At 73.3% G+C, this 57,671-nt stretch carries 41 protein-coding genes and 2 tRNA genes (2 of these 43 cut by a window edge); 19 read left to right on the forward strand and 24 right to left on the reverse strand.

From position 1 onward, the window contains the following. From FHX40_RS07650 to FHX40_RS07675, 6 genes are all read right to left on the reverse strand, one after another. Window positions 1-875: the 5' portion of an ABC transporter ATP-binding protein gene (locus FHX40_RS07650; RefSeq protein WP_170198752.1), read on the reverse strand. It extends 190 nt beyond the left edge of the window; 875 of the gene's 1,065 nt are visible here — the first part of the coding sequence; it begins with the start codon at window positions 873-875; its stop codon lies off the left edge, out of view. A 106-nt stretch (window positions 876-981) separates the two neighbouring features. Then, on the reverse strand, window positions 982-1,926 hold the full coding sequence (locus tag FHX40_RS07655) for an ABC transporter ATP-binding protein (RefSeq protein ID WP_229788700.1): 945 nt from the start codon (window positions 1,924-1,926) through the stop codon (window positions 982-984). Between the two features lie 981 nt (window positions 1,927-2,907). Next, window positions 2,908-3,954, reverse strand: coding sequence for a saccharopine dehydrogenase NADP-binding domain-containing protein (locus FHX40_RS07660; RefSeq protein WP_211350195.1), 1,047 nt, complete (start codon window positions 3,952-3,954; stop codon window positions 2,908-2,910). Window positions 3,955-4,176: 222 nt separating this feature from the next. Next, window positions 4,177-4,722, reverse strand: a complete 546-nt coding sequence (locus tag FHX40_RS07665; protein WP_142258966.1) for a hypothetical protein — start codon at window positions 4,720-4,722, stop codon at window positions 4,177-4,179. A 226-nt stretch (window positions 4,723-4,948) separates the two neighbouring features. Beyond that, window positions 4,949-5,023 (reverse strand) — tRNA-Val (locus FHX40_RS07670). 13 nt (window positions 5,024-5,036) lie between these two features. Next, a tRNA-Gly gene (locus tag FHX40_RS07675) sits at window positions 5,037-5,109 on the reverse strand. 337 nt (window positions 5,110-5,446) lie between these two features. Between FHX40_RS07675 and FHX40_RS07680 the strand changes: the two genes are divergently transcribed. Together FHX40_RS07680 and glmS are read left to right on the forward strand one after the other, a co-directional pair. Further along, window positions 5,447-5,749 (forward strand): hypothetical protein, encoded by a 303-nt coding sequence (locus FHX40_RS07680; protein WP_142258967.1) that lies wholly within the window; start codon window positions 5,447-5,449, stop codon window positions 5,747-5,749. Window positions 5,750-5,761: 12 nt separating this feature from the next. Next, complete coding sequence (gene glmS / locus FHX40_RS07685) at window positions 5,762-7,582, forward strand: glutamine--fructose-6-phosphate transaminase (isomerizing) (RefSeq protein ID WP_142258968.1); 1,821 nt, start codon at window positions 5,762-5,764, stop codon at window positions 7,580-7,582. Window positions 7,583-7,660: 78 nt separating this feature from the next. Here the strand turns inward: glmS and FHX40_RS07690 are convergent, their stop codons facing one another. Together FHX40_RS07690 and FHX40_RS07695 are read right to left on the reverse strand one after the other, a co-directional pair. Then, a complete protein-coding gene (locus FHX40_RS07690) occupies window positions 7,661-8,356 on the reverse strand; it encodes a VIT1/CCC1 transporter family protein (RefSeq protein WP_142258969.1) in 696 nt (231 codons plus the stop codon). Window positions 8,357-8,543: 187 nt separating this feature from the next. Continuing rightward, complete coding sequence (locus FHX40_RS07695) at window positions 8,544-9,983, reverse strand: M14 family zinc carboxypeptidase (RefSeq protein WP_211350197.1); 1,440 nt, start codon at window positions 9,981-9,983, stop codon at window positions 8,544-8,546. A gap of 209 nt (window positions 9,984-10,192) precedes the next feature. On the opposite strand from FHX40_RS07695, the gene FHX40_RS07700 reads away from it, so the two are divergent. Beyond that, window positions 10,193-10,783: an Rv1733c family protein gene (locus FHX40_RS07700; protein ID WP_142258971.1), complete on the forward strand. Its 591-nt coding sequence runs from the start codon at window positions 10,193-10,195 to the stop codon at window positions 10,781-10,783. Window positions 10,784-11,244: 461 nt separating this feature from the next. Beyond that, entirely contained in the window at window positions 11,245-12,096 is an 852-nt protein-coding gene (locus FHX40_RS07705; protein ID WP_142258972.1) for a helix-turn-helix domain-containing protein, read from the forward strand. A gap of 185 nt (window positions 12,097-12,281) precedes the next feature. Here FHX40_RS07705 and FHX40_RS07710 read toward each other — a convergent pair whose 3' ends face one another. From FHX40_RS07710 to glgC, 4 genes are all read right to left on the reverse strand, one after another. Continuing rightward, window positions 12,282-13,739, reverse strand: coding sequence for a glycosyltransferase family 2 protein (locus tag FHX40_RS07710; protein WP_142258973.1), 1,458 nt, complete (start codon window positions 13,737-13,739; stop codon window positions 12,282-12,284). Window positions 13,740-13,926: 187 nt separating this feature from the next. After that, complete coding sequence (locus FHX40_RS07715) at window positions 13,927-15,948, reverse strand: glycosyltransferase family 2 protein (RefSeq protein WP_142258974.1); 2,022 nt, start codon at window positions 15,946-15,948, stop codon at window positions 13,927-13,929. Then, the gene (locus FHX40_RS07720) at window positions 15,945-16,463 is read right to left on the reverse strand and encodes a hypothetical protein (protein ID WP_142258975.1); all 519 of its coding nucleotides are present in this window, start codon (window positions 16,461-16,463) and stop codon (window positions 15,945-15,947) included. The genes FHX40_RS07715 and FHX40_RS07720 overlap by 4 nt, the downstream gene beginning before the upstream one ends. A gap of 504 nt (window positions 16,464-16,967) precedes the next feature. After that, the gene (gene glgC / locus FHX40_RS07725; protein WP_142258976.1) at window positions 16,968-18,203 is read right to left on the reverse strand and encodes a glucose-1-phosphate adenylyltransferase; all 1,236 of its coding nucleotides are present in this window, start codon (window positions 18,201-18,203) and stop codon (window positions 16,968-16,970) included. A gap of 79 nt (window positions 18,204-18,282) precedes the next feature. Here glgC and glgA point away from each other — a divergent pair, with 79 nt between their 5' ends. Beyond that, entirely contained in the window at window positions 18,283-19,461 is a 1,179-nt protein-coding gene (gene glgA / locus FHX40_RS07730; RefSeq protein WP_142258977.1) for a glycogen synthase, read from the forward strand. A 79-nt stretch (window positions 19,462-19,540) separates the two neighbouring features. Next, window positions 19,541-20,227: a peptidoglycan editing factor PgeF gene (pgeF, locus tag FHX40_RS07735; protein WP_142261618.1), complete on the forward strand. Its 687-nt coding sequence runs from the start codon at window positions 19,541-19,543 to the stop codon at window positions 20,225-20,227. A gap of 12 nt (window positions 20,228-20,239) precedes the next feature. On the opposite strand, the gene FHX40_RS07740 is transcribed toward pgeF, so the two are convergent. Beyond that, window positions 20,240-21,385 carry an N-acetyltransferase gene (locus FHX40_RS07740; RefSeq protein WP_142258978.1) on the reverse strand — a complete coding sequence of 382 codons (1,146 nt, stop codon included), beginning with the start codon at window positions 21,383-21,385 and terminating at the stop codon, window positions 20,240-20,242. Between the two features lie 334 nt (window positions 21,386-21,719). Between FHX40_RS07740 and FHX40_RS07745 the strand changes: the two genes are divergently transcribed. After that, window positions 21,720-22,685: a hypothetical protein gene (locus FHX40_RS07745; RefSeq protein WP_142258979.1), complete on the forward strand. Its 966-nt coding sequence runs from the start codon at window positions 21,720-21,722 to the stop codon at window positions 22,683-22,685. A gap of 96 nt (window positions 22,686-22,781) precedes the next feature. On the opposite strand, the gene FHX40_RS07750 is transcribed toward FHX40_RS07745, so the two are convergent. Further along, window positions 22,782-23,216 carry a DUF2267 domain-containing protein gene (locus FHX40_RS07750; protein ID WP_142258980.1) on the reverse strand — a complete coding sequence of 145 codons (435 nt, stop codon included), beginning with the start codon at window positions 23,214-23,216 and terminating at the stop codon, window positions 22,782-22,784. A 225-nt stretch (window positions 23,217-23,441) separates the two neighbouring features. Between FHX40_RS07750 and FHX40_RS07755 the strand changes: the two genes are divergently transcribed. The 3 genes from FHX40_RS07755 to FHX40_RS07765 all read left to right on the forward strand — a co-directional run bounded on the left by FHX40_RS07755 (window position 23,442) and on the right by FHX40_RS07765 (window position 28,182). Beyond that, window positions 23,442-24,896, forward strand: a complete 1,455-nt coding sequence (locus FHX40_RS07755) for a glutamate-cysteine ligase family protein (protein ID WP_142258981.1) — start codon at window positions 23,442-23,444, stop codon at window positions 24,894-24,896. A 298-nt stretch (window positions 24,897-25,194) separates the two neighbouring features. Then, window positions 25,195-27,420, forward strand: coding sequence for a pyridoxal phosphate-dependent aminotransferase (locus FHX40_RS25440; protein ID WP_211350198.1), 2,226 nt, complete (start codon window positions 25,195-25,197; stop codon window positions 27,418-27,420). A 576-nt stretch (window positions 27,421-27,996) separates the two neighbouring features. Then, window positions 27,997-28,182 (forward strand): hypothetical protein, encoded by a 186-nt coding sequence (locus tag FHX40_RS07765; protein ID WP_142258982.1) that lies wholly within the window; start codon window positions 27,997-27,999, stop codon window positions 28,180-28,182. 250 nt (window positions 28,183-28,432) lie between these two features. Here the strand turns inward: FHX40_RS07765 and FHX40_RS07770 are convergent, their stop codons facing one another. Further along, window positions 28,433-29,224 carry an acyl-CoA thioesterase domain-containing protein gene (locus FHX40_RS07770; RefSeq protein ID WP_142258983.1) on the reverse strand — a complete coding sequence of 264 codons (792 nt, stop codon included), beginning with the start codon at window positions 29,222-29,224 and terminating at the stop codon, window positions 28,433-28,435. Window positions 29,225-29,417: 193 nt separating this feature from the next. Here FHX40_RS07770 and FHX40_RS26035 point away from each other — a divergent pair, with 193 nt between their 5' ends. The 5 genes from FHX40_RS26035 to FHX40_RS07795 all read left to right on the forward strand — a co-directional run bounded on the left by FHX40_RS26035 (window position 29,418) and on the right by FHX40_RS07795 (window position 39,458). Continuing rightward, on the forward strand, window positions 29,418-31,490 hold the full coding sequence (locus FHX40_RS26035; protein WP_142258984.1) for an AfsR/SARP family transcriptional regulator: 2,073 nt from the start codon (window positions 29,418-29,420) through the stop codon (window positions 31,488-31,490). Window positions 31,491-31,710: 220 nt separating this feature from the next. Then, a complete protein-coding gene (locus FHX40_RS07780; RefSeq protein ID WP_142258985.1) occupies window positions 31,711-34,452 on the forward strand; it encodes a sigma factor-like helix-turn-helix DNA-binding protein in 2,742 nt (913 codons plus the stop codon). A gap of 954 nt (window positions 34,453-35,406) precedes the next feature. After that, window positions 35,407-36,630, forward strand: coding sequence for a 3-oxoacyl-[acyl-carrier-protein] synthase III C-terminal domain-containing protein (locus tag FHX40_RS07785; protein ID WP_142258986.1), 1,224 nt, complete (start codon window positions 35,407-35,409; stop codon window positions 36,628-36,630). A gap of 241 nt (window positions 36,631-36,871) precedes the next feature. Further along, window positions 36,872-37,909, forward strand: a complete 1,038-nt coding sequence (locus tag FHX40_RS25445; RefSeq protein WP_211350199.1) for a DMT family transporter — start codon at window positions 36,872-36,874, stop codon at window positions 37,907-37,909. A gap of 202 nt (window positions 37,910-38,111) precedes the next feature. Continuing rightward, entirely contained in the window at window positions 38,112-39,458 is a 1,347-nt protein-coding gene (locus FHX40_RS07795) for a helix-turn-helix domain-containing protein (protein ID WP_142258987.1), read from the forward strand. Between the two features lie 317 nt (window positions 39,459-39,775). Here FHX40_RS07795 and FHX40_RS07800 read toward each other — a convergent pair whose 3' ends face one another. The 5 genes from FHX40_RS07800 to FHX40_RS07820 form a co-directional block, all read right to left on the reverse strand. Further along, entirely contained in the window at window positions 39,776-42,313 is a 2,538-nt protein-coding gene (locus FHX40_RS07800) for a tetratricopeptide repeat protein (RefSeq protein ID WP_170198753.1), read from the reverse strand. 117 nt (window positions 42,314-42,430) lie between these two features. Beyond that, window positions 42,431-42,775 carry a trypco2 family protein gene (locus FHX40_RS25020; protein WP_170198754.1) on the reverse strand — a complete coding sequence of 115 codons (345 nt, stop codon included), beginning with the start codon at window positions 42,773-42,775 and terminating at the stop codon, window positions 42,431-42,433. A gap of 38 nt (window positions 42,776-42,813) precedes the next feature. Then, window positions 42,814-43,050, reverse strand: coding sequence for a hypothetical protein (locus tag FHX40_RS07810; protein WP_142258990.1), 237 nt, complete (start codon window positions 43,048-43,050; stop codon window positions 42,814-42,816). A gap of 14 nt (window positions 43,051-43,064) precedes the next feature. Then, entirely contained in the window at window positions 43,065-45,002 is a 1,938-nt protein-coding gene (locus FHX40_RS26040; RefSeq protein ID WP_142258991.1) for an MFS transporter, read from the reverse strand. After that, the gene (locus FHX40_RS07820; RefSeq protein WP_142258992.1) at window positions 44,999-45,787 is read right to left on the reverse strand and encodes a hypothetical protein; all 789 of its coding nucleotides are present in this window, start codon (window positions 45,785-45,787) and stop codon (window positions 44,999-45,001) included. The genes FHX40_RS26040 and FHX40_RS07820 overlap by 4 nt, the downstream gene beginning before the upstream one ends. A gap of 637 nt (window positions 45,788-46,424) precedes the next feature. Between FHX40_RS07820 and FHX40_RS07825 the strand changes: the two genes are divergently transcribed. Beyond that, on the forward strand, window positions 46,425-48,317 hold the full coding sequence (locus tag FHX40_RS07825) for a winged helix-turn-helix domain-containing protein (RefSeq protein ID WP_142258993.1): 1,893 nt from the start codon (window positions 46,425-46,427) through the stop codon (window positions 48,315-48,317). Window positions 48,318-48,800: 483 nt separating this feature from the next. Continuing rightward, window positions 48,801-49,928 (forward strand): hypothetical protein, encoded by a 1,128-nt coding sequence (locus FHX40_RS07830; RefSeq protein ID WP_142258994.1) that lies wholly within the window; start codon window positions 48,801-48,803, stop codon window positions 49,926-49,928. Window positions 49,929-49,981: 53 nt separating this feature from the next. Here the strand turns inward: FHX40_RS07830 and FHX40_RS07835 are convergent, their stop codons facing one another. From FHX40_RS07835 to FHX40_RS07845, 3 genes are all read right to left on the reverse strand, one after another. Continuing rightward, the gene (locus FHX40_RS07835; protein ID WP_142258995.1) at window positions 49,982-51,409 is read right to left on the reverse strand and encodes an amidase; all 1,428 of its coding nucleotides are present in this window, start codon (window positions 51,407-51,409) and stop codon (window positions 49,982-49,984) included. A 20-nt stretch (window positions 51,410-51,429) separates the two neighbouring features. Then, window positions 51,430-53,202, reverse strand: a complete 1,773-nt coding sequence (locus FHX40_RS07840; RefSeq protein WP_170198755.1) for an MFS transporter — start codon at window positions 53,200-53,202, stop codon at window positions 51,430-51,432. 217 nt (window positions 53,203-53,419) lie between these two features. Further along, window positions 53,420-53,779 (reverse strand): hypothetical protein, encoded by a 360-nt coding sequence (locus tag FHX40_RS07845; RefSeq protein ID WP_142258997.1) that lies wholly within the window; start codon window positions 53,777-53,779, stop codon window positions 53,420-53,422. 859 nt (window positions 53,780-54,638) lie between these two features. On the opposite strand from FHX40_RS07845, the gene FHX40_RS25450 reads away from it, so the two are divergent. Beyond that, a complete protein-coding gene (locus tag FHX40_RS25450) occupies window positions 54,639-55,544 on the forward strand; it encodes an isochorismatase family protein (protein ID WP_189136210.1) in 906 nt (301 codons plus the stop codon). Between the two features lie 298 nt (window positions 55,545-55,842). Continuing rightward, on the forward strand, window positions 55,843-57,225 hold the full coding sequence (locus FHX40_RS07855; RefSeq protein WP_142258998.1) for a cytochrome P450: 1,383 nt from the start codon (window positions 55,843-55,845) through the stop codon (window positions 57,223-57,225). Between the two features lie 32 nt (window positions 57,226-57,257). On the opposite strand, the gene FHX40_RS07860 is transcribed toward FHX40_RS07855, so the two are convergent. Continuing rightward, window positions 57,258-57,671 carry the end of a helix-turn-helix domain-containing protein gene (locus tag FHX40_RS07860; RefSeq protein WP_142258999.1) on the reverse strand. It continues 879 nt past the right edge of the window, so 414 of the gene's 1,293 nt are visible here — the last part of the coding sequence; the start codon falls outside the window, past its right edge — the gene reads right to left on this strand; its stop codon occupies window positions 57,258-57,260.

Genomic DNA, 57,671 nt, shown 5'->3' on the forward strand with positions numbered 1-57,671 from the left:
CGCCGCTCGCCCTCACGCTCGGGGGCGAACTCCGGCACCGCGGACACGAGCATCTGCGTGTAGGGGTGCCGCGGGTCGGTGAACAGCGTGTCGCCGTCGCCCCGCTCCACGATCCGCCCGAGGTACATCACGCAGACCTCGTCGGCCATGTACCGCACCACGTTGAGGTCGTGGGCGATGAACAGGTACGACAGGCCGAGCTCGGCCTGCAGGCGCTTGAGCAGGTTGAGCACCTGGGCCTGCACCGACACGTCGAGCGCGGAGACCGCCTCGTCGCAGACGATCAGGTCCGGGTCGGTGGCGAGGGCGCGGGCGATGCCGATGCGCTGCGCCTGCCCGCCGGAGAACTGGTGGGAGAACTTGTACAGGTCGGCGGCGCCGAGCCCGACCTTCTCCAGCAGCTCCACCACCCGGTCCACCTGCTGCCTGCCCTTGGCGATGCGGTGCACGGTGAGCGGCTCGCCGACCACGTTCAGCACCCGCATGCGCGGGTTGAGGGAGCCGAGCGGGTTCTGGAAGACGATCTGCATGCGCCGCCGCAGCGCCCGCATCTCCCGCCGGGAGACCCGCAGCAGGTCGATGCCGTCGAAGCGGAGCTCGCCCGAGGTGGGGTCGAGCAGCCGCAGCGCCAGCCGGGCGACGGTCGACTTGCCCGAGCCCGACTCGCCGACCAGCCCCACCGTGCGGCCGCGCGGGATGCTCAGCGACACGCCGTTGACCGCGTGCACCGTGTGCCGCCGGGTGCGGAAGCGCTTCACCAGGTCGCGCGCCTCGAACAGCACGGCCGGCTCGGCCCGCTCGGGGATGGGCCGTGCCAGGTCGGCACGCCGGTCGGTGGCGAGCGCGCCGTTGGCGGCCCCCGTCGTCGTTGTCATATGGTGATCGGACATCCGGTGATCCGACCCTCCTTCCGCCAATACGGCCCTCTGCGATGCGGCCTGCCCCGGCGGGCCCTCGCCCGGGGTGGCGCCGCCCTGGGAGCTAACCGGCACGGCGCACCTCGCCTCCGAGGGCCGCACCGGCCGTCTCGTGCAGCCAGCACCGGCTCGCCCGCCCTGCGCCGACCTCCCGCAGCGGCGGCGCCTCACGGGCGCACCGGTCCTGCACCGACGGGCAGCGGGGGTGGAACCGGCAGCCGGGCGGCATCTCGGTGATCGTGGGCACGCTGCCGCCGATCGCCGGCATGGGCCGGTCCCGCGGCGTGGTCGGCAACGGGATCGAGTCGATGAGCGCCCTGGTGTACGGGTTGCTCGGCGAGCGCAGCACCTCGCGCACCGGCCCCTGCTCGACCACCTGCCCGGCGTACATCACCACGACCCGGTCGGCCATCTCGGCGACCACCGCCATGTCGTGGGTGATGAGCAGCAGCGCGGTGCCGTGGTCGCGCTGCATCCGGCGCAGCAGGTCGAGGATCTGCGCCTCCACGGTCACGTCGAGCGCGGTGGTGGGCTCGTCGGCGATGAGCAGCGCGGGCTCGCAGGCGAGGGCGATTGCGATCATCACCCGCTGCTGCTGGCCGCCGGACAGCTCGTGCGGGTAGGAGCGGATCCGGCGCTCCGGGTCCGGCAGGCCCACCTCGCGCAGCAGCTCGAGCGCCCGGGCGCGCGCCTCGCGCCGGGAGATCCGCCGGTGCGCGCGCATCGCCTCGACGAGCTGGTCCCCGATGGTGAACAGCGGGTCGAGCGAGGTCATCGGGTTCTGGAAAATCATCGCCATTTCGGTGCCGCGCAGCTCGCGGAGCCGTTCCGGATCCGTCCCCACGAGTTCCTCGCCGCGCAGCAAGACCGATCCGTCGGCGATCCGGCCGGTGCCGAGAAGACCCATCACCGCGAGCGACGACACGCTCTTGCCCGATCCCGATTCGCCGACGATGGCGACGGTCTCCCCGGGCGCGACCGTGAACGACACGCCGCTGACCGCGTTCACGACACCCTTCGGCGTCGGGAATTGCACGTACAGATCTTTGACTTCGAGTAGCGGAGGGGACGGCAACGTCGTCGCTCCTTCGTCATGAAAACCGCAGGCAGGAATGGCCGCACCGCCCGGCGGAATGCGGCGAGAGGAAACGCCTGACGCGTGTGGCTGATCCGGGGTGGGATATCGATAAGCTCCTCGGCCCCTTTGTCGGCCTACTCGAGGTCCGAGAAGAGTGAGAGGAACGGCGTACGTTCGTCGTCGGCGCCGCCGGCCCGTGACGACCGGCGTGATCTGGGAAGATGAGCGGGCCGCATGCTGCGCCTCGGCCGCGGCCGCCCGGCGGCCCGTGCCCCCGGTGCATGACCTAAATCACGGCCTTCCCTCCTTTGCGGCAGGGTGTGCCGACGGGTCCGGTGTAACGCGAAGTTCACCTGACCCCGGCCGGGTGTGACTCTTGTCACGCAACTATGCGGGTCTCGAAATGGGGCCGCCACAAGGCTTTCGCAGTGCGAAAGAGATTTCGTCCGCCCGCGCTTTGGGCCGCCTCGGCCCGATATGCCGGACCCGCCGCCGGCCCGGTTCCGTGATCGTCCGCAGGGCGCGGAGACACCGCGTTGACCAGGGAAAACGCCGTTATGGAGAGGTGGGTCGGGGCGGGTTGCCGCACGGCGGTCAGAATGGCATTCCGTTTGTGCGCCCGTGTAACGGATGGGAAACAAGAGACATTCCCCGGTCGTCTCAATATTGAGACGACCGTGTCTCATCAATGAGAAAACAGGGCCGGTCGTTCACCGCGGTGCAGGCCGGCGGGGCGGCGGACACCGGCCTGCCGCGGAGACCATGGGGCGCGGGCGCCGCCACCGGTCGGGTCGGCCGGCGGCGAACCCGGCGAGCGTCACCGGCGGCCGGCCGCCGGAGCGGGCGGCGGCTCCGCGACCCGCCGCCCGGTCGCACCCTGCGACCCGTCGGCCGCGCCGGTGACGAGGATCATCACCGTGCCATCGCCGCCTCCGGGAGGACGAGCGTGCACAGGCCGAGCCGCTCCAGGTCGCGCAGGAACGGGCCCGGGGCGAACGCCTCGGCGGGGGAGTACACGCCCGGCCGCCCAGGACCGCGCCCGTCGGCGATGCGGATCGCGGCCTCCACCGAGGCGACGGCGCTCAGCCGCCACAGGTCGCGCCCGCTCACCCGCGCGGCCTGGTTGCCGTGCTCGTTGATCACCTGGACGGCGACCGTGAACTCCGAACCCGCCCGGGTCGCGTCGTCCACGTGCTCGCTGGTGAACACGTGCTCCTCCTGGAAGGTGTGCGCGGTGAGCTGCGCCTCCACCCGGCGCGTACGGACGTGCCGGGGCACGGTGACGACCTCGGGGAACGGCACCGGGGCGATCATCGTGCGCGGGCCGAGCGGCGGCGGGAACGGGAAGACCGCGTTGCGCGGCTCCACGTAGCCGATGCGCTCGGCGCCGTCCTCGTAGGTGATCCGCCGGGTGTCGGCGAACAGCAGCTCCGCGGTCGCCTTCGCCCCGGCCGTGAGGCGCCAGCGGCTCACCGCGTAGGCGGCGATCACCCGCTCGATCCCGGTCAGGCCCGCGGCGGCCGCCCCCGCCAGCAGGTCGCCCATGCCGCCGTAGAAGCTCATCGCGGTGACCATCACCACGCCCGCCCGTGCCGCCGGTTCCGGCAGGGCGTCGAAGAACCACCTGGTGTGGTGCTGCTCCAGCCCGTGGTCGACGTAGTGGCAGCCGCCGTCGATCGCCGCCCGCGCGACGGCCTGGCCGGTGTGCGTGAACGGCCCGGCGCAGTGGATCAGCACCGTGGCCTGTTCGGCGAGCTCGCGCAGCGCCGCCGGGTCGTCGAGCGCGGCCTGCCGTACCCTCACCCGAGGGCCGCCGCCCAGCTCCTCGGCGACGGCCCTGAGCCGTGCGTCGTCCCGCCCGGCGAGGATGACGTCGCGGCCCCGGGCGATCAGCTCGGCCGCCACCAGCCGTCCGGTGTGGCCGGTCGCTCCGTAGACGGCCATGAGCGGTGCGGACACCTACTCACCTCCATGAGTCTTACCGTCGGCACAAATTCGAAAACTTGTTCGAAGTTATGCGCCGACGGTAGGGAAGTCAATGGGGGGAGTGGATCGGCCCGCCGGCCGGGCACGGGCACCTGCCGCGCATCCTGCTCGCCGGGTTCCGGCTCGCGGCAGAGAAGACGCCGGACGCGGTCGTCACCGTCCGCGTCCGGCTCGTGTTCGGTGCGCCCCTGGCCGTCAGGGCACGAAGATCTCCTGGATGCGCACGATCTCGCCGCGGTGGACCGTGATCAGCGCCGGCCGCTTGCCCGCCTTGAGGTGGGCGGTCAGGGCCGCCTTGCCGCACCGCTTGGTGCCCAGGCCGCGACTGTTGACGGTCACCTTGCCGCCGTCGCAGTTCCGCGCGCTGTACAGCTCCGCCTTGGGCGAGACGTGGGACCGGTAGTTCATCACCACGTACTCGCCCGGGTCGGCGAAGTAGCCGGTTACCTTGCCGCCCTTCTTGCCGATGGTCCACGCGATCGGCTTGTACTCGGCGGTGCCGTGCTTGGCGTCGTAGTAGGTCACCCAGCCCCGCAGGATGCCGTCGCGCCGGGAGTGGATCGCCTTGCTGAAGTCGTGGCCAGGGTCATCCTGGATGTTCGTGCCGTACGGCTCGGGCGCCGGGAACCGCGGCGCGGCGGCGGCCTCGGCGGTCCCCGCGGCCAGGATCGCGAGCGAGGCGGCGACGGCGGCGGCACCCGCCGTGACGGCGGTGACGGCACGACGAACGGAACGGTGCATGGGTGACCCCCGTGATCTCACGCCCGGCCCTCCGGTGATCGTCCGGGCTCCTGCTCGGTATAGACACCGCCGGATCGCGACGGGTTCGCGCCCGCCGGAACTTCGCCGGGTGTCCAGGCTCACATCCGGAGCCCGGCCGCCAACGCGTCGGGGGATTCGAGGAGCCGCAAACACGAACGGCGGGGCGGCCCAACCTGGCCGAAACACCCGCCGAACAGGAAAGATATGGTGGGCGATACTGGGATTGAACCAGTGGCCTCTACCGTGTCAAGGTAGCGCTCTCCCACTGAGCTAATCGCCCGGGTACTCCCTCGAGCGGACGACGGGATTCGAACCCGCGACCCTCACCTTGGCAAGGTGATGCTCTACCAACTGAGCCACGTCCGCGCGCATCGGTTGATGCGTTGATTACTTTAGCGGATTCCGAGCACTGGTGTGACCGCCCGAGGGCCCCGGCGCCCGAACCCCGCCCCGCAGGGCCGGTACGGCAGTGCCGTACGGGCCCGCGACCCCGGCGCCGCCGCCGGGCCGGCCGGAGCGGCGCCGGGCGGGCTGACCACCCCCTTTCGGCCCCTTGGCGGGGTCTTTGCCGCCTCCCGTGAGACATTTCCTGCCCGATTTCGGGCAGAAAACTTGGTGTTTGCGGCCCGAACTCCGTAGTGTCCTTGCCCGTGACGCCGGGCGGAGAGGGCCGGCAGACGGGTGGGAGATCCGGGGGGACGGAATGAGGGGTGCGACGACCTGGCGGGGTTCGTCGGCGTCGTGTCATCCACATGAGGAACTGATCGACCACCTGACCCGCACGACCGCGCTGGGGCGCGGAGAGGCCGCACGGGTCATCGCCGACGTGCTCGCCTACTTCGGCGAGACCGTGGAGGAGTTCGTCCGGCGACGCCACGCCGAGCTGCGTGCCCGCGGCCTGACCAACGACGTCATCTTCAAGCGGATCTCGGTCGAGCTGGCGGGACGGCGGGTGGCGGCACCGGATCTCTCCCTGCGGCAGCTGCGCCGGATCGTGTACGGCTGAAGGAGGAATTGCATGTGCGGAATCGTCGCCTACGTGGGCCCGAAGGACGCGGCCCCCATCCTGCTGGAAGGGCTGCAGCGGCTGGAGTACCGCGGCTACGACTCGGCGGGCATCGCCGTGGCGAACAGGGGCATCAAGGTGCGCAAGACCAAGGGCCGGGTCGCGGATCTCGCCGCCACGGTGCCGGCCCGGTTCAAGGGCACCACCGGCATCGGGCACACACGCTGGGCGACGCACGGCGAGCCGAGTGACATCAACGCGCATCCCCACCTCGACGCGGCCGAACGCATCGCGGTGGTGCACAACGGCATCATCGAGAACGCCGACGACCTGCGGCACCGCCTCGAGGCGGACGGGGTGACCTTCGTCAGCGAGACCGACACCGAGGTGATCGCCCACCTGATCGCCCGGGCGGTGAAGGAGACCGACACGCTCGAGGAGGCCGTGCGCATGGCGCTGAAGGGCGTCGTCGGCACGTACGGCCTGGCGGTGATCGACGCCGAGCGCCCGGACCAGGTGGTGGTGGCCCGCAACGGCAGCCCGATCGTGCTCGGCCTGGGGGAGAAGGAGATGTTCGCCGCCTCCGACGTGGCGGCGCTGGTGCGCTACACCCGCCAGGTGGTGCACCTGGAGGACGGCGAGCTCGCGGTGCTGCGCGCGGACGGCTTCCAGACCCTCACCATGGACGCGCGGGTCACCTCCAAGGAGCCGCTCACCGTCGACTGGGACGCCGGGCACTACGACACCGGCGGCTACGAGCACTACCTGCTCAAGGAGATCTCCGAGCAGCCGGAGACGGTCGCCCGCACGCTGCGCGGCCGCATAGACGACCGGTTCCACGTCGCCCACCTCGGCGGCCTCAACCTCACCCCGCACGAGACCCGGGCGTTCCGCCGCGTGAAGATCATCGGCTGCGGCTCGGCGTACTACTCCGGGCAGATCGGCGCGCAGATGATCGAGGAGCTCGCCCGGATCCCGGCCGACGCCGAGCCCGCCTCCGAGTTCCGCTACCGCAACCCGGTGGTCGAGCACGACACCCTCTACGTCGCGGTCAGCCAGTCGGGGGAGACCTACGACACCCTCGCCGCGGTGCAGGAGCTCAAGCGCAAGGGCGGCCGGGTGCTCGGCATCGTCAACACGGTCGGCAGCGCGATCGCCCGGGAGTGCGACGGCGGCATCTACCTGCACGCCGGGCCGGAGGTGTCGGTCGCCTCGACCAAGGCGTTCACCTCGACCGCGGTGGCGTTCGCGCTGCTCGCCCTGCACTTCGGCCGGGTGCACGACCTGTCCCCGGCGGACGGGCGCCGCATCTGCGAGGGCCTGCGCAGGCTGCCCGACCAGATCGAGGAGATCCTCAAGCAGGGCCCGCAGATCGCCGACCTCGCCCGCAGGTACGTCGGCCACTCGTCGATCATGTTCGTGGGCCGGGTGCGCGGCTACCCGGTGGCCCGGGAGGGCGCGCAGAAGCTCAAGGAGATCTCCTACATCCACGCCGAGGCGTACCCGGCGAGCGAGCTCAAGCACGGCCCGCTCGCGCTGATCGGCCCGGAGATGCCGACGGTGGCGATCGTCCCGGACGACGAGCTGCTCGACAAGAACCTCACCACGCTCGGCGAGATCAAGGCCCGCGGCGGCCAGGTGCTCATGGTGGGCCACCGCACCCCGGACCCGAAGCTCGCCGAGGACGTCATCGTGGTGCCGAAGAACGAGACCGAGCTCGACCCGATCCTGCTGACGATCCCGCTGCAGCTGTTCGCCTACCACGCCGCCGTCGCCCTCGGCCGCGACGTGGACAAGCCGCGCAACCTCGCCAAGAGCGTCACCGTCGAGTGACGCCCGCGGCCCGGCGCGCGTCCGCCGGTCCCCGGCACCGGCCGGGGCCGGCGGGCGGCCGCGTCGCCCGGAGGCGCGCTAGCCCAGCGTCACGTTGAACAGGGTGCCGATCGTGTAGGTCACCCCCGCGGCCGCCCCGCCGAGCAGCAGCTGGCGCAGCCCGCCGTACCACCAGGGGCGCGCGGTGAGCTTGGCGACGACGGCGCCGGTGGTGAACAGCGCCAGCACGGTGAGCAGTACGGCCAGCCCGAGCGACGGCAGGCCGACCAGGAACGGCACCAGCGGCACCAGGGCGCCGAGGGAGAACGAGACGAAGGAGGAGATCGCCGCGGTCCACGGGGAGGGCAGGTCGTCGGGGTCGATGCCGAGCTCCTCCCGGGTGTGGATGCGCCAGGCCACCTCCTTGTCGCGGTGGAGCTGGCGGGCGACCTCGCGGGCGAGGCCGGGCTCCACGCCGCGGGACTCGTAGAGCAGGGCGAGCTCCCGCTCCTCCGCCTCGGCGTTCCGGTGGATCTCCCGCCGCTCGATCTCCATCTCGGCCAGGGAGAGCTCGCTCTGCGACCGCACCGAGGTGTACTCACCGGTCGCCATGGAGAACGCGCCCGCGGCGAGCCCGGCGAGGCCGGTGATCGCGACGGTGGACGCGCTCGCGCCGCCGCCGACCACGCCCGCGATCAGCGCGGCGTTCGACACCAGCCCGTCCATCACCCCGAACACGGCAGGCCGCAGCCAGCCGCCGGTGATGTCCCGATGGTGTGCTTCGGCAACGGACATGAAAAAGCTCCCCTCGCGTCAAAAACACGGCAATTCAATAATAAATGACGCAGGCAAGACTTATTTCGGTCAGGCAAGGCGAACCTAAATTCGGTAAGCCTGGCCTTAGTCCGTCGCCATGGTTTCGCCGCGCCTTCCCGCGCGCTTTCCCCGGGCGTTTCCGGCGGGCCCTCCGGCCCCTCACCGGTCACGTTTTCGCATGCCGGGCGCCCGCGAGGATCGTGCCGTACTGGATCGCCACCAGGTCGCGCAGCGGAATCGGCTCCGGCGTGGTGTCCGCGGTGGCCGCGGCCGCCCAGGCCGTGTAGATCTCCTCGAGCACGCGGTGCCGGGCCCGGATCGTGGGCGTGCCGTTGCCGATCCCGATCTCGGCCTCCAGGGCGCGCAGCAGCATCCCGGTGTAGCGCAGCCGGTAGGTGTGCACGAGGTCCCGGCTCGACCGCACCTCCGCCACCGTCGCCTCCCGGTCGTTGCCCGGCTCGCGGGCCCGGATGCGCTCCGACTCGGCCACGTCGGCGACGAGCGGCACGAAGAACCGCGACGCCCGCAGGAACGGGGAGTTCGACACCACCTCGCCGAGCACCGCGTCGAGGGTGCACCGCAGCACCGCCGCCAGCTCGGCGAGGTCCGCCGCCGTGTCGCGCACCACCCGCGCGTACGGCACGCCCGCCGGCGAGTGGTCGCCCGCGGCGTCGTCGCGCCAGTAGGGCAGCTCCACGATCGTGACGAACGTGCCGTGCCGTTCCGCGTACTCGGTGCTCGAGGCCCCGGCGATCTGGCCGTCGAACTTCTGCCCGATGCTCTCCAGGTAGTCGTACAGGGCGCGGGCGTTGAGCATGAGGTAGATCGCGTCGTCGAGCCGCCGCACCGAGGGGTGCTCCGGCTCGCCCAGGTGCAGCGGCAGGCCGTACCGGAGGGGAAGCGCCTTCAGCGCCGGGTGCAGGGCGGGTTCGGGCCGGCTGACGTAGTAGAAGACCCCGCCGCGCTCGGAGTTGTGCAGCGAGGTCATGAACGTGGGCCGGACGTCGTCGATCAGCCGCATCCAGGCGAGCGTCTCCGGGAGCACCCGGTCGAAGTACGCGTCCTTGTAGGCGAGCGGGAACGTCCACTCCACCTGCTCGTCCCCGGCGGGCCGGTAGAAGTTGCGGCCGTAGCGGCAGGGGGTGAACTCACCGGTGAACCAGGCCTCGTTGAGCCGCGTGCCGTCCGGGTCGATGCAGCCGACGATGTGCCAGGTGTAGCCGACCGAGCGGCGCAGCGCCGCGTCCTCGCACATGCGCCGGGCGAGGTGCATCGCGGTGAGCCCGCCGATCGGCTCGTTGGGGTGGGGCATGCCGACGACGACGCCCTGGGCGGGACCGTCCCCGACGGTGAGACATAACAGCGGCTCGCCGAGCCGGGAGGTGCCGATCCGCCGGAGCACCGCCACCGACGGATGCCGCTCGGCGAGCCGGGCGAGTTCCCCCACCACCTCGTCGACTCCCGCGAAGCGGTCGAAGTCCGGAACCGTCTCGAGCTCGTGTGTGAGGTCCTCGTTCAGCACGTCGCTGTCCTCCCGGGGGCGGGCCTGCGTTGCATCACGGTCGCCGTTGTTCCCTGCAGAGCGGGTGATGCGGCGCTTGCCCACGCCATCGTCACCACGTTTGCGGCTCCCTATCAATGTCGAAGCAGGCCGATCGCGGCATCGCCCGCGACGGGATCGGCGCCGGCGGGTACGGCACGGCCCCGCGGTACGGCCCGCGCCGTGCCGGAGGCGCACCGGTTGACGTGCGGCTTTCTGGGTTTGGGCAGGTCTATCCGCCCGGATCCGGGTAGTGACGAATCGAGGTGTGTGCCATGTGGAACAGTCCGCCCACCCGCCTGGCCCGCTGGCTGGGCCTCGACCGCAACCCGCTCCGCCGTACCTCGGACCGGGTGGAGTGCGCGCTGCGGTTGTTCGCGCTGCTCGCCGTCGCGGTCGCCGTCGTGATCGGCATCGGCATGGGCACCCGCGCGTACGACGAGGGGGTGCGCGCCGAGCGGGAACAGAAGGCGAGCCGGCAGCAAACGCAGGCCGTGCTCGTCCAGGACCTCACCCATCCCGGGGTGACGCCCGCCGGCGGGGTCATCCCCGGACGCGCCCGGGCGCAGTGGACCGCGCCCGACGGCACCGTGCGCCGCGGCCTCGTCGAGGTCGATCCCGGGCGGCGCGTCGGCGACACCGTGCTCATCTGGGTCGACCGGGACGGCGTGCAGACCCGGCCGCCCCAGGACCGCGGCGCCACCGTGGCCGCGGCGATCAGCGCCGGCGCCGCCCCGCCGTTCGCCGCGCTCGCCGCCTCGACGCTGCTGCTCGTCACCACGCGGCTGATCAACCAGCGGCGGGCCGCCCGCCAGTGGGAGGCGGAGTGGCGGATCGTCGAGCCGTCCTGGCGGCACCACATCTGACCCGGCATCCGGCCCGGCCGCATCCGGCCGTGCCGTGGCGTCCGGACGGCGGGTGAGCCGGGCCTGCCGTTTGCGGGCTCCGGCCGCGAAAGCCCGTGCCGGCGCCCCGCCGGGGCTGGCCGTACCAGGGCGGACGGTACGGCACGACGGGCCGCGCCCCGGGTAAAGCCGACCAAATCGGCGAGCCGTACGGGCCCCATCCGCCGCTTCGTCCTGGCATTCGTTGGGCCGCATGATTTGCGGCTTTTTTGTTTTGTCGGAAATGCTCGGATGGGGAGCCTCGGCTCTGCCGCTGAGCTGGAAGGTTGCGTGTTCACGGAAATTCTCGGTCACGCAGCGTAAAAGAACTGCTACGCTGCACGTCGTGCGGGTGCAGCGACGAACCCGCAACGCTGAATTGTCATCGGTCGAGCATGCCCGGAAATATCCCCGGCCCCCCGACATGCGCGAAAGGGATGCGAATGGGCGATAACGGTCACAGCCCCACGATGTGCCTCCGTCGCCTGGGGCACGAGATGCGCCGGCTCCGCGAGGCGGCGGGAAAGAGCATCCACGAGACCTCCGCCGAGCTCGAGTGGTCCACCTCGAAGATCTCCCGCCTCGAGAACGGCCTGACCAAACGCCCGGACGTGCAGAACATCCGCGTGCTGTGCGCCGCCTACGGCGTGACCGACGAGCAGGTGATCGAGAGGCTCGTCACCCTCGCCCGCGAGGCCCGCCGCCCCGGCTGGTGGACCAAGTACCCGGACGTCTTCCGCTCCTCCTTCGTGGGCCTGGAGGCCGAGGCGTCCGCGATCACCACGTTCGAGCTCGCCCTCATCCCGGGCCTGCTGCAGACGGCGGACTACATGCGCGCGATCATGCGGGGAGCCCGGATCGAGGATCCCGCGGAAATCGAGCGGCGGATCGAGGCCCGCCTGGAGCGCCAGCGCATCCTCACCCGCGCCAACCCGCCCCGCTACTGGGCGATCATCGACGAGGCGGCCCTGATCCGGCCCCTGGGCGACCGGGAGGCGCACCGCCGCCAGCTGCGCAGGCTGGCCGAGACCGGGCCGATGGAGCACGTCACGGTGCAGGTGCTGCCGCTGTCCGCGGGCCCCCACCCCGGCCTGAGCGGCTCGTTCGTGATCCTCGACTTCCCCGAGGAGTGCGACCGCAGCGTCGTCTACCAGGAGACGGCCACCGCGTCCCACCTGCTGGAGGAGCAGGAGGACATCGACCGCTACACCGCCCTCTTCCGGCGGCTGTGCGACTCGGCGCTGCCCGCCGAGGACTCGATCGCCTACCTCTCCGCCCTCGCCGACCGGCTGTGAGGCGGCACGGCGCCGCGCTCCGCACGATGGCGGCCGGCGACGACAGCCGCGGGGAGGTGCGCCCGCACCCCGGCGGAACCGCCGCCCGCTGCGCCAAGCGCCCGACGGCCCTCGGCCGCCGTTCGACCCGGCCGAGTGCGGGGTTCCTCGCCCGCGTCCGGTACGGCGCCGCCGCGCCCGCCGGGCTAGGCCGGGTCGCCCCGCCAGGTGAAGCCGTACGACTCGCCGTCGAGCCAGTGCACGCCGAAGACCTGGTCGATCACGTCGTCGAGGTCCTCGCCCGGGGCGCGCAGGTGACGGGCCCGGGTGACCGCGGCGGTGCGCTCGAGGCGGGCCGTGATCACCGTCTCCGGGGTCTCGGCGAGGGCGAGGCAGGCCACGCCCCAGACGTGCTTGTTGGAGTCGGCGACGAGCGTGCGCAGCGTGTCCGGGGCGACCGCCCAGCCCGGCGGGCAGCTGAGCCGGAACATCGCCGGGGCGCTGTCGGGCGGGACCGACTCGGCGAGCCGTACCCGGGGCTCGTGCTCGTAGGTGTACCGGACGAGCCGCAGGTCGAGCCAGGGGTCGTCGAGCGGGGACCGGCGGCCGCCGGGCAGCGCGGACCAGGGGCCGACGAGGGTGACCGTGACGTCCGGGAGCGTGCTCGCCAGCACCGCGTCCGCGGTGGCCCGGACGTGCTCGTACGGCGCGTCGCCCACCTCGACCACGACCTCGACGCACGGCACGAGCCAGTGGCGGCGCGGGTGCTTGCGCAGCCAGCGCAGCGCGGGCACCCGCTCGGCGAGCAGCGGCCAGTTGTGCCGCTTCGCCTCGGCGCCGCGGTGGGCCATGGTGTGCGCCCCGACGTGCCAGGCCTGGGCGGCGACATCGCGCAGGAACACCGCGCCCTGCTGGGCGAGCCGGTAGCCGAACTCGGTGTCCTCACCGAGCGGCAGCGCCGGGTCCATGCCGCCCGCGGCGCGGTACAGCCAGGCGGGCACCGAGGCGCTCGCCCCGACGTGGACCTTGAACGCCTCGATCGGCGCGTCCCGCAGGTCCCGGGTCTTGGCGGCCTGCTCCTCGATCCAGGCGTGCGGCCGGGAGGCGGCCCAGTCGAACAGCGACGCCGCCCGGTCGCCCGCGACCGCCGCGTGCACCTCGGCGGGGGCCGGCAGGTCCTCCTCGGTGAACCGCAGCGTCCCGGTCACCACCAGGTAGTCGGCGAGGTGGTGCCAGCGCATCAGCGCCTCCACGTGCCGCCGGTACGGGATGACGTCCGAGTCGAGGCGGTGCACGATCTCGCCCTCGGCGACCCGCACCGCGGAGTTGCACGCCCAGGCCGCGCCCCAGCCGTCCGGGTCGCAGCGCACGATCCGGGTGCGCTCCGGCGCGATCTCGGGGATCCGCAGCGGCGGCTCGCTGCCGTCGTCCGCGACGATCACCTCCAGCAGGTGGGCGGGGTAGCTCTGCGCGGCGAGCGCGGCGAGGGTGAGGTCGAGGGTGCGCTGGCTGCGGTGGGCCGGGATGACCACGCTCACCGACAGGCGCGGGGTCCACGCGCCGAGCGGCGGCGGGGTGAGCACGGCGTGGTCGTTGCCCCGGATGCGCGGCATGCGCCCGGGCGAGGTGACGGTGGCGGTGCTGCTCGGGGTTTCTGTCGTCATCGTTGCGGATTGCGGCGACGGAGGGTCTCGGCTGGTGCGGGACACGGCACGGGCGGCCCGGTACGGCGGGCCCGCCGGGCCGCGGGCGGGCAGCGTGCCGCCCCGCGGCGCCCGGCGGCCGGAACGCCGGGGTGCCGCGGCGGTGGGCCGCCCGCTCCCGGACCGGCGGGCGGGGCCGCGGGATCCGTCACAGCTCCATGAGCGGGTTGGCGTACCAGCCGCGCCACTGGCGGCGGTTGCGCCGGCCGAGGAAGTAGCCGATCGGCTCCCGCCAGGTGTGCCCCTGGGCGGCGCGGCGGCGCAGGATGTAGTTGAGCCCGTGGATCTGGTAGATGCGCCCGCCCGCCGCACGGACCGCCTTGCACAGCTCGCCGTCCACGTGCCGGGGCACCGGCCGGAACCCGCCGACCGTCTCGAACAGGGTGCGGGTCATGAACAGGGTGCCGCCCGCCACCGAGTCGCGGAAGCACTCGGTGCGGCGGCCGCGCTGCACCGTGACGTCGATCTGCTCGAGGTGGACGAACTCGGCCGGGGCGCCGATCAGCTCCGCGCCGGTGTAGACGTGGGCGAGCGCGAGGTCGGCGAGGTGGTCGGGCCCGTACCAGTCGTCGTCGTCCATCTTCGTCACGAACGTGCCCGAGGCGCGGGCGAACCCCTCGTTGAGCACCGCGCCGAACGGCAGCGCCGGGTCGGCCTCGAACACGGTGACCGGGAACGGCAGGCCGCGCACCGCCTCCTCGACCCGGGCGAGCGGCACGCCGTGCAGGCCGAGCACGAGCTCCAGGTCGACGCCGCGCTGCCGGGCCACCTGGCTCACCGCGAACCGCACCATGTCGGCCCGCCGGGTGCACAGCACCACCGAGACCTTCGGCGTCTCGTACGGCCCGTGGCCGGGCACCTCGCCCGCGGTGAGCCGGCGCCAGCGGCCCCGGGTGCCGTGCGCGCGCAGCGCCAGGCGGCGCAGCCGTACGCTGTGCACCTCGCGGTCGAGGTCGTCGGCGAGGTCGGCCTCGGTGACGCCGGAGATCAGGGCGGTGAGCTCGGCGCCGAGCAGGGGACGCACCCACTCGGGCGGGTCGGGCGCGATGAGCGGCACCCCGGCCGCGGCGAGGGCGGCGAGGACCCGGGCGGCGGGCACCGGCCCGGTGTGCGACAGCCGCCACCGCACGTGCAGGCCGCGCAGTTTGCGCAGCCGCGCCACGTCCGCGTCGGTGACCGCGCCGGAGGCGGCGAAGACGGTCAGCACCCGGCCCTCGTACACCGCGGCCCACCGGCCGCCGCGCTGCTCCAGCCGCCCGAACCCGTGCGGCGGCGTCTGCAGGAACCCGCCCGGGTTGATCGCCCGCTCGTCGACCGGCGGCACCATCGACGGGTCGGCGGGCTCGGCGAGCCGCGGGTAGCCGGGCTCGGTGAACCGCGACCACCCCACCAGGCCGGGCCGCGCGACGACCGGGGGCTCCTCGTCCCGCCCGTCCGGGCGCTCCTCGCCGTCGTCGCCGGTGCCGCCGCCCGGGTCCGCGCCCGCGACGAGCACGACGTCGCAGTCGCCCTTGCCGGGGGTGGCGCCCTTGTCCGGGGTGGGGGTGAGCACGACGTTGGGGTCGCCGGGCCGCCAGTGGGTGACGCCGGTACCGGCGAGCGCGGCCCGCGGCTGCGGCATCGTGTCGATGGGGTCGCCGCCGAAGGCGCGGGCCGCGGCGGCGAGCACCTCCCCGGCCGGGAGCGGCTCGGTGAACTCGGCCTCCATCACCCACGACCGCTTCTCCACCACCCGGATGTGCACGTCGCGCAGGTGCCGCCAGCCGGGGTGCGCCGTCGCGGTCGGCAGCGGCGCGGGCCACAGGTACGGCAGGGCGCCGACGGCGATCGTGATGTTCGCGGCCGGGGGCAGCAGCGCCCGCACCGCCACCGCCCGGCGCAGGTCGGTCATGGTGCCCGCGATCAGCACCAGGTGCCCCACCGGCTCGGTGGCGAGCGGGCGGCCCACCTCGACCTCGTCGAGGTCCGCCACCGCCTTCGTCACCGTCTCCGGCACGCCGTCCGGCACGGCCTGGGCCCCGGAGGGGGCGGACCGGCCGTTCCCGGCCGCGCCCAGCAGCCGCTCCAGCTCCGCGTCGTCGACGCCGATGCGGACCACGAGCACGTCGTCGCGTCGGCCCACCTCCCGCAGCACCGGCGGCAGGGGAGCGCGGGCGAGCGCACCGATCATCGGCCGCCTCCGGCCGCCGCGCCGTCGCCGCCCACCGGGCCGTGCCGTACCGGCTCGGCCTCGGCCGCGGCGGCGCGGGCGTGCTCGGTGACCCGGCGCAGGTCCTCGGCGACCCCGGTGAGCAGCTCGGTGTAGTGCCTGTGGCGGTAGACCGCCTCGACCCGATCCTCGCCCAGCGTGGCCAGTACGGTCTCCACCCGCTCGGTGAGGTGGTCGGCGGTGTCCCCGATCCGCGTCACCGCGGCCTCCAGCCGCTGCAGCCGGGGCTCCACGGCGTCGGCGCGGCACGGCGGTACGGGCGCGGGCCGCGCCGCCTCGCGCGCAAGCCGGTCCGACACGCGTTGCACCTTCGCGTCGAGGCGCCGGATCCACAGGCCGAGCACGAGGATGCCGCCCAGCGATGCGCTGCCCACCGCCAGCACGACGGCGATCGCCGGCGTCACGGCCCCGACCAGGGCCGCGGCGACGATCGCGAGCAGCGCGATACCGCAGCAGCCCGCGATGACGATCAACATCTGTCGGGAGGTTGGCCTACGCATGTCTTGCACCTTACGCAAAGGGCGATATGCGGGTTGAGTGACGTGTGAGACTTTCTACCGGAAATACCTCCAAGATCCCTGAAAGCTCGATGCGAAATGGCCGGGGTGGCCGGCGGACCGGACCCTGCGGGTTTGCGTCGGCGCCGGTCACGCGGGAATCGCGCACATCTGCCCCGTGGCCGTGTGATCGCCCTGTGATCGTCCCGTGATGGCGCGATCGCGGCCGCCGACCGCGCCTCGCCGGCGTCGTCACACGGCACCATCGGCGTGCCGTGAAATGTTCCGCGCGCCGCCCGGCGGCCGTCTCAGGGGCGGCGCGGCACGGAGTACGGACGGCCGGGAATCACGCCCGCCCCGGACAGGGCCGCGGGCCGGTACGGCGAAGCCGCGCGGGACGCCTCCGGTGCGGCCGCGGGGCGGGGCCCATGGGCGCGAAAGGCCCGGACGCGGGCTGCGGGCGCGTCCGGGCCGGGGAGCGCGTCAGCGCGGGATGACCTCGTTCTTGCCGATGACGACCACGCCGCCGCGGGTGACCGCGAACCGGGCGCGGTCCTCCTCCAGGTCGCAGCCGATGCGCGCGCCGTCCGGGATGACCACGTTCTTGTCGATGATCGCGCGGCGGACGATCGCGCCCTTGCCGACCTTGACGTTGTGCATGAGCACCGAGTCCTCGACGAGCGCGTGCGACTGGAGCACCACGCCCGGCGACAGGATCGACCGCACCGCCGTACCCCCGGCGACGATCACGCCGGGGGAGACGAGCGAGTCGACGGCCCGGCCGACCCGGTCCCCGTCGTTGTGCACGAACTTCGCCGGCGGCAGCGGGTCGTGGCCGGTGTAGATCGGCCACTCGCTGTTGTAGAGGTTGAACAGCGGCTCGGCCGGGAGCAGGTCCATGTGGGCCTCGTAGAACGCGTCGAGCGTCCCCACGTCACGCCAGTAGCCGCGGTCCCGGTCGGTCGTGCCGGGCACCACGTTCTCCGCGAAGTCGTACACGTACGCCCCGCCCGACTTGACCATCATCGGGATGATGTTCCCGCCGATGTCGTGCTTGCTCGACGGGTCCATGGCGTCCTCGCGAAGCGCCTCGATCAACGCCTGGGTGCGGAACACGTAGTTGCCCATCGAGGCGTAGATCTGGTCCGGCGCGTCGGGCAGGCCCACCGCGTCCGCAGGCTTCTCCCGGAACGCGACGATGCGCCGCCCGGACGGGTCGGTCTCGATCACCCCGAACTGGTCGGCGAGGGCGAGCGGCTGCCGGATCGCGGCCACGGTCACGTCCGCGCCGCTGTCGACGTGCCGCTGCACCATCTGCCGCGGGTCCATGCGGTAGATGTGGTCGGCGCCGAACACGATGCAGTGCTCGGGCATCTCGTCGTAGATCAGGTTGAGGTTCTGGAAGATGGCGTCCGCCGACCCCGCGAACCAGCGCGGGCCGAGCCGCTGCTGGGCCGGCACCGGGGTGACGTAGTTGCCGAGCATCGCCGACAGCCGCCAGGTCCGGGAGATGTGCCGGTCGAGGCTGTGGTTCTTGTACTGCGTCAGGACGACGATCTGGAGATAGTTGCCGTTGGCCAGGTTGGACAGGACGAAATCGATCAGCCGGTAGATCCCCCCGAACGGCACGGCCGGCTTGGCCCGGTCGGCCGTGAGCGGCATGAGGCGCTTGCCCTCGCCACCGGCCAGCACGATCGCGAGGACTCTTGGCGTGGTCATAGCACGCACGTTACCCCGACCGATCGGTACCGACACGACACCCCGGATAGATCCCGATAAAAGCCGTTAAGCTCCGGCTATGCGTGTCGAGCTGCTCACCCGCGAGTACCCGCCCGAGGTGTACGGCGGGGCCGGGGTCCACGTGGAATACCTCGCCCGCGAGCTGCGCCGGCTCGCCGACGTCCGGGTGCGCTGCTTCGGCGCGCCGCGCGAGGAGGAGGGCGTGGCCGCCTACCGCGAGCCGGAGCGGCTGAAGGCCGCGAACGCCGCCCTCGGCGTGCTCGGCGCCGACCTGGAGATCGCCGGGGACTGCGCGGAGGCCGACCTGGTGCACAGTCACACCTGGTACGCGAACCTCGCCGGGCACGTGGCCAAGCTGCTGTACGGCGTGCCGCACGTGGCCACCGTGCACAGCCTGGAGCCGCTGCGCCCGTGGAAGGCCGAGCAGCTCGGCGGCGGCTACGCGCTCTCGTGCTGGGCCGAGCGGGCCGCGCTCGCCGCGGCCGACGCGGTGATCGCGGTCTCCGCGGGCATGCGGCGGGACGTGCTCGCCTGCTACCCGGAGATCCCGGCGGACCGGGTCACCGTGATCCACAACGGCATCGACACCGACGAGTACGCCCCGGACCACGGCACCGACGCGCTCGAGCGGCACGGCATCGACCCGGCCCGGCCGTACGTGGTCTTCGTCGGCCGGATCACCCGGCAGAAGGGCCTGGTTCACCTGCTGCACGCGGCCCGCTCGCTCGACCCGGGGGCGCAGCTCGTGCTGTGCGCCGGGGCGCCGGACACCCCCGAGCTCGCCGCCGAGGTGAACGGCCTCGTCGCCGGGCTGCGCCGGGCGCGCGACCGGGTGATCTGGATCGAGGAGATGCTGCCGCGGCGCGAGGTGATCCAGATCCTCACCCACGCCCGGGTCTTCGTCTGCCCCTCGGTCTACGAGCCGATGGGCATCGTCAACCTCGAGGCGATGGCCTGCCGTACCGCGGTGGTCGCCACCGCCACCGGCGGCATCCCCGAGGTGGTCGAGGACGGGGTCTGCGGCCTGCTCGTCCCGGCCGAGCAGCACCCGGACGGCACCCCGGTCGACCCGGAGAAGTTCGCCGCCGACCTCGCCACCGCGCTCAACACGCTGCTCGCCGACCCCGACCGGGCCGCGGAGATGGGCGAGCGGGGCCGCCGCCACGCGGTCGAGCACTTCTCCTGGCGCAGCGTCGCCGAGCGGGTGCACGCGCTGTACGCCACCCTGATCGGCTGACGGGCATCGCCGGAAGGACATCGCCTGACGGGCGCCGCCTGCGTAGGCTGTGGGCGTGTTCCGATTCGGCAGCGTGCGCATGGCCTTCACGGACCGGCACGGCGGGGTGAGCGCGCCGCCGTTCCACAGCCGCAACCTGGGCGGGCTGGTCGGCGACGACCCGGAGGCGGTCGCGGAGAACCGCGCGCGGACCGCCCGCGAGCTGGGCATCGACCCGCGGCGGGTGGTGTTCATGCGGCAGGTGCACAGCGCCGTCGCCGCGTACGTCACCGAGCCGTTCGGCGACGATCCCCCCGAGCTCGACGCGGTCTGCACCGACGTGCCCGGGCTCGCGCTGGCGGCGCTCGCCGCGGACTGCGCGCCGGTGCTGCTCGCCGACCCGGACGCGGGCATCGTCGGCGCCGCGCACTCCGGGCGGGTCGGCACGCTCGCGGGCGTGGTGCCCGCGCTGGTGAAGGAGATGCAGGCCCGCGGCGCGTCCCGGATCGTGGCCGTGATCGGCCCGATGGCCTGCGGCGGCTGCTACGAGGTGCCGGAGGGCATGCGGGCGGAGGCCGCCGAGGTGCTGCCGGAGACCCACGCCACCACCCGCTGGGGCACCCCGTCCCTCGACCTGCGGGCGGGCATCGTCGCCCAGCTCCTGCGGGCGGGCGTGACCGAGATCCACCACGACGACCGGTGCACGATCGAGAGCCCGGAGCTGTTCTCCCACCGCCGCGACGGCCGCACCGGCCGCCTCGCGGGCTACGCCTGGCTGGAGCCCTGAGGACGGCCCGCGTCAGATGGGCCGCCGGTAGAGGCGGTAGGTGCGGGACCGGGTGGCGCCGAGCAGCTGCATCACCCGGTTCATCGCGTGGTTGTCCTCGAGCGTCCAGGTGGTCTCCCACGACCCGCAGCCGTGCCGCCGGGCGGCCCGCCACAGCTCGGTGACGAGCACCGCCTCCAGGCCGAGCCCGCGGAAGCCCTCCTTCACCCCGAACGCCGCGGCCCGCCAGCGCAGCCCGGGCGCCGGGGAGCGGGCCGCGAGCAGCACGGCGGGCGGCACGCCGAGCCGGGCGGCACGCGCGGCCGGGCCGGTGAGCTCCTGGGTCCGGTCGGGTACGGCGAGCGCGAACGCGACCGGCTCGCCGCGGGCCTCGCACATCAGCGCGGCGCCGGACGGCAGCAGGCCGCGCAGCCCGGACAGCAGGTAGGCGAACTCGCTGCCGGCGGTGGGGGTGAGGGCCCACCCGGGGCCGCCGCGGCGGATCTCCGCCAGCCGGGCGCACTCCGCCTCCAGGTCGTCGAGGTCGAGCGCGCGGACGGTGAGCCCCTCCCGCCGCCGGGTGTCGCGGGCGATGCGCTCGAGGCTCTCGGTCGGCTCCGGCCCGGCCGACCAGGTCCACAGGTCCTTCACCTTCTCCAGGCCGCAGGCCTCGAGCAGCTCCGGATAGTACGGCGGGTGGTACGGCATGAGCACCACCGGCGGCGCGGCCGGGCCGTCGACGAGCAGGCCGCTCTCCTGGCCGGGCAGCAGGCCCACCGGGCCGGTGATCGTGTCGCAGCCGCGCGCGCCGAGCCACTGGGCCGCCGCGTCGAGGAGCGCGCGGGCCACCTCGGCGTCCTCGACGCAGTCGAACATGCCGAACAGGCCCTCGCGGGCGCCGCGGAACGCGGTGCGGCGGCGGTGCCGTACCACGGCGATCCGGCCGACCGGCCTGCCGCCGAGGGTGGCGAGGAAGAGCTCGGCCTCGCCGCCCGAGGTGACGACCGGGTGCCGTACCCGGCCGGGGTAGGCCCGGCGCTCGGACAGGAGCGGGGGCAGCCAGTGCGGGTCGCCCCGGTGCAGGTCGCGGGGGAGGCGGGCGAAGGCCCGCAGGCCGCCGCGCCCGCGCGCCGGCTCGATGACCAGCTCGGGGTGGGTCCGGCGCGTGATGGTGCTCACGATCGTCACGTCCGACTGTCGCTCGGTGGGAATGGGCTTCCGGCATCATAAGGCGGCGCGATCGAAATCCACGGGAAATCGCGCCCGCCGCCGCGATTCATTTTCTTCCGCGCCGGTGATTTCCGCAAATTCCCGGGATCGCGATCCCGGAGATCCGGACGGTCGATGCGGGTGCGGGACGTTCCGGATACGCCGACGGGATAATTCGGAATTATCGCGGCAAATCAGATGTGAAAAATAACCGATTGTTATCGCCCCGGGCATTCCGGCGCGGTCCGCGGCCGGTATCGGTCACGATATGCGGCGGCACACGACACGACGCGGGAGGGGCGCGGTGGCGGAGGGACGGCACCGGACGGCGGGCGGCACGCGCCGGCCTCCGTACCAGGACGTCCCCGACCCGCCCCGCGCCCGGCGGCCCCGTGACGAGCCGCCCCGCCTGGTGGACGGCAGCCGGTTCTGGGACCCCGAGCCCCTCTACGACGACCTGCCTCCGCGCCGCCCGGGCGGCCTCACCGGCCTGGCCGCGGTGGCGGGCGCGGTCACCCTGCTCGGCCTCGCCGGCGTGGCGGCCTGGCACGCCTGGCCCGGCTCCGGCGGCGCCACGGCCCACGGCGCCGGGGCCCAGGTACGGCCCGGCGACCCCGCCCGGCCGTCGCCGTCCGCGCCCACGCCCGAGGCAGGGCCTATCGAACCGCGGGCCGCCGCCCCGCCGACGCCACCGCGGACCCAGGCCGCCACCCCGTCGGGGGCCGGGCGGCCGGCCGAGGGGCCGACGGCGAAGCCCGCCGCATCACCGCCGCCCGGGGACGCGCCGCGCGCCCGCCGCCCGCTCCCGGATCCGCCCGTGCGCGTGCCCAAGGTCCCGTCCGCCACGCACCGGCGCGACGGGTCGGCGGGGCAGGGGAGTGCGGGGCCGCGCACCCCGGACCACCCGCCGCGGGACGCGCCCCGGCGAGGTGACGCGGCGCGCGGCAAACGGCCGCAACCGGGCCGGGACGCGCGGGGAGGCGAACGCCGCACGGGCGGAAACGCCGCCCTCCGCTCCGGCCCCGGAGGCAGGCGCGAGGCCGCGCCGCGATCCCGATCCGGCAACCCGCGGGACCGTGCCGGGCGGAAAACCGTGCGCGATCCGGGACGGCGAGCGAGGAGCGGCGTCGACCGTGACCCGCTGGGCGACCCGCGCGACCCGTTCAGCGCCGCGTACGTCTGCCGCCGCTTCGCGCCGGACGACTGGCGCTACCCGTACTGCGTGCGGATCTGGAACGACTATCGGCGGCAGCGGGGACTCGACCGGTGACCCGGCGGCATCGCCCTTCACGGCGTACCGACGGGTGCGCCCGGCCGGCGCGGCGCCGTACCCGCGCCGCCGGCCGGGCGTGGTGGTCCGGCGGGATCAGGCGAGCACCGACGCGAGCTTGCGGCCCATGCTCATCCGGATGTGGTCCCACTCGCCCTCGGTGACGTGGTGTTTCAGGGTGTCCATCACCGCGTGGACGAGGCTCTCCACGTCCACCTCGCCGTCGAGCTCGAAGGGGTACTCGCGCCGGACCCGGTCGAGGAACTCCTCCTTGTCCGCCTTCACCGGCACCGAGCTGGGATTCCACCCGTCGTAGTAGATGCCGCGGATCAGCAGCGGAAGCTGCGCGGCGAACTGCGCGCTCGCGTCGACCGTGAGGCGGTCGCGCACCGCGTGCAGCACGGCGCGGAGCGCGGCGTACGACCGGTTGCGCTGCGCCTTGGTCCAGCCGCACGCCCGTTCGATCTCGTTCAGCACCCGGTTCGTCTTGTCCACCGTCGTGTTGAACGACGAATAACCCGTGTCAGCCATCTCCTGACTCCCCCGTCCCTGTCGGCCACCGTTCCGTGAGCCGCGCGGCGACCGCGCGGCGGGCGACGATTACGACCCCACTCCCCAGCGCCGCAGGGGATACACGCGGTCCCGGCTGATCCTTGCCGCCCGTGACCGGCCGCTCCGCCGTACCGGACCGCGGGCAACGCATGAACCCCGATCTCCGGGACAGAGACAGGGTGTCGACGCGGTTGGAAGGCACGGATGGGCGCGGATCTGGACAGGGAACACTTCTCCGAGGCGGAGTTCGCCCGCTTCGGTGAGCGGCTGGAGCGCTCGCTCGCCGCCCTCCGCGAGCTGCTGGCCCGCCCCGGCTTCGGCGCGGGCCCGCCCACGATCGGCGCCGAGCTGGAGCTGTTCCTCGTCACCCCCGAGGGCCGCCCGCTCAAACGCAACAAGGCCGTGCGGGACGTGCTCGCCGACGACCGGGTGACGCTGGAGCTCGGCGCGTACAACATCGAGCTCAACCTCACCCCGCGCCCGTTCACCGGCGGCGCCTTCTCCGCGATGGCCGCCGAGATGCGCGACATGCTGCTCGCCGTGGACAAGGCCGCGGCGGGCGAGGGCGGCGCCCACGTCCCGATCGGCATCCTGCCCACGCTGCGGGAGGCCGACTTCACCGGCGCGATGAGCGACGACCACCGGTTCCGCGCGCTGAGCCGGGGCATCCGGCGGCTGCGCGCCGAGCCGTTCCGCGTGACGATCATCGGCGCCCAGCGGCTCGACCTGCGCGCGGTGGACGTGGTGCTGGAGAGCGCCAACACCTCCTGGCAGCTCCACCTGCGCACCCCGCCCGCCGACTTCTCCCGCGTCTACAACGCGGCGCAGCTCGCGATCGCCCCGGTGCTCGCGGTGAGCGGCAACTCGCCGGTGTTCCTCGGCCGCCGGCTGTGGGAGGAGACCCGCATCGCCCTGTTCGAGGAGGCCGCCGACGACCGCGACGAGGAGCGCCGCTGGCGGCGGGAGCGGCGCGTGCACTTCGGCCCCGGCTGGGTGCGCGACGGCGCCGTGGAGCTGTTCGGCTGGGGCGTGCGCGAGTTCGAGCCGCTGCTGCCGGTGCTCGACGAGGAGGACCCGCTCGAGGTGGTACGGCACGGCGGCGTCCCCCGCCTGGCGGAGCTGCGCATGCACCAGAGCACGGTGTGGCAGTGGAACCGCCCGGTGTACGACCCGGCCGACGGTGGCCACCTGCGCGTGGAGATGCGCGCGCTGCCCGCGGGCCCCACCGTGCCCGACATGGTGGCGAACGCCGCGTTCCTCCTCGGCCTCGTCGCCGAGCTCGCCCAGGGGCGGCCGGAGGAGTTCCCGTTCGCCGCGGCGTACCGGAACTTCTACCGCGCGGCCAGGGACGGGCCCGCGGCGTGGCTGCGCTGGCCCGGCCGGGAGGGCGAGCTGCCCGCCGCGGTGCTGGTGCGCGCGCTGCTCCCGGTCGCCCGCGCCGGGCTGGAGCGCGTCGGGGTCGCCCCGGGGGACGTGGACGCCGCGCTCGAGGTGATCGGGGCCAGGGCGGCGAGCGGCCGTACCGGGTCGTGCTGGATCCGGGAGGCGATCGCGGCGGCCGGCGACGGCCCGGAGGGCTGGGAGCGCGTGGTGTGCCGGTACCGCGAGCTGGCGCTCACCCACCGGCCGGTGCACACCTGGCCGCCGATGACCGCCTGAGCCGCGCGGTACGCGCCCGCCGGTACGGCCCGGCCGTACCCGCCCGGCCGCGGGAACGTTCCGGCGGCGGCCCGCGTCGGGAGGGCCTGCAGGACGGGCGCAACGGTGCGGAAGGCGCGCTGAACCCTCGCCGGGGTGGCTGCGTACAGCGGGATGGTGCACCCGTGTGTGGGATGCGCGGCGGGTGCCGCTGGGGCTCGCGACGCAGTCCCACTCCAAAGGAGGAGTTGAGTTGGCTCGATCTGGCGATCTGCGACTGCTTCGGACGAATGCGCACAGCCCGTCCTACTTCACGCTGATGCGGGACTACGTGTCGGGGGAGCAGTCCGACCTGATCGACTTCTGCATCCCGTGCAACCCCTACTTCCCCACGCCGGCGATGTTCGAGCGGCTGCAGCGGAACCTTGAGACGATCCTCAAGTACTACCCGAGCGACGCCGACACGATCACCGCCGAGCTGTGCAACACGCTGGGACTGCAGCCGCAGACCGTGGCGATGGGCAACGGTTCGACCGAGCTGATCACCTGGATCGACCATCTGCTGGTGCGCGAGAGCCTGGCGGTGCCGATTCCCACCTTCGGGCGGTGGACCGACCAGCCGCTGGAGACCGGCAAGCGGGTGGACATGTACCCGCTGCTGGAGAGCCAGGGGTTCCGCCTGGATGTCGACAGCTTTGTACGGTTTGTGCGTAACCGTGGGTCCCGGGTGGCGGTGATCTGCAACCCGAACAACCCGGACGGCGGTTTCGTGGCCCGCAAGGACGTGGTGCGCATGCTGGACGCGCTCCACGACCTCGACCTCGTGGTGGTGGACGAGTCGTTCATCGACTTCGTGGACGCCGAGCCGTACCGGAGCGTGGTCGAGGAGGCGGCGATCCGGCCGAACGTGATCGTGCTGAAGAGCCTGGGGAAGAACTTCGGGCTGCACGGCATCCGGTTCGGCTACATGGTCGCGAACCCGGCGCTGGCGGGGACGATCAGGAAGGCGCTGCCGAAGTGGAACCTGAACTCCTTCGCCGAGGTCGTCGTGTTCATGCTGAAGGAGTACCAGGAGGAGTACTACAACAGCCTGCGGCTCGTCGCCCGCGACCGGCAGCTCATGTACGAGCAGCTGTCCCAGCTCCCCGGGCTCACGGTCTACCCCTCGCAGGGCAACTTCATCATGATCAAGCTCCCGGACGGGCGGGACGGGGTCGAGCTGCGCGACTTCCTGCTCACCCAGTTCGGCGTGTACGTGCGCGAGTGCGGCAACAAGCTGGGCACCACGAGCCAGTTCCTGCGCCTGGTGGTCCGGCCGCAGCCGGACGTGCAGCGGCTGCTCAACGGGCTGTTCGCGTTCCTGTACGGCATGGACACGCTGAAGGTGCCCACCGCGCAGGCCCAGCAGGTGAGCGCCGGCGCCCAGCAGCAGGTGGGCCACGGGCAGAAGCCGTCGCTCACGGCCGGTAACCCCGACGCCGCCTGGGCGACCGGGCTCGCCGAGATCACCGCGCCCCGGCAGGCCGCCATGGCCGCGATGCCGGGGGCCCGGCCCGCCGGGCTGTCCGACCCCGCCGTGCCGGCCGTGGCGAGCGTGGGCGCGCAGCCGCTGTCCGCGCCGGTCACCACCGCCACCGGGCCGCTGCCGCAGGTCACCGTCTCCAACGTCACGGAGCAGAACCCGCTCGCCGTGGCCGACACCGGGGTGCACGCGGCGATCACCACGGGCGCCGGTACGGCGGGCGCGGGCGCGGCCGCCGCGGGGGCTGCGGGGGCCGACACGGGCGCCTTCCCGGTGGTGCAGACGGGGATGATCGCGTCCGTCGGCGCGGGCGGCCTCGCGTCGCTCACCGGCGGGAACGCCGGATCCGTGGCCGGGGGTACCGCGGGTACGGCGACGCTCACCCCGGCCGTGCCCGGCGCGGGCGCGCCGGGCGGTGCCGGGGCGGGCACGACGGGGGTGAACCCGGCGGCCGTCCCGTCCACCGGCTCGGTGCTCGACACCGACGCCCGGCTGCCGGTGGTGCCCACCGCCGACATCACCGCGCCGCACCCGGCGATCACCGACACCGGGCCGTGGCCCGCCGTGGGCGGCGCGGGCCTGCCGCCCGCCGCGCAGCCGCCGGCCGCCGCCCTGACCACGCAGCCGGTCGCGCAGACCACCCAGCCCGTCGGCCAGACCACCCAGCCGGTGGCCCAGCCGCCCGCGCAGCCCGCGCAACCGGCCGCGCAGCCCGCCGCCGAGCCCGGCCCGTCCGCCCCGGACACGGACCCCGCCGGCGCCCCCTCCACCACGATCTCCAAGCGGCCGGGCGAGGTGAACGTCACCGAGACCGGCTCGTGGTCGATCCCGCCGGACCTCGCCTCGGCCCGCGCCCGGGCGAACGCCGAGCGGGGCGGGAAGCCGCGGCCGACGGTCGCGGACATCAACGCGCGCTCCGGCTACACCGCCCTCGGCATCGACGACCGCTTCGCCCTGCCACCCGCGAGCCGGGACTCGGGGCCGGGCACCGACTGGATCTCGATCCGCCGCCGCAAGAACTAGGCGCGCCCTTGGGCCGCCGCGGCCGGGACGGTGATGGACCGCCTCACACCACCGTCCCCGCCGCGGCCTTTTTCCGCGTCGTGACCGGGAGGCGCCCGGCGGCCTGTACGGCGACGCGGCGCGCCGCGGTCCGGGGCATGCGGCGCGTCCGGGTATCGGTCGCCGCGCGCGTGCCGCGAACATCGGCCTGGTCGCCTCACCGGGCCCCGTCACCCGCCTGCCGCGGCGGGACGTCCGCCGGTCGGGCAGCAGGGGACGAGGCCCGCGGCCGGGGGCGGACGCGCCCGCGAAACAGCGCCCGCGGCCGGGCGGTGGCGGGCGGATGCAACGGCAAATGAATTATGGCCGCGCGGTCAATTTTGACGTTGCCTGCGGATTGCCGCGGCCTGCCCGAGGGATACGCTGCGCCGGTCGATATGGCGATTCTTGACCGGCAGTTAGATGATCGTGGATTGCCACCCTAGAAACTCGGACATATCGTGAAAAATGTGTCAGATGGGATTCCGTCGTCCTGCGATGGATTCCCTCGGTGCACAGGAATGCGCCGCAGGCTATTCGCATTAAAAGGTGACTGTAATGCTCAAGAGACTGCTCGCTACCGGTGCCGTCGTCGCCGCCCTGTTCGTCCCCGCGGCCGCGGCGAATGCCGCCACCGCCGACACCGCCACCGTGGCGAAGAGCACGACCTCATGGTGGTTCGGTGACCCCTTCTGGGGTTGGGACGACTGCTGGGGCGACGACTTCTTCTTCTGGGGCTGGTGATACCGGCACCCTGTGACACGAGTGAAACGCTGAAGAGCGCCTTCTGATCGAGGCGTTCCCGGGCTCAGGGGATCCAAGGGACCCTGGGCCCGGCCCATACGGCGACGACGAACGGACAATGGCCGGCGCCTGGGATTCCCCAGGGCCGGTCGTTTTTATGTGTCGTCTCGGAGAAACCGCGAAATATGACGCGGCCGCCGCGTTCCGCGCGGCGGCCGTACTCCGTCACGGGCGAAAACCCGGCGGCCGGTCACAAACGCACGTTCACCGAATTCGCCACCGCCGCCACCGCGCCGAATCCGATCGGCCCCGACTCGTCGTACAGGGTGCACTGGCCGACCGCGACCCCCTCGTCGCTGAGGTGGCCGTTCGACTCCATGCCGATGAGGTCGCTCTTCGGCAGCCGGCTCAGGCACAGCGTGTAGTCGGCGTTGATGAAGTGCAGGCCGTCCGAGCCCATGTGGGTGAGCGGGCTGACGAACTCGGCGGCGAGCGCGACGCGGGTGAACGGCGTCAGCTCCTCGCCCTCGACGAGCGGATGGATCTCCCGGATCCAGACCCGCGACCGCTCCTTGCTCTGCCACGGCGTCGTCCGCCACAGGAGCATCGGCGGCTCCCAGCCGTTCGAGGCGGGCACCGGCGGGCCGAGCCGCTCCGGCGGCGGCATCTCCCACACCGGGGCCGCCCACACCTCGCCCGGCGGCTGCTCGCCACGGCGCAGCAGCACCGCGCTCGCCCGGCCGACCGGCCCCTGCTCGCTGGTGACCACCGCGTCCACCACCCGGACGCGCCGCCCGTCCCGGACCCGGTTCGTGCTCACCCGCAGCGGGACCAGCGGGGTGTTGCGGAACAGGTCAACGGTGAGCCGGGCGAAATGGAAATCCGGGTCGCCGTGCTCCCGCTCCACCGTGCGGGCGAGGAGCCCGCCGAGGATCCGGCCGTGCAGCATGTCCTTCGACCAGGGACTGCGCGCGTGCGGCTGCGGCACGAAGGCGTCGCCGTCGACGACGAGAAATGGCAGGGTTTCGGCGCTCTCGGCCACGTGCGTCCTCTCCGAGCTGATTCGACGGAAAACTAGAATATCGCTCGGTTATGGGAGTGTACGGCGGGGGCGTCGGCGGCTCATTACCCAAATTTTGATCATCGAGTTCGGAAACGTCCCATCAAGATCGGGTACCACCGTGACATGACCGGCTGAACTGGTCACGCATCGTAGACACTCACGGGGGTACGGCATGGCCGGATCGCAGCGGGTAGTCGTACACAGCGCCATCGCGATCGTCATGGTCGGCTCGATCGCCGGTCTCTGGCCGACCGCCGCCACGGCCGAGCCGTACCACTGCGACAGCCGTTTCAGCCACGGCGGCCCGATGCCGGAGGTGTACCGGGACTGCCCTCCGCAGCCGGACGCCGGGCCGGTGACGATCGTCATCGGGCCGTTCGACAGGGCCCGCGACCACGACCCGCGCGGCGGCCGGTACCTCGACGAGCCGTGGCCGGGACGGCGCACCAGGTACCCGCCGCCCGGGCGGGCGTTCCGCCTGCGCCCGCCCCGGCTCCACGCGGTCGATCCCGCGCCCCGCGGCCGCGTCGACGACCGGCCCGGCGCGATCCCCGGGGAACCCGCCGGGACCGGCGGCGCGGCGCCCCGCGCCCACCCGCCCGAGGCGACGACGGGCGGCGCGAGGACCGGCCGGCCGGCGAGCCGGGGACGGCCCGGCCCTTCCCCGCGCGGCGTCCCCTCCTCCGTGATGCTGCGCACCGCCACCCGCGGCGGCCCGGCCGCGCCTTCCGCCACCGCCCCCCGACGCCCGGTACGGCCCGGCACCGCCGTACCGCCGCGCCGGACCGGCACCCAGGCCCGTACCGCTCCCGTCGTCACCTCCCGCCGCCACCACCCCTCCGGCGCCCGCGCCCTCGAACCGCGGCGCCGCACCCCGAAGCGGCACGACCGCGTCGTGGCCGCCACCCGCGATCCCCACGTCTCGCACAACGCCTTCGACCCCCGCATGCCGCAGCCGACGGCCACCACGTGGACCGTCCGCCGGATCAGCGCGGGCGACGACGGCCTCGCCGCGCTGCGGCTCGGGGTCATGGTCGCCATCGGGCTCGTCATCGCCGCGGGCACCCTGCTGCTGATGCGCATCACCCGGGTCATCCCGCTCGCCCTCGGCGACGAACGGCACGGCCCCCGGCGGCGCTCCGCCGCGTGGTACGGCAGGCGCATCCGGGCGGCCCGGCCGGCCGGTTGGCGGCGGCGCCGGGCGGCCGCCCGGCCGGAGGGCGGCGCGCGTCCGGCGGGCGCACCCGAGGCGCGGCCGCACGCCCGCGGCCTGCGCGCGGCGCCGCGGCGGCCCGGGGCGCTCCTCCGGACGCTGCTGCGCCGCCCGGCCGCGACCGCGCCCGCCGGTGCCGAGCCCGCGGCCGTGGACGCCGCCACCGCCGCGTCCGCCGCGGCGGCGCGGGCGGCCGGTGCCGCCTTCTCCGGGGGCACGCCCGCCGCGGCCCCGGCCTTCCCGGCGATCGCGCCGGCGAAGCCCCCGGCGGTGTTCCCCGCCGCGGGCACCGGGGTGTTCGTGCGCCTGCTCGGCGAGGTCGCGATCGAGGGGCCGGGCGGCCGCGTCGAGTGCGTGCCGGGCAAGGACCTGGCCGACCTGCTCGGCCTGCTCGCCGTACACCGGGACGGCCTCACCCGGGAGCGGGCGCACGAGCTGCTGTGGCCGGGCACCGACCCGTCCGACCACGACCGCTTCCACGCCAGGAAGCGGGAGCTGCGCAGGCGGCTGGCCCGCGCCCTCGGTGACCCGATGCGCGAGGCGGCGCTGATCCGGCAGGCCGGCCACCGCTACCTGCTCAACCCCGAGCTGGTCGGCGTCGACTACTGGCGGCTCACCGACGAGCTCGCCGCGGCGTCCGCGGCCGACGGCCTGCGCGAGCGGCTCGCCGCCCTGCGCCGGGCCGCCGACCTGTACGCCGGGCCGTTCCTGCCGGGCGGCACCCGGCCGTGGCGCGCGGCCGTCGCCGACGACCTGCGCCGGAGCGTGGTGCAGGCGCTGACCACGCTGATCGAGCACGAGCACGACGCGGCCCGGCTGCTCGCCCTGCTCAGGCGTGCCCTCGACCTCGACCCGTGCAACGAGCCGCTGCGCCGCCGCCAGATGCGGCTGCACGCCGACCTCGGCCGCGTCGACGAGGCCCACCGCAGCTACCAGGCGCTGGTCGCGGCCCTCGACGAGCTGGGCGGCCTGCGTCCATCGGCGCTCACCACGACCCTCTACCGGCGGCTGTCCGGGCGGGACCCCGAGTAGGCGGCCCGCCCCGCCGGTTTGATCCGTACGCGGAGACGACCCGCCGCGACCCCGGGGCCACGGCGGGTGCCCGCCTGCACCACGGCCCGTCGGCCCGGCGGGACACTCCGCGATCACGGATAACGAATCCATAACGTTGTTGGACCGTTCCGAGCGCCCACCCGGTCCCGTACGTCATGAGGTTGACTAAACCGCTTTACCGGAAGTCGAGGGATTGGGCATGGAACGTTCCCCCGCTCGGGACGCCGCCGGTTCCACCCCCGCCGGCGCCCCGCCGTACCCGGGCCCGGTGCCGCCGGACCTCGCCGAGGCGGTGGCACGGTACGGCGACGGGCTCGGCGACTACTGCCGCATGTGGCTCGGGGACGTTCCGGCCGCGGCGGTCGCCGAGACGGTCCGCGCGGCGCTGCTCCTCGCCCGGGACCGGGAACCCGGTGGCGGGGCGCACGGCGGCCGGTACGGCAGGGCCCGGCTGTACGCGCTGGCACGGGTCTGCTGCCTGATCCGGTTGACCCGCCCGGCTCACGGGGCGGCCTCGATCGCGGGGGCGCCGCCCCGGAGCCGGGCGGCCGACGCCGTCGACCCGGCCCTCGCCGGGCTGCAGGCCCTCGACCGGCGGCAGCGGGAGGTGCTGGAGCTGTCCTTCCGCCACGGTCTCGAGCGCGCCGAAATCGCCGCGGTTACCGGGCTCGGCGACGAGCGGGTCGAGGCGCTGCTCACCGAGGCGCAGGACGCCTACGAGGCCTGGGTGAACACCGTGCTGCTCGCCCGGGCGTCGCGGGCCGCGTGCGCCGAGGGGGCCGAGCTCGCCGCCGCCTGGGAGCGAAATCCCGGGCGGAGCGCCCGTACCCGGCTGCGGGTGCACGTCACCGGCTGCGCGACGTGCTCGGCGCCCGCCAAGCTGACGGTGGACTCGGGCGCCCTGCTCCGCCGTATCCCCGTCACGCCGCTCACCGGCGAGCAGCGGGCGATCGTCCTCGACCTCGACGCCTCCGCGCCCACCGGCGTCGAATGGCGGGCCGACGGCTTCCCCGTACAGCCCGACCCGGAACGCCCGGCCGCCCCCACCGAGCCGCTGCACGCCCCCGTGCTCACCGCCGGGCTGACGGCGAACCGCACCACCGGCTTCTGGGACGACGACCCCGACACCCCCGTCGACGACCTCGACGTCACCAAACCGATCCGCATCCTCAAGCACGTCCCCGGCCCCGGCGCGGGTGCTTCCGGTGCCGGCGGCCGCCCGTCTCTCCCGCCCGCCTTCGGCTCCGGCGGACGAGCCGCGTCTCCGAATACCGAGGAACCGTGGCCGGAGGACCGGCCCGGCGAGGCCGGCGATTCGGGGGACACGGCGGAGGTGGCCCGGCCATCCGGATCCGGGGCGGGTGAGCGGCGTGGTCCTGGTGCAGCGCGTCGCCGGAATCCGTGGTCGCGGTCCGATGATGGCGTGCCCGGCGACTCGGGGGACACGGTGGAGGTGGCGCGGCCGTCCGGGACCGGCTCGGATGAGCGGCGTGATTCGGATGCGTCGCGTCGCCGGAATCCGTGGTCGCGGTTCGACGATGGCCTGCCTGGCGAGGTCGGCGATTCCGGGGACACGGTGGAGGTGGCCCGGCCGTCCGGAACCGGCGCGGGTGAGCGGCGTGCTTCGCGTAGGGAGAGCCCGTGGTCCCGGTTCGACGACGGCCCGTCCGGCGGCGATGGCCCGGGGGAGCCCGAGAAGTCGTTCCTGTCGTCCAAGCCCGGTCCCGGCGGACGGCGTGGGACGTCGGACGCGTCGCGTCGGGAAAGCCCGTGGCGGCGCTTCGACGACGATCCGTCCGGCGGCCTCGGTGGTCCACTGCGACTGGGTCGGCGTACCGCGCCTCCCCTCGGCGACACCGCGGCCCCCGATGGCCTCACCTCAGGTGTTGGCACGTTCCAGCAGCGCCGACGACCTGACCCGGGCGATCTCCTCGGTTCCGGTCTCGGCTCGCATTTCGACGCGGGTGGCCCGGGCCGCTATCCGAGGCGGCGTCGTCCCGGAAAGGCACTGGTGATCGGCAGTGGCCTCGCGGTCGCCGGTGGCCTGCTGTGGGCGGCGTACGGGGTGGCGAGCCGTACCGACATCCTGGGCGTGGCGAACGAGACGCCCGTCGGCGCGGCGCCTCCGGCCACGCCCTCCGCCTCGCCATCCGCCACGGCGAGCGCGAATGGCACGGACTCTGGGCGCGGCGGCGACTCCGGCCGTACGCCTGGTGCGGCCGCATCCTCCGGCGGCGTACCGGCCGACGCCGGGTACGGCGCCGCTCCCCGCGGCGGGGGAACCCCGGAACCCACCGCCACCGCCGGTGCGCGGGCGGGTGCCGACGCCTCCGGCTCGGGTGGCGCCGGTGGAAGCGCGACACCCGGCGCCACCCGTTCCCCCGGCGAGGCCGCCAAGGAAACCGGGGCCGCCTCCCGGCCCGGCGGCACGGCCACCCCCGCCGCGCCGAAGGGCGGCGTTCCCGACACGAGCTCCACGACCGCTCCGACGATCCGCCCGTCGACCAGCCCGAAGCCCACACCCACCGCCCGGCGAGCCGCCCCCCGCTCCCCGTCGCCGACCCCCACCCGATCCGCGGCGAAGCCGGCCCGGCTCGTCGTCACCGTGGCCGATGGGGGAAACCAGGGCCAGCGGACGCTCCTGCTCCGCGCCGTCAACGGCACGGTCGCCTGGCAGGCCACCGTGTCCACGCCGTTGCTGCAGCTCTCGGCGAGGCAGGGCATCACCGCGAACCAGGAGCGCGACCGTCTCCGGATCCGGCTGACCCCGCACGAGGTCATCGCCGCCCAGGGCGGCAAGGCCGTTGACCAGCTCTTCCGTACCTGCGGCAGCGCGCAGACGGCCACCCTCCGCATCACCTGGCGGGGCGTCAACGCGGCCGGCGCACGGAACCAGGGCGTCACCCCGTTCCGGATCCGCTTCGTGGCCCCCTGTCCTTGATCGGCAAGGAACGTCCGGGCAGCGGGCCATGGGTGGGCGGCCGGAACGCCGGAGATGCGGATGGCGGGCGAGCGGCCTGAACCTGACGCCGCCATGACGCCAGGTCGAGTCAGCGGACGGCGGCCGCCCAAGCGAGCAGCAGGCCGATCCGGAACCGCCCGACCTGTCCGGGGCTCCACTGGGATGAGTTTCGGATGCGAGTACGGCGGCCTACTCGACCGGCCCTGCCTGATCAAACATCTCAGGCCGCCCGGCACAACCGGACCGACGACTCCGGTGACCTGACCCTCTCCGGCGGCGGAGACGACGATCGCGCGGCTCGTCGTCGCGCCACCCCGGTTGTCGGGCCGCAAGATGCCCAGGCGTGATGCGGGCGGGCTGTAACGCGCTTTTCGAAACGCCCGGAAGGTGGGAGATGAGGGTGGATCCGGGTGTCATTTCCATGCCTTAGAGGATGTCCGAAAGCCTCTCGGATTTGGACATGAATCACAGTGGATAACCGTGGCCAATGGAGATTCGTGTGCGGATCGAAAGCTCTCTAGTGATGTCGGACCACCAACATGACAATGCTTCTGACTTTCGTTGACAGGCTATTGGGCCGTGGTCAGAATGCTTGTCAAGCAATCGAAAAAGGCTGGCCGAGCGCCGGTTGAAGGGAGTGTGTGGCGATGGGCGGAGGGACCATTACGGTCGACGAGATCTGCCCACACCTATTCCGCGGGTATTCCCCTTAGCGTCACCCATATCGACCGGGAATAACTCCCGCGAGTAGGATCGTCACCCTTTCCCCGCGCCCGCCGGCACGCCACGGGCCGTGAAAACGGCAGGGGCTTCGGATAAGCGGGCTTCACACAGCGTACCGAACCGGCATTGCCGTGCCCGGCCATCGGTCACTTTCGATATGGCCGTATCCGACCGATCGGCTCGCCGAGCGAACGACCGTGGTGGTGACCCGTGCCGATACTGTGCAAGCCCGCAGTCGCCGTACCCGAACACGTGGTCACGTGCGAGCAGACCCTCGCGCGGTACGCGGACCGGTACCGCGACCATCCGCGGCTCGGCCTCGTCCTGCGGCTCGTCGCCGAGGCCGGGGTGGCGCGCCGGCGCCTGCTGCCGCCCGACGAACGTACGCCCGGCATCCCCGGGCGGGACGCACGGGAGCGCCACGAGGAGCAGGTGCGGTCCCGCCTGCCGGCCGTGGTGCGCCGGGCGCTGGCGAACGCGGGCCTGGGCCCCGGCGACATCGACGCGCTGGTCTGGGCCTGCGCCGACGCGATCGCCCCGGTGCCGCCCGCGCGGATCGCGGAGTGGACCGGGATCCGCCCGGGCGTCACGCGGCTGCCGGTGGTCCCTGCCGGCGGCACGACGGGGATCGCCGCGCTCAAGCGGGCCTGCGCGTTCTGCGCCGCGCACCCCGGCGCCAACACCCTCGTCGTGACCTGCGCGTTCGACTCCCTGCGGCCGCCGGCCGCCGACCCGGGCGTCGGCGACCTGCTCGCCCGGGCGGTGCACGGCGACGGCATCGCCGCGGCCGTGGTCCGCGGTCACGGCGGCACCGGCGTCGACGTGCGGTACCTGAGCCCCGGCCCGCGGCTCGCACCGGTGCCCGGCATCGCCGGCCGTACCGGCGCGGGCGGGCGGTCGCGCCGCGACGGCCGATGGCCGTGCACGCCGGGCCGTACCCTGGCCCGTCACCTGCTCGGCCACGGCTGGACGGCGGCCGACCTTGACCTGTGCGTGCTGCACGCCGACTCCCCGCGCGCCCTGGACGGCCTCGCGGAAAGCCTCGGCCTCGCGCCCGAGACGGTCCGGGCGAGCCGGGAGACGCTCGGCGAGTACGGCGACATCGGCGGCGCCACGATCCTCGACGCGATCCGCCGGGCGGCCGAGTCGGTCGTGCCGCGCGACGGGGCGAAATGCCTGGTGGCCGGGTTCGGCCGGGGCGTCGCCGAGGTCGTGCTCGGCACCTGGGCGACGGCGCCCGCGCCCCGCGGCGTCCGGCCGCCGGTCCGTGCCGAGCCCGCACCGGTGCGGCTCGTCGGCGTCGGTGGAAGGGCACCGGGCGACCGGGTACGCGCCTGCGCGGGGCATGCGTCGCGGCCGCGCGGCCGTACGGGCGGCCGGCGGGCCTGCCACGAGCGGGACGACCCGCACGGACCGCCCCGCCCCCGGGCCTGAGCCGGCACCACCGACCGAACCACACTCACAGGACACGGCATGACCCTGTTATTTACAAACCACTTGACAAGTTTGTTATGGATGTTGGCCGGAATCGCGTCGGCCGAATCCCGGCCGAGACGTCCATACGCCGTGGGAAAGGCGATGCGAGGATGAACGAGAACAGACGCATCTACCGGCTCGCCGAGCCGGAAACGGTCCCTGCCGGAATCGACCCGAGCCCCGCGCTCTGACCCCGGCCATGGCCTGGTTCCTGCTCGCGTGCGCGATTCTCACGGAGATCGCGGCCACCACCGCGCTGAAATACACGAACGGGCTCAACATCTTCACGCACACGTTTCTCACCATCATGGTGGTGGTGCTGTACATCACCTCGTACGTGTGCATGGCCCAGGCGTTGAAGCTCCAGCTCGAGGTCTCCATCGCCTACGCCCTGTGGTCCGGAATCGGCACCGCGGCGATCGCCGTGATCGGCGCCATATTCTTCCGTGAGTCCGTGCACCCGGTGAAGATCGGCGGCATCGCCCTGATCATCGTGGGCGTGGCGATGCTCAACCTCGTGCCCGACGCCACCCACGGCACGGCCGCGGCCGACCAGACCGGCGCGGTCCGTCCCGCCACGAACGTGGCCCTCGCCCAGGCCCTCACCGGCCTGACCGTCACCGTGGGCCGCCACCGCGCCTTCATCGGCTCGGCGTACCGCACGGGCCCGGTCCGCCCGGACGGCGACGGGTACGGCCGGCACGGCCGCCACGCCAGGACCGCCTGGGGCGGGCACGCCACGGCCCGGACCGCGGGCCTCGGCGACCAGGCAACGACCGGCGTCACCGGACGGCACCTGCTCCGGCCGCGGGTACTCGCGCTCCCGGCCCCGCCGCCCGACGACCACGCGCTCCCCGTTCGGAACGTTCCAAACCATCCCGAGCCCACCCCCGTGGGCCGGCACCGGGCCTTGGCCCCGGCCGCGCACGGCCACGACCTCCACGGGCTGGTGGTGGGCGCGGGGTACGAGACGGCGCACCTGGCCGAGGCCGCCGCCCTCCCCGCCCCCGCGCCGGTGTACTCGCCGCCCGCCGCGCGCGCCGCCGACCCGGTGCCGCACCGCCGTACCGGCGCCGCCTCCGGCCACGACGACGAGGTCGTGGTCGAGCCCGCCGCCGTCCAGCCGCCCGCCGCCCCGCTCGCCGCGCTGCCGCCGCGCCGCCGTGACCCCATCAAGGGCGTCACCCTCCTGCACCCCTATCCCGACCGCCCCGCGGTCCGAACCCGTTCCGCCTAGCCAGGCACGACCGGCCCACACCGTTCGGCTTGAGCGGAAATTTCGGAATTCGACCCCCTGGGCCCGTACGACGTCGTCGACGGGTCCCGTTGTTTTCCCGCGAATTGTCTTCCGGTAATGCCATCATGGGGCCGGGCAAAGAATCGGGAAGGTTTCCCTCTGGCCATCGGCTGGTTCCGGCGGGCACGAAGGCGGGAGTGAAATGGGAAAATCGCCCAAGCCGTACAGGGTCGTCAAAGTCGACGACTTTCCGGCGTACGTGATCGGGTTCGCGCTCCGGTGGTGGCGCAGCGATCTTCGCGGCCTCACCCTGCAGGCGGTCTCCGAGGCCCTCCACCGCGACTTCTCCCAGATCGCCAGGTGGGAGCGGGCCGAGTGCCGCCTGCCGGACGGCGTGATCAACGAGTTCGACAAGCTGTACGGAGCAAATGGCCTCCTTGTCAATCTTGCCGACGCCCTCTCTGATTTGCGGCGATACGGGAGTACCGTGAAGGTGCAGCCCATCCAACGACGCGAGGACCAGGACATGGAACGCCGCCTGCTCATGCAGCTCATTCCGCTCCTCGGCATCCAATCGGCCATCAACCCCGAGGTCCTCAATCGCGTTTTCGACGCAGCCGATAAGGCCGCCGGCGTGAATTCCCGCGATCCGGACGAATGGGCATGGACCGCGTACGAGCGGTGGCACTACTACACGACCAACCCGCCCGGTGCGGCCGTGCCCCTGCTCGCCAACGACCTCCTCCAGGTGACCGGCCAGATCGAGAAAACCGAGTCGCCCGGGGTACGCGACGGCCTTAGCCGTGCGGCCGCGCAGCTCGCCATGCTGATGGCAAGGGATCTCGCCGACATCGGCCAGGTCGGAGTCTCGGTACGGGCATTCGCCACCGCCCGCCGCTTCGCCGACGCCTCCACCGACCGACCCCTCGCCGCCTGGGTCCGGGCCAACGAAGCCTGCCACTCTTTCTGGCTCGGGCGCCCCATCACGGTCATCGAACGCCTCGCTGCGGAAGCCGAACAGATCGCCGATGGCAAGACCTCGCCCGGCCTCATGGACGCGTACAGCGTCCGAGCGCTGGTCGGAGCGCTACGCGGCGACAAGGCCGTGACCCACGACGCCGTGGCCAAGATGATCGATGTCTGGGATCGTCGTCCCTACAAGGGTAACGCCGCGTCCGGCCCGGCGACCTGGACATGGGCACGCGGACCGCTCGGCACCCGCGGCTACGCCCTCGCCCTTCTCGGCGACCCCACGGCCGCCCGCGAACTCGACACCGCCCACGAGTACCTAACCCGCATAGGCCATGAGGGCGGTGCCAGGTCACTCCGCCTCATGCAAGCACTCCACATGGTCAAGAACCGCGACCCCGAAGGCCTGGCACTCGCGGTCGAGATCGGCGAGGAAACCTCCTTCAGCGCCCAACGCCGCCTGATCGCCAAGCAGATCCTCGAGGCGCTTCCGCGGGACCCCAAGGTGTCCGACCAAGCCCACCGCCTCCGCGAACTCATCGACCAGTCCAGTCGGCCCATCTTGCCATCGGTCCGATGAGCGGGGCCTCCCGTAGGACACACATCCGACCAGAGAGCATCACGCGTGGTCACCCCGGCATACGCCCACTCGCGAGCTGGTTAGAGTCCAACCACCGATCACTCGGGCGGTCCTTTCAGATCCGTAATGCCGCCGGAATGCGCCTTTTCAGATCTCCTCGCCCTGCACGAATGATGGACGTTCGCAACTTAAGGCGAGATCGGCGTGTGTTACATGAGTGGCCTCAGATGCGTTTGAAGGCTTGATTAAGCTTAGCCCACGGTCGAGAGGATGCCGGTTACAAAGCGGGCGGGTCGATGGAGCCAAGCCACGCGATGCTATATGCCTTCGCGACCAGTTGACGACTCACCCGTCATCCATTCGGGAGGTTCGGTAGATGTGGCCTCCCGCCATGCGTCCGCGGTCTCTAAAGGATGATCTCTGTAGGCCTCTTTGAGCAGAATTATGGCTGCCAGAACCAAACGCTCCAGGTTTCCTTCAATGGCGATTGCGAGTCCTTGCGCAATTAGTCTCACAGCGTCTGCCGAGGGCACAGGTCTGATCAGCATTCGGCTGTGCACGATGTAGCTCATAGCTAGGTCGGGGAGGTAGGCGTCGGGGTTGGCTGCGGCGAGCTGTTCGCGTATTTCTACTGCGCGTTGGATGGCGGCCAGGCCTTCCTCGCGTCGGCCCAGCTCGCCCAGCCGGTTGGACAGGTTGTTCAGTGAGCCGGCGAGGTCGGGGAGGTAGGCGTCGGGGTTGGCTGCGGCGAGCTGTTCGCGTATTCCTACTGCGCGTTGGATGGCGGCCAGGCCTTCCTCGCGTCGGCCCAGCTCGCCCAGCCGGTTGGACAGGTTGTTCAGCGAGCGGGCGAGGTCGGGCAAGTAGACATCGGAATCTAGGTGGGTCAACCGCTCATAAGCTGTGGTGATCTGTTGCAGGAGAGTGGCTGCAAAGTGCGCGAGTGCCTGAGTTTGATGCGGCACTGCATTCGCGATCACCTTCAGCTGATCAATGGGAAGGTGGTTGCCTTCGATCAGTTGGGTCAAGGCGGTCACCAAAGGCGCGGGGTGGTCGCTTTGGGTGGCGACACCGATTGCAGGCAGCGCCAATCCCGGTATTTCGGCCAGCAGGTCCACCAAGATTGGGGCAAGGCCTGCATGGGTCGCCGACGCCCGTGCCAGTACGGTGAGCGCTTGACGGTCCTGGTCAGGCGATGTCGCAGCCAGCAGGCCGGTCAGCAAGTCCGGTCGCTCGGTGACAACGCGACTGACGAGGTGTTCGGCCAGCCGATCAGGCTGCAAGGAACCCCAGTACGGACCGCTCGAGGCGGATGTCCTCAGGCGGGGATCGGAGAAGGTCGGGGGATACAGGTCTCGCAGCCACCGTGCGACGCGCAGCTGCATGTCCTCGCTTTGGTCACGAAGACCCGGCACGCGCGCGAACAGGCCGCAGGCGTCCCGTTCGTCGGCAGCGCTGCACAACGCGGCTACTGCGACAGCGCGTTCCAAGGTCACATCGGACAGGTCGACCCGATACTCGGCCGCGGTCTCCTTCCAGTACCGGGATTCATGAAAAAGGAGGATTTCCTCAACCGGATCGTCTGCTCTCGGGTCCTCTCCCAGCAGGCCGACCAGTGCGGTCATCTGCAAAGTCAGTGCCGCGCCCGGACCTGCGAACCGGCCTGTGCGAAGATCGGGCTCGGGCACGTCTGTGACAGGGACATGCGACCGGCCGATTCGCTCGAGAGCACCGGCGAGGTCGGTGAGCGCATCGTGAAACGCGGCTCTGCGCCCCTCAAGGGTGTCCTCTAATGGAGGCAACTCCTCAACCGTTGCCCCGCGTAGGGTCTGCTTCAGCGCGAGGCTTCGGTCGCTGAGTAAGCGCCTCCACCAATCGCCTGCGCTGCGCGCCAACAACAACACCCGCACCGGTGTGGTCGTGCTGCGTTCCAGCGTGGCTGTAACCACATCCCGCACGGTTTCGGGGCGAGTCTCGGCGTAGTCGATCACGATAAGTATCGGCCGGGTGATCGCGCGTAAGGGGTCAGGGCTCGTGCTCTCCTCCCACCAATGGGTCACCCAGTCGTGCTCATGATCGGCTTGTATCCGTCGGCAAAGTTCCCGGGCGAGCCGGGTCTTTCCTTGGCCACCCGGACCGGTCAGTAGCCTCACAGAGGTACCCGATCCCTCGCACCAGGCGGCCAGACGGGTGAGTTCCTGGGTACGGGAGCGAAATCGGACCGCTTCCACATCCGCCCGTAGCAGGGACGCCGGCGAGGCGGGCTGGACGACGCGGCGCTCTCCGCCCAATTCCACTGCCTCCGCTACCGCGTCCGATCCGACCAGGTCGCGGAAGGCGGGATCGGCCAGCAGGCGGGTCACCGGCTCGGCGATCAGACGGCGTGACTCGAACGCCGGAGGGTCTTCCACGACGACGCCGACAAGCAGCGGTCCGCAGAACAGGGCCGCCCCGGACATGCCCACCCACATGCCGTGCCTAGGGGCGCCGCGGGCGACGTGGACATACAGACGCGCGCTCAGCAGGCCCGTCCCCGGATTGATCTCCCCTCTTAGGTGCTCGGTATCGCGCAGCCCTCCGGCTTGTTCCATCGCCAGGGGAAACCCGACCGCCTCGCAGGCAACCCCAGGCATGGCGGTGACGAGCTGCCCCCACCGCACCCGCTCGCACCTAGGGCCATCGGAATCGGTGACGCGGAGCAAAGCCGCATCCACCCCATCCGACCCAGCCCACGCCAGCTCACAGGCGAAAGGCCTGCCGTCGGCGAGAAGCCGTACGGTCAGGTCCTCGAAGGGCGTGCCGCCGCTGTCCGCCACGACATGCCGAGCGGTCAGTACCAGATTCGGCGCGATCAAATACCCCGAACCGAACGACCATGCGCCAGTCGAGGAACGCCCGCAGACATCGACGACTCGAGCCCAATCCATTTTGGCCGGCCCCGCTTGGTTATCCCTGTCCGTTATCCCTGTGCGCTAGCGGCCCTGCGATGGCAGGCTGGGACGCGGCGGAGGACCATCGACTTGGTCACTCACGCGTACAGTGCGTCCGGTTTTCACGTCCACCGGGTTCAGCACGACCGTCAGTCGATGGGGCGTCCCCCGGGAAAGCGTCCCGGAGCCGCCGGCCTCCACCACCCAGACCTTCACTCCCGCCTTGGCCTCGGTGTCCCGTCGAAGCTCCACGTCGAACTCCAGCTCCACCGGTCCGACGTCGAACCGCAGTCGCTCGCCTTCACCGGCCTCCATGGCCTTCGCCAGCTCCTCGCGGACACCCTTGATCGCTTCGGCCAGCCCGACCCACGACCCTTCAGCCGCCATTCAGGACTTCCTTTGGTTCGCCTTCTTCGACTTGGAGGTCACGTTACCAATGGCAAGTATCCGGTATCAGGAGCGTAAGGCAATGGCCGTGTCTCCTGTAAAAGAGAGGAGAGTGCGTTGCTGATTTGGATTATTAGAAGTGCAAAAAGGATAAAAGCGCCGTAATCGGGATCAGATGGGTTGAAGTTGGTGAAGTGGCGCTTCTCGAGATCGGCACGTCGCATGCTCGCTCTGGCCAGTGGGTCACGGTCCATGGCGATCCAAACGTCCTGCATCGAATCGATGATGCCTAGATGGCCGCGCCCGGCGTGCGGTCGTCCTCGGCCGGCGCGTTCGCCTTGCGTGGCCAGACAGCGGGTGGCTCGGCGGCGCCGGGGTGGGCTGGCGATGCGTCCGGCGGGGTGGCGGGCGGTACGGCGAGGCGGTCGATGGCCTGGAGGAAGCCCGCGGCGGCGGTACGCAGGTCGCCTTCGGCGCGTTTGCGGCTTCTCGCCCTCCGGTGACGCCCGGAGCCGGAGCGGCGAGTACGGGAACGGGAGACCGCCGGGATGGGGGCGGTCGGTGCGGAGGACGGCGGGGGAGGCGGGTGATGGGGGCCGCTGATGCGCAGGATGACGGTCGGGGCCTCGGCGACGGCGGGGGACTGCACAGGCAGCGGGCCGGTGTCCTGGTACGAGTCCGGGGGTGCCGGGTCGTAGTCGCCCGGGACGGGGGCGGCGAGCGGCATCGCCGGTACGGCGCGCGGAGGCACGGGAGGCGGCAGGAGGGCCGGGGCCTCCGCTGCACGGGGGAGCTCGCGCGGGGACTCGGCGACGGCGGCGGGGCGGAGCAGCAGCGAGGCGAGCGCGGCGAATCCGGCCGCGACCATGCAGCCGCCGAACACGACGAGGTGGCCGGAGACGCCCTCGCCGGCCAGGGGCGGGAGTACGGCCGCGCCGGTCGCGGCCACGCCGACGGCGCCGCCGATCAGTCCGGCGGCGGTGACGCCCGCGACCGCGGCGGCGGGGTCGGCCGCCGGGGCGAGCCGTACCGCGGCCACCGCGACGCCGGTGGACATCGCGCCGAGGCCCGCGCCGAGCAGCAGGCTCGCGGGCAACCACGCGGTCAGCAGGCGGGGTTCCGGCTGGAGCACCGCGGTGGCCGCCCAGCCGCACGCGGCGGCGGCGCCGAGGGCGCCCGGATAGATCACCGCACGCGGGCCGTACCGGACGCCGGGGCGGCCCGCCGCCAGCGCGGCGACGAGCGCGCCGCCCGACAGCGACGCCATGGCGAGGGCGGCGGACGCCAAGCCCTGGCCCCAGACGCGGGTGAACAGCAGCGGGGCGGCGACCAGCGGGGCCGCGGCGGCCGGGCCGAGCAGCACGGCGACCGCGACGGCGGCGCGGAACGCGGGCGTGCGCCGTCCCGGGCCGCGGGCGAGCCGGGCCGCGACGACGAGCAGCATGAGCAGCCCGGCACCGAACAGGGCGAGGGAGGCGGCGGACCAGCCGCGCCGCTGCACGTCGGCGATCACCCCGGTGGCCGCCACGCCGCACGCCAGGGCCGCGAGGCCCGCGACCGGGTCGAGCCTGCGCCGCCGCCGCGCGGTCCGCCCGTCCGGGACCGCCCGCCGTGCCGCCGCATCGCCCCGCCACACGGCGAGCGCGAGGCACGCCAGCACCAGGCCGAGGGCCGCGCTCGGCAGGAACGGTCCAGGCAGCCCGTGCAGCCCGGCGAGGCGGGCACCGGCCGCGTGCGCGGCGGCGGCGCCGAGCCAGGCGGCCACCGGCCAGGCCACGGCGACCCCGGCCGGGGTGCGTACGGCGGAGGCGAGCAGGCCGAGCGCCGAGGCGGCGGCGATACCCGCGCCCACGCCCTGCACGGCCCGGGCGGCCAGCAGGGTCGGCAGGGAGGGCGCGAACGCGGCGGCGGTGGCCGCGGCGGCGAACAGGGCGAGGCCGGTCGCGAGCGTGCCCCGGCCGCCGCGCACCCCGGCCGACCCGGCGAGGGTGGCGAGCACGGCCGCGAACGGCACGGCGTACGCGGTGACGAGCCAGACCGGGTTCGCCCCGGCGAGGCCGGGCGCGGCGAAGGCCGGGGGAGGGGCGGGCAGCAGCAGCGTGCCCGCGACCGCGTCCGCGGTGGCGACGCCGATCGCCCCGGCGCACACCGCGGCCCGCGCCCACGCCCCGCGCCCCCGGGCCGCCGGTGCGGCCTCCGGCGGGGGCCCGGCGGGGGAGACCGTCACGGCCGGGCGCGCCGGGACCGCCCGGCGCCGCGGCCGGTGGAACCGCGCGGGGCCTCGCGCCACCCGCTGAACCCGGGGTCATGGTCGGCGGCCGGGCCGCCCGCGGCGAGGCCGGCCGGGCGCGGCGGGGCCGGGCGATCGTCGAGCTCGGGGGCCAGGTGCGGGCGGAGCGCCTCCTGGATGGCCACGTGGCGGGCGGTCTCGCTCGACATGTGGGCGGTGCGGCGGCACTTCCAGAACACCTCGACCGCGGTGCGGGCGGCGGCGAGGTGCTGGTCGCACAGGTGGCGGACCTCGGCCTCCAGGCGGCGGATGTGGTCGAGCTGGGCGGCGATCGCGGGGTCGTGGGTGGAACGGTCGAGGTCGCCGACGTCCTCCAGGCGGGCGGGCCAGCGCAGCTCCCGGGCCACCTCGTTGCGCGCGGCCTCGAGCACGTCCTCGAGGGTGGTGGGATGCCCGGCCTCCAGGTGGCGTTCGGCGCAGGCGATCGCCACGTGCACGGTGTGCTGGCGCTCGTGCCGCAGCATGCCGCAGGCGAGCAGCAGGGTGCGCAGCCGGTAGGCGAGGTTCTCCCGGCTCCAGCCCATCACGGTGAGCGTGTGCTCGCGGCCCTCGATGACCTTCCAGCCGAGCAGGGTCAGCTCGCGCCGCGCCTGCTGCTGGGCGAGCCGCTGGTCCATGTGCAGCCGTGGGTGGCCGCCGACCATGTCGAGGCGGACCGCGCCCCCGTCGCCGGCCAGCCGCTCACAGATGCGCTGGATCACTTGGACTCTGCTGTCGGTCATCGCGCTCGTCCCTCCCTGTCCAGGGATCGGCCCGGCGATCCCTTGACGGAGTGATTGACTCGCCGCTGATCGGCCAGTCAATTCCGATCGCAGCGTAGGCATGGCACGGCGTCGTCGTCACGATCGAATGTATGCCCATTTTCCCGGGAAACGCATCTGTGGCTCCGCGGATAGCGAGAGAATGCCGGTCCGTGCCCGGATGTCGTATTTCGATGGCCAACCACTCTAGAGAACTTCGCTAATCCCGATCGTTTGCAGGTGCCGAATCCCGGCGGCCCGGGCGAGGGGTTCGCCGGGCGCTCGGTGGTACGGCAGGGCCGGTACGGCCGGCGTCCTTACAGGTCTGGTCAAAGGTGTCAGTGGTGGTGCATAATCGCACTTCACAGGCTGGGTGCACACCTGTCGGGAGGGTAGCCGACCCGATTCGCTCGGTGATCGAGGGCTGAAATTTACAGATCACCTAACAGATAGTTGAAAGTTTTGTTGCGGCCCACATTTGATTTGTGCTACCTAATCGACGGTGGGACAAGACCTGGCGCTCGAGGCAGCACCGAAAAGGCCCGGCGGGCGCGACGGCACACGTCGCGGGCCCGATGACCGGGGCGCGGAGATTCCGCGCGCCACGACGGTGGCGCAATTGGACCTTGAACCCGGCGTGCCGGAGATCGCGGCCGCTTTCGGAATGGGCCGCGCCTCGGCGTGCCTGCGGCGGGCGATCGCCGGCGGCGCGCCCACGGACGAGGACGGTACGGCCGGCGATGCCGTACCCTCCGGCGTCCCCGTGCAGGGCGCCGCGGCCGAGGCGATGTCCGCGGACTGCGGACCGGCGCTGACACCCGAGCACGCCGCGGCGCTGCGCGCGATCCTGCTCGGCGAGCGCACCGAGGCCGCCGGGACCGCGGCCGCCCGGCGGCCGTGGACGACCGAGGACGTGCGTGACCTGCTCGCCCGCGAGTTCGGCGTGCGCACCACCGCCGACGGCGCGCAGGCCGCGCTGGGCACGCTCGGCCTGTGGCCGGACCGGCCGCCGCGCCGCCCGCACCATGCCACCGACGCCGCCTGGGCCGCCACCGAGCTGCCGCGCATCCGCGAGCGCGCGGCGGCCGAGGGCGCTCGGCTGTACCTGGTGGAGGACACCCTCGTCGGCGACGGCACGCTGTGGCTGTTCACCGCGTCCCCGATGTACGGCCCGCGGCGGTTCGCCCTCTACGACCCGGCCCGCGAGGGCGGCGACGACCACCACCGGTTCCTGGCCGACTTCCTCGAACGGCTCGCCCGGCGGCCCGGCCCGCCCGCGCACGTCGTCCTCGAGCCGCTGCCCGCCGAGGACGCGCGGGCCGTGACCGCCCTCGCCGACGCCTCCCAGGGGCGGCTGCGCGTGCACTTCCTGCCCGACGCCCTCCTGCGGCTGGAGCGCCTCACCGCGCTGTGGCGCGCGTCCCACGAGGCGACCGACCGGCGGGCCCGGGAACGCGACGAGGCCGCCCGCGTCCACCGGGACGCGAAGGCCGCCGAGGAACGGCTGCGGCTGGAACGCGACCGGGCGATCCGCGGCTGCCGCGACGCGGGCATCCCGGTCGCCGAGCTGGTCGAGCACACCGGACTCGCCCCCAAGACCATCTACGACGCGCTCGACCGGACAACCGCGCCCGGCCCGGACGAGGAGGCCGGGGCCGCCCCCGTCACGCTGCGGCGGCAGCGGCTCGCCCGCCTCGACGCGGCGTTCGCCGCCTGGCGCCGCGCCGCCGACGCGGTACGCGAGCACGCCCGCGAGCGCGAGGAGGTCGTCGCCGCCTACCGCACCGCGCGGGCCGTCGAGGAGCGGCTGCGGCGCCGCCGGGACGACGCGATCGCCGCCTGGCGCGCCACCGGCGTCGCGGCGACCGCGATCGCCGCCCGCACCGGCCTGTCGATCGGGCTCATCTCCCAGATCGCGGGCAGGCGCCCGGCGGCCGAGGCCGCGGCCCGGCACGGCGTGGCGAACCGCCTGCTCGCCGAGCTGGAGCGGGCCGGCGCGCGCTGGCGCGAGGCGACGGCGGCGACCGAGGAGCGGGCCCGCGCCCGCCGGGAGGCGGTCGACGCCTGCCGCGCCGCCCGGGCGGCCGAGCAGCGGCTGCGCGCCCGGCGCGACCGGGTGATGCTCGCCTGCCAGGCGGCGGGCATCCCTGCCCCGGACATCGCGCTCTGCGCCGGTCTCGACGTGTCCACGGTCTACCAGACGCTGCGCGTGCACCGGATCGAGCCGCGCGACCTGCCCCGCGTCGACCGGGTACGGCTGATGAGCCGCCTGCGCGAGGTGTCCCGCCGCTGGCGGCGCGCCGCCGACGCGGTCCGCGAGTCGGTACGGCTGCGCGACGAGGCGATCCGGGCCTGGCGGGCGAGCCGCGCCGACGAGGAGGCGGCACGCCGGGAGCGGGACCGGGCGATCGCCGAATGCCGCGCCGCCGGCATCGGGGTGAACGTGCTCGCCGCGTGCACCCGCCTCGACCTGAGCACCGTCTACGGGGTCTGCCAGGCCGCCGGGGCCTGACCGCCACCCCGCTTCCGGATTGTCCTGACCGTATTTGACATCATTGGTTAATCAGGACCTGACTAAAGAAGTTGGGTTTTGACTTAACGGAACCGTGCCGGACACAATCAGAGAGCGATCGACAACACCCACCTCTATAGAGAACTCAACCCCGCCATCACCTTTCTGAGCTGGGCACTTGCATATTTTCCGGTGATCGTGCAGCATGCGTTCCGTGGGGATGCCAAGCGTCGCTCAAATACAGCCCGGCCGACGGACGAAAAACTTCCCGGACCCGTGTGCGAGTTCCGGATGGAGAAGGTTCTCGTGCGATTAACGGGGGTACCGGTGAGCCATCGCCGTTCCGCCGTGGCGGATGAGTAAGGAGTAACGGCGATGAGCGACTGGAGGTCGTCAGAGGGGTGGAGGTTGATCCCGGACTCCCGGACTCCTGACCCTCCGGACGGTGAACCCGGTCCGTGGCGGGACCGGTCCGGCGCCGTGATGCACGGCGTCTACGAGCGCGTGTTCCGCGCGGTCGAGTCCGGCCGCCCCGCGTACGTGGAGGGCGTGGCGGCCTGGCACGGCAGGCGGCTGTGGAGTTGGAGCGGTCCGGAGATGCCGCGCTTCCGCGACCCGCGGGTGAGTCCCTGGAACCCGATCCTCGCCCAGGGCCTGCGCGCCGAGGACGCCGAGCACACCCCCTACCGCACCCCGTCGTGGTGCGACGAGTGGATCGCCGACGCGCTGCTGCGCAACCTCAAGCCGTACGGCCGGTTCGCCCTGCCGTACAAGGCGGCGATGGACTGGTGCGCCGAGGCCGGCCGGGCCGGGCTCGTGTACCGTGCCACCCCCGAGACCGCGAGCGGCGACGCCTCCGACGGCGCCGACCGCCGGTTATACATCGTCGCCGCGATCACCCAGACCTACGGGGAGGCGTTCGACCTCGACGCGCTCATCGCCGACTACCAGGACGCGCTGCCCGAGGAGCTGGCGGAGCCGCAGATCGACGCGCTGCAGCGGCACCGCGACCAGTCCATCGCCCTGCGCTACGTTCTCGCCGACGACGCCGACGAACGCTTCTGGGCGGCCCCGCGAGCGGTGCGGGGTCTGACCCTCGGCTACCCTCCCACCGCAACCGCCGCGCGCATCCTCGCCGAGGCCGAGCCGGCCGCCGGGTCCCCGCACCCCCGGCGCCCGTACGGTCCGGTCGCCACCGGTCCGCTCGGCGGTCCCGGCCACCCCCTCGGCAACGGCAGAACGAACGGACCGCAGATGATCAGAGTCCCCGAGTGCCGGCACCCCGGGCGCCCGCACGCCCGTGTCGCCGACATGACGCCCACCACCTTCGCCACCATCAGCCGCTGGATCGACCGCAGCTGGCCGGTCGACATGCCCCGGGGGACCCACCCCGGCAGCCCCGCCGAGCTGGAGCGTTTCGGCTACCTCATCGCGATCGCCTACCGCGCGTACGTGAGCAGCGATCCGGTGCTGCGCGTGCCGATCTCCGACGACCCCGACGCCGAGGGCGAGCTGCACCGGTACGTGTGCTGCCTGCTGCGCGGCATGTCGAAGGACCCCCGCGAGATCCATCTCGACGCGCTGTACGCCCGCAGGATGGCCTGGAGCTGACCCCGCGCGGCCCTCGCCCGGCCGCCCCACGGCCCGCCGGGCGAGGGCCGGAGTCAGGCCGCGGACAGGCCGCTCGCCTGCGCCACCCCGCGGCTCGCCTCGAGCTGGGCGCACAGCGACAGCAGCGTGCCCTCCTCGCCCCACCGGCCGGTGAGCATCATCCCGATCGGCAGGCCCTCGGCCGACCAGTACAGCGGCAGCGTCACGCTCGGGCGGCCGGTCAGGTTCGCCTCGGCGGCGAACGGCGAGAACGCCTTCATCCGCGCGAACGTCTCGGCCGGGCCCACCCCGTCGGTGAACCAGCCGATCGGCGGGGGCTGCTGCGCCAGCGTCGGGGTGAGCACCACGTCCACCGCGGCCTCCTGGCACAGCATCGCGTCCCGCATCGCCCGGTCCAGCTCGGCGTGCGCCCGGACCACCTCCAGCCCGGCGGCGAGCCGGCCCATGCCGCGCAGCCACGAGGTGAGCGGCCGCAGCTCGCGGGCGTGCGCGGCCCGCACCGTGTGCAGCCGGGCCATGGTGAACCACAGCACGTCGAGGATGCGGTCGCCCTCCGGGCCGAGCACCGGGGCGGTCTCCACCAGCTCGTGGCCGAGCGACTCCAGCAGCCGGCAGGTGCGCTCGAACGCCGCCCGCACCTCAGGGTCGGGCGTGACGCCCGGCACCGGCGACACCGCGGTGACCCCGATCCGCAGCCGCCCCGGGTCGCGGGCGACGCAGTCGAGGAACGAGGTCCCGTCGCGCGGCGCGGTCCACTCCGGGCCCTCGCCGCCGCCGGACAGCACGTCGAGCAGCGCGGCGGCGTCGGCGACCGTGCGGGCCACCACGCCCGGCACGGTCAGCCCGAACGGGTCGGGCGTGAAGATCCCCGCCGGCACCCGGCCGCGGGACGGCTTGACCCCCACCACCCCGCACGCCGAGGCGGCCACCCGCACCGCGCCGAGCCCGTCCACGCCGTGCGCCACCGGGGCGAGGCCCGCCGAGGCCGCCACCGCGGCCCCGCCCGCCGCGCCGCCCGCGGACCGGCCGGGCGCCCACGGGTTCCGCGCGGGCGGCGCCACGTCGCTCTCGGTGAAGCAGGCCAGCCCGAACTCGGAGGTGGTGGTCTTGCCGAGCAGCACCGTGCCCGCCTCGCGGAGCCGTACCACCACCGGGTCGTCGACCGGGGCGACCAGCTCGCGGTAGGCGGCCGAGCCGAGCGTGAGCCGTACGCCCTTGACCGGGGTGAGGTCCTGGACCGGGACCGGCACGCCGAGCAGCGGCGGCAGCTCGTCGGGGGACGCGGCCTGCAGCACCAGCCGCTCGGCCCGCCGCGCCTGCCGCAGCGCGAGCTCCGCGGTGACCGTGACGTACGCGCCCGTGGTGGCGTTGAGCGCGGCCACGCGCCCCAGGTAGTGCTCGGCGATCTCCACGGGGGACAGCACGCGGGAGCGTACGGCGGCGGCCAGCTCGAGCGCGGACAGCTCGTGGATCTGCGGCATCTCGGCCTCCGGGGGAACGGTCAGCGCGCGCCCGCCTCGGCGGGGGACGGGTCGGACGACAGCGGGTCCGGCAGCTCGGCCGGCTCGAACGTGTGCGGGTCGGCGACCTCCTGGCGCAGGAAGCGGCCGGTGGACGGCTCGATCAGCCACACCCCGCCCTCCGCGTCGCGGACGGTGAGCCGGGCAAGGTGGCGCAGCGTGTGGCTCGGCGGCAGGTAGCCGTCGTCGAGGCTGCGGCGCAGCGCGAGCGCCGCCAGGTAGAGCGTCTGGAGCTGGGGGTGGATGAGCCGCTTGCCGGTGCGCGGGCTGGTACGGGCGCGGGACCGGGCGGGCTGGTGCGGCAGCCACCAGGCGACCGTGAGTGCGGCGGCGAGCGCCACCGCGGCGGCCACCCAGGCGGCGACGCTGAGCGCGTGCGCGTACGCCGCGGTGCTCCGGGTGAGCAGGTCGGCCGCCTCGCTCTCCGGCATGTGCGCGGCGAGCCGTACGGTGACCGCGACGTTGCCGAGCGCCGCCTCCCGGCCCTCGGCGGGCACGAGCGAGGCGGCCGGGGTCATGCCGCCCGCGTACACGATCCGGGCGAGGCAGCCGAGCACCGCCACGCCGAGCGCGCCGCCCGCCTGCCGGGCGGCGTCGCCGATCGCCGCGGCCACGTTCGCGTGCGCCAGCGGTACGGCCCGCAGGGTGGCCTCGGTGGTGGTGCGCATCGCCATCGCCATGCCGCAGCCGCCGACCGCGAGGGCCACCGCGAGCTGGCCGTACCCGGAGGCGGCGGTGGTCGAGCCGAGCATCGCCATCGCCGCGGCGATGAGCATGAGGCCGAGCACGGCCGGGGTCTTCTCGCCGTCCCGCCCGGCGAGCCACGCGGCGAGCAGCAGGCCCGCGAGCAGCCCGGCGGCGAGCGGGAGCAGGTGCAGGCCCGCCTCGAGCGGCTCCATGGCGAGCGTGGTCTGCAGGTGCTGCACCACCACGAACAGCGCGCCGAACAGGCAGAACCAGGTGAGCGCGATCGCGGTCATCGCGGCGGCGAACCGCGGGCCGTGCAGCAGCCGGATGTCGACCAGCGGCCGGGGGCCGCGCGCCCGCAGCGCGAGCCCGATCAGCGAGACCGCGGCGGCGCCCGCGATCCCGAGCACCACCGGATCGGTCCAGCCGCGCGCCGGGCCCTCGATGATCACCCAGACCAGGCCGGTGAGGGCGGCGATGCCGAGCATGACGCCGAGCGGGTCGAGCGCGCCGATGTCCGGGTTGCGGGAGGCGGGCACGAGGATCGGCACGATCACCAGGGCGAGCAGGCAGATCGGCACGTTGACCAGCAGGATCGAGCCCCACCAGAAGTTCTCCAGCACCCAGCCGCCCACCGCCGGGCCGGCCGCCACGCCCACGCCGATGCCCGCCGACCACACGCCGACCACGCGGGCCCGCTCCCGCCGGTCCGGGAACAGGTCGACGAGCAGGGACAGCGCCGACGGCATGATCATCGCGGCGCCGACGCCCATCGCGGTGCGGGCGGCGATCAGCGGGCCGACCGAGTCGACCTGGGACCCGGCGAGGGACGCGAGCGCGAACAGGGTGAGGCCGAGCACGAGCACCGGACGGCGGCCGAGGCGCTCGCCGAGCCGGCCGGCGGGCAGCAGCAGCGCGGCGAGGGCGATCGTGTAGGCGTCGATCGCCCACTGCGCCTCGCTCGGGTCGGCGCCGAGCCGCCAGGTGAGCGAGGGGACCGCGATGTGCAGCACGGTCTGGTCGAGGCCGACGATCACCTGGGCGAGGCACAGCACGGGGAGCGCCATCCAGCGGCTGCGGCGCGGCGCTGCGGATCGGGGCGGGACAGGGGCCGGGTCGGTCATCGTGGCGGCTCGCTCCGGGACTCGGGGTTCGGGGACGGGGCGACGGGGCCGGTCGGCTACGGCGTGCCGCGGCGGCGGGCCGGGTCCGGTGCCGGTACGGCCGCCGCGGGCTGCGGGGGACGGCGGCCGTACCGGCCTTTACTGCGATCTTTACAAGTGGTCATGTACGGCACGTCCTGCGGGTCTCGCTGATCGACCTGACGTTCGCGCCGCGGTAGCTCTCGTATTTCCAGGGGAGCCGGAAGGTGTGCTGGCGGCCCGGGGGCAGGCAGGTGCCCACCCGGGTCTGCGGGCGGTCGTAGGTGACCTTCACGTACCTGCCGGTGGAGCACCGGTTGCGGACCACGGTGAGTCCGGCCGCGCCGCCGGCGGGCGGGACGTGCCGTACCAGGTGCACGCAGGCGGGCGTGGGTTTGCCCGCCTTGGGGGCGGCGGCCGGGGCGGCGGCGATCAGCGCGCCCGTGGCCGCCAGGGTCAGTCCCAGCGCGGTGCCGGCCCTCGCCAGGTTCCGACTGGTCATCGTCGCTCTGTCCTTGCCGTTGAACGGGTCGTGCCCGGGTGCCGGGGCCCGGGGCTGGTCGTCGGGACTCGGGCTTCCGGGATGGTTTCCGGGATGGTCGAGACGCGGATGGCGCACGCAGGGGGTTCGGGGGAGGAGGGGCGGATCCGCCGGCGGCGGGACCATCCCGGTGATCCGCTCCGCCCGGACGGGCCGGGGCGGAGTGCCGGCCGGCGGATCCGCGGCTCCGCGGGAAGGGGCCCTTCGCCGGCCCCCTCCTCGGGTGAGTTCTGCGCGGCTTTCGCCGATTTCGGAGCATAGGCAGGGTCGATTAACCGGGGAATACCCGTTATCAACTCGTTACCCTGACAAAAAGTTATGGCACGGGTTTTCGCTGGAAGCGGGCTTTGGACCGGGCCGGGGCCGGGAGAATCACCGGGGGTGGAACCTGGTTTTCGGCTCGGCCGTATCCGGATGCCTCGCCAGGGCTGGGCCTGTGAGCTGCGGCTGGTCACAGCAGCATCAGTTTCCTCACTACTTGTCAGAAGACTTGTAAAGACGCATGAAGGTATTACGAATTGGTCACGACAGGGTCGGCCTATATCATCTCGGGCTTGATTTATTTACTCTCGACTGTGGGTTGACAAACCCAGTCAAGAAACTTGATGACCTTGTGAGGTGTGCTGCCGGGCCGGGCGGCCGCACCGCCGTACGGCGCCCTGCGCGGCCCTCGGCCGGGCTCCCGTGCCCGCCGCCCCCGTCGAGGAAATCTCGGCGCGGTCCCCGACGGGGGCGGCGTACCCCGGCACCGGGCCCACCGCGGACGACCGGCCGTGCGACCCGGGGGCGGCGATCCCCCTGGCCAGAGAGGACGGAGACCATGGCGATCCTGCCCATCGACCCCTACGTCATCCCGGACGACCTGCCCGAGAACCGGGTGGCGTGGCGGCCCGATCCCCGCCGGGCCGTACTGCTCGTGCTCGACATGCAGAACTACTTCCTGCGGGTGTTCGCGCGCTGGGGCGCGCCGTGGCGGGAGCTGATGGCGAACTGCCTCGCGCTGCGCGAGCACTGCGCGGACAACGGCATCCCGGTGGTGTACTGCGTGCAGCACGCCCGGCAGACCCCGGAGCAGCGCGGCCTCACCCGCGACTTCTGGGGGCCCGGCATCGGCGCCGACCCGGCCGACGCGCAGATCGTCGACGAGCTCGCGCCGCGCCGGGGCGACATCCGGATCAACACCTGGCGGTACAGCGCGTTCCAGCGCACCGGGCTCGCCGGCCTGCTCGAGGACCTCGGGCGCGACCAGGTGATCATCTGCGGGGTGTACGCCCACCTCGGGGTGCTGCTGACCGCGTGCGAGGCGTTCATGCGGGACCTGGAGACGTTCGTGGTGAGCGACGCGGTCGCCGACTTCTCCGTGGAGCACCACCGCATGGCGCTGCACTACGCCGCCCAGCGCTGCGCCGTCGTGCTGCCGACCCGTGACGTCATCCACACCCTCGCCTCGCAGACCGCCGCCGCCGAGGCCTCCGACCTCGGCCTCGCCCGCGCCCGCCAGGCGTCGCTCGCCCGCCGCGAGGCCGCCGCCCGGCAGGAGGCCGCGGTACGGCGTGAGCGCCAGCTGCGCCGCGAGGCGCTCGCCCGGCAGAGCCGCCTCGTCAACCACGACATCGTCGTCCACCGCGGGGACTTCTCCGCCGAGGGGCGCAACGGCCGGGCGCTGCAGAGCGCGGGGCCCGCGTTCCACGGCCGCCCGCCGTACCTCGACGACCAGAGCGCGTGACGCCCGCCGGGCGTCGCGTCCGGCGAACACGGTGCGCGGGCGGGTCGCGGGCGTCTCGCCGCCCGAGGCCGATCGGTGTCCGAACCGGCCGCGCTCGCACGCCGGGTCAGGGCGTACGGGGGCTGCGACGCGCCTGACCACGCCACCGGGCATCGGCCCGGCGGTGCCCCCGACGGCGAAGGCGGGTGCGTACGGGGGAATCGGGTTTCGTGAAGGTCTTGCCACGCCCCGTGGCGCGCGCACGGGGCACCGTCCTCACCCGCCGGTACGGTCACCGACACCGCCACAAGGAGAGGCCATGACCACCGCCGCCATGCCGGCCGCCGATGTGGACCTGTTCGCCGACCCCGTGCTGGCCGACCCCTACCCCGCCTACCGCGTGCTCCGCGACGCGGGCCCCGCCGTGTACCTGCCCGGGTACCGCGTCTGGGTCCTCGCCCGTGATCGGGAGGTACGGCACGCCCTCGACCACCCCGAGGTCTTCGCCGCCACCCGTCCCGCGGGCCTGTTCGACGGCCTCACCGCGGGTGAGGCGGTTCGAGCGCCGGCCTGGCCTGCGTGCGGTCACGCGCGAGCCCGGTCCGTCGACGGCCGTCCGGGCGAGCCGGCTCAGCGTGCCGCGGGAGGCCTCCTCGGCGGTGCCGTACCGGCCCACCGCGTGCCGAGTGATCCGGCCGAGCCGTCGGCCTGTGCGCCCGGCGCAAGGTCCTGGGACGAGTCACTGCGTACGATCGCCGCCCACCGGAGCCTGCGTACCTTCGCCGGCCTGCAGGCGTTCATCACCGACCAGGCGGAGCGTATCGTCGACGACCTCGTCGCCTACGGCTCCTTCGACGCCGTCACCGAACTGGCGCACCGGTTTCCGCTCAAGACGATCGGCACCCTGATCGGCCTCCCCGCCGAGAGCCGCCCCGACCTGCTGCTCTGCGCCGAGGCGTCACTCCAGGCCCACGGCCCGCTGGACGACCACACCGTCCGCGCCCTGCTGGACCTGGAGCACGTCTTCGCCCTCCTCGTCGCCGAACTTGCCGCCGCCCGCGCCCCGGAACCCGCGGTCCTCCCCACACCCACCGCGTCCGTCACCGCCCCGGTGCGCCGCGGCGGCGGCACCACCCCTCCCGACACCTTTGCCGCCCCGCCTTCCGGCGACGTCCTGGGACAGGCCGCGATCGCGCACCTGCTCAGCTCGTTCGCGATGCCCTGCGTCCACACCGTCGCCGCCGGCCTCACCGGCATGCTGTGGCTCCTCGCCACCCACCCCGGGGCCTGGCACGCCCTGCGCGCCGACCCGTCCCTGGTCCCCGCAGCCGTCGAGGAGTCCCTCCGCCTGGAAACCCCGGTTCAGACCTGCGCCCGCACCACCACCCGCGACGTCCGCATCGGCGACGCCCTCATCCGGGAAGGCGAACGCGTCCTGCTCCTCCTCGGCGCCGCCAACCGCGACCCCCGCAAGTGGCCCGCCCCCGACCGTTTCGACCCCCACCGCAACCCCACCGGCCACTTCGTCAACGGCACCCAGCCCACCTTGGCCAGAGCTTTGGCGAAGGTGCACCTGTGCGCCGTCCTCGACGCCCTCGCCCGCAGGGCCTCGCACCTCTACCTCGACGGCCGCCCCCGCCGCCGCCTCACCGTCGGCACCCGCACCTTCGCCTCCCTGCCGCTCTACGTCTCCGCCGGTTGACGGGATGGGGCACCGGTGCGGCCAAGGATGTGCTAGACGCCGCCGCACTCCATCGCCCGCTGGAAAGCGTTCCTGCTCTCCTCCTGATCTCCGAGCGCCTGCCAGACGTCTGCGGCCATCAGCCACACCTCGGCCGTCATGCGATTCGGCGGCTCCTCAGCCAGGGTGTTGGCAGCGGTGTTGAGCGCGGTCGCGGCCTCATCGTTCCGGCCCAACATCTGGTACGCCTTGGCCAGGAACACCTGGCAATCAGCGAATGTCACGCCGTCCGTCTCTCCGACCAGGCGGATCGCTTTCAGCCCGTACTCGACGGCCAACTCCGGTTGGCCGAGCTCGATCTCCGCCCGACAAAGGAGGTAGTAGCAGTACGCAAGATCGAAGGTACTGGCCGCCGAATTACGGAGTTCGTGTTCCGTCTGTAACAACTCGTCACGACATTCGGCAGC

It is taken from the genome of Thermopolyspora flexuosa, assembly GCF_006716785.1.
Classification (GTDB): Bacteria; Actinomycetota; Actinomycetes; order Streptosporangiales; family Streptosporangiaceae; genus Thermopolyspora; species Thermopolyspora flexuosa.

What these genes read in the sequence shown, in the direction of transcription:
- FHX40_RS07765 (WP_142258982.1), top strand. Translation starts at nt 27,997, where the DNA reads ATGCTCAAGAGACTGCTCGCTACCGGTGCCGTCGTCGCCGCCCTGTTC.
- FHX40_RS07715 (WP_142258974.1), bottom strand. Translation starts at nt 15,948, where the DNA reads ATGATCGGTGCGCTCGCCCGCGCTCCCCTGCCGCCGGTGCTGCGGGAG.
- glgC (WP_142258976.1), bottom strand. Translation starts at nt 18,203, where the DNA reads ATGACCACGCCAAGAGTCCTCGCGATCGTGCTGGCCGGTGGCGAGGGC.
- FHX40_RS07705 (WP_142258972.1), top strand. Translation starts at nt 11,245, where the DNA reads ATGGGCGATAACGGTCACAGCCCCACGATGTGCCTCCGTCGCCTGGGG.
- FHX40_RS07830 (WP_142258994.1), top strand. Translation starts at nt 48,801, where the DNA reads ATGCACGGCGTCTACGAGCGCGTGTTCCGCGCGGTCGAGTCCGGCCGC.
- FHX40_RS25020 (WP_170198754.1), bottom strand. Translation starts at nt 42,775, where the DNA reads ATGGCGGCTGAAGGGTCGTGGGTCGGGCTGGCCGAAGCGATCAAGGGT.
- FHX40_RS07845 (WP_142258997.1), bottom strand. Translation starts at nt 53,779, where the DNA reads ATGACCAGTCGGAACCTGGCGAGGGCCGGCACCGCGCTGGGACTGACC.
- FHX40_RS07680 (WP_142258967.1), top strand. Translation starts at nt 5,447, where the DNA reads ATGAGGGGTGCGACGACCTGGCGGGGTTCGTCGGCGTCGTGTCATCCA.
- pgeF (WP_142261618.1), top strand. Translation starts at nt 19,541, where the DNA reads ATGGCCTTCACGGACCGGCACGGCGGGGTGAGCGCGCCGCCGTTCCAC.
- FHX40_RS07710 (WP_142258973.1), bottom strand. Translation starts at nt 13,739, where the DNA reads ATGACGACAGAAACCCCGAGCAGCACCGCCACCGTCACCTCGCCCGGG.
- FHX40_RS07840 (WP_170198755.1), bottom strand. Translation starts at nt 53,202, where the DNA reads ATGGCGCTCCCCGTGCTGTGCCTCGCCCAGGTGATCGTCGGCCTCGAC.
- FHX40_RS07665 (WP_142258966.1), bottom strand. Translation starts at nt 4,722, where the DNA reads ATGCACCGTTCCGTTCGTCGTGCCGTCACCGCCGTCACGGCGGGTGCC.
- glmS (WP_142258968.1), top strand. Translation starts at nt 5,762, where the DNA reads ATGTGCGGAATCGTCGCCTACGTGGGCCCGAAGGACGCGGCCCCCATC.
- FHX40_RS25450 (WP_189136210.1), top strand. Translation starts at nt 54,639, where the DNA reads ATGGCGATCCTGCCCATCGACCCCTACGTCATCCCGGACGACCTGCCC.
- FHX40_RS07750 (WP_142258980.1), bottom strand. Translation starts at nt 23,216, where the DNA reads ATGGCTGACACGGGTTATTCGTCGTTCAACACGACGGTGGACAAGACG.
- FHX40_RS26035 (WP_142258984.1), top strand. Translation starts at nt 29,418, where the DNA reads ATGGCCGGATCGCAGCGGGTAGTCGTACACAGCGCCATCGCGATCGTC.
- FHX40_RS07690 (WP_142258969.1), bottom strand. Translation starts at nt 8,356, where the DNA reads ATGTCCGTTGCCGAAGCACACCATCGGGACATCACCGGCGGCTGGCTG.
- FHX40_RS07820 (WP_142258992.1), bottom strand. Translation starts at nt 45,787, where the DNA reads ATGACCGACAGCAGAGTCCAAGTGATCCAGCGCATCTGTGAGCGGCTG.
- FHX40_RS07855 (WP_142258998.1), top strand. Translation starts at nt 55,843, where the DNA reads ATGACCACCGCCGCCATGCCGGCCGCCGATGTGGACCTGTTCGCCGAC.
- FHX40_RS07795 (WP_142258987.1), top strand. Translation starts at nt 38,112, where the DNA reads ATGGGAAAATCGCCCAAGCCGTACAGGGTCGTCAAAGTCGACGACTTT.
- FHX40_RS25440 (WP_211350198.1), top strand. Translation starts at nt 25,195, where the DNA reads ATGCGGGACTACGTGTCGGGGGAGCAGTCCGACCTGATCGACTTCTGC.
- FHX40_RS25445 (WP_211350199.1), top strand. Translation starts at nt 36,872, where the DNA reads ATGGCCTGGTTCCTGCTCGCGTGCGCGATTCTCACGGAGATCGCGGCC.
- FHX40_RS07700 (WP_142258971.1), top strand. Translation starts at nt 10,193, where the DNA reads ATGTGGAACAGTCCGCCCACCCGCCTGGCCCGCTGGCTGGGCCTCGAC.
- FHX40_RS07780 (WP_142258985.1), top strand. Translation starts at nt 31,711, where the DNA reads ATGGAACGTTCCCCCGCTCGGGACGCCGCCGGTTCCACCCCCGCCGGC.
- FHX40_RS07755 (WP_142258981.1), top strand. Translation starts at nt 23,442, where the DNA reads ATGGGCGCGGATCTGGACAGGGAACACTTCTCCGAGGCGGAGTTCGCC.
- FHX40_RS07810 (WP_142258990.1), bottom strand. Translation starts at nt 43,050, where the DNA reads ATGCAGGACGTTTGGATCGCCATGGACCGTGACCCACTGGCCAGAGCG.
- FHX40_RS07835 (WP_142258995.1), bottom strand. Translation starts at nt 51,409, where the DNA reads ATGCCGCAGATCCACGAGCTGTCCGCGCTCGAGCTGGCCGCCGCCGTA.
- glgA (WP_142258977.1), top strand. Translation starts at nt 18,283, where the DNA reads ATGCGTGTCGAGCTGCTCACCCGCGAGTACCCGCCCGAGGTGTACGGC.
- FHX40_RS07720 (WP_142258975.1), bottom strand. Translation starts at nt 16,463, where the DNA reads ATGTTGATCGTCATCGCGGGCTGCTGCGGTATCGCGCTGCTCGCGATC.